45 protein-coding genes and 1 other RNA gene are annotated in these 52,492 nt (G+C 62.1%); 21 read left to right on the top strand and 25 right to left on the bottom strand.

Annotated features, from left to right (window positions below; genetic code table 11):
* The 4 genes from sucB to HMPREF3166_RS09095 all read left to right on the top strand — a co-directional run.
* On the top strand, nucleotides 1–1,356 hold a 1,356-nt coding region (gene sucB, locus HMPREF3166_RS10365; RefSeq protein ID WP_246816984.1), incomplete at its 5' end, for a 2-oxoglutarate dehydrogenase, E2 component, dihydrolipoamide succinyltransferase.
* A 694-nt stretch (nucleotides 1,357–2,050) separates the two neighbouring features.
* The gene (gene lipB, locus HMPREF3166_RS09105) at nucleotides 2,051–2,773 is read left to right on the top strand and encodes a lipoyl(octanoyl) transferase LipB (RefSeq protein WP_070488926.1); all 723 of its coding nucleotides are present in this window, start codon (nucleotides 2,051–2,053) and stop codon (nucleotides 2,771–2,773) included.
* 63 nt (nucleotides 2,774–2,836) lie between these two features.
* Nucleotides 2,837–3,886 (top strand): lipoyl synthase, encoded by a 1,050-nt coding sequence (gene lipA / locus HMPREF3166_RS09100; RefSeq protein ID WP_035006119.1) that lies wholly within the window; start codon nucleotides 2,837–2,839, stop codon nucleotides 3,884–3,886.
* 51 nt (nucleotides 3,887–3,937) lie between these two features.
* Nucleotides 3,938–4,717, top strand: a complete 780-nt coding sequence (locus tag HMPREF3166_RS09095; RefSeq protein ID WP_070488923.1) for a DUF4191 domain-containing protein — start codon at nucleotides 3,938–3,940, stop codon at nucleotides 4,715–4,717.
* A gap of 3 nt (nucleotides 4,718–4,720) precedes the next feature.
* Here HMPREF3166_RS09095 and HMPREF3166_RS09090 read toward each other — a convergent pair whose 3' ends face one another.
* Entirely contained in the window at nucleotides 4,721–5,197 is a 477-nt protein-coding gene (locus HMPREF3166_RS09090) for an RDD family protein (protein WP_070488920.1), read from the bottom strand.
* 153 nt (nucleotides 5,198–5,350) lie between these two features.
* Between HMPREF3166_RS09090 and glnA the strand changes: the two genes are divergently transcribed.
* Nucleotides 5,351–6,787, top strand: a complete 1,437-nt coding sequence (gene glnA / locus HMPREF3166_RS09085) for a type I glutamate--ammonia ligase (RefSeq protein WP_070488918.1) — start codon at nucleotides 5,351–5,353, stop codon at nucleotides 6,785–6,787.
* Between the two features lie 204 nt (nucleotides 6,788–6,991).
* Here the strand turns inward: glnA and HMPREF3166_RS09080 are convergent, their stop codons facing one another.
* The 5 genes from HMPREF3166_RS09080 to HMPREF3166_RS09060 all read right to left on the bottom strand — a co-directional run bounded on the left by HMPREF3166_RS09080 (nucleotide 6,992) and on the right by HMPREF3166_RS09060 (nucleotide 11,061).
* Entirely contained in the window at nucleotides 6,992–7,204 is a 213-nt protein-coding gene (locus HMPREF3166_RS09080; protein ID WP_070488916.1) for a hypothetical protein, read from the bottom strand.
* A gap of 140 nt (nucleotides 7,205–7,344) precedes the next feature.
* The gene (locus HMPREF3166_RS09075; protein ID WP_070488913.1) at nucleotides 7,345–8,802 is read right to left on the bottom strand and encodes a hypothetical protein; all 1,458 of its coding nucleotides are present in this window, start codon (nucleotides 8,800–8,802) and stop codon (nucleotides 7,345–7,347) included.
* 32 nt (nucleotides 8,803–8,834) lie between these two features.
* Nucleotides 8,835–9,284: a hypothetical protein gene (locus HMPREF3166_RS09070; protein WP_141741161.1), complete on the bottom strand. Its 450-nt coding sequence runs from the start codon at nucleotides 9,282–9,284 to the stop codon at nucleotides 8,835–8,837.
* Complete coding sequence (locus HMPREF3166_RS09065; protein WP_070488907.1) at nucleotides 9,281–9,823, bottom strand: hypothetical protein; 543 nt, start codon at nucleotides 9,821–9,823, stop codon at nucleotides 9,281–9,283. Before HMPREF3166_RS09065 ends, HMPREF3166_RS09070 begins: the two co-directional genes overlap by 4 nt.
* A gap of 185 nt (nucleotides 9,824–10,008) precedes the next feature.
* Nucleotides 10,009–11,061, bottom strand: a complete 1,053-nt coding sequence (locus tag HMPREF3166_RS09060) for a hypothetical protein (protein ID WP_070488905.1) — start codon at nucleotides 11,059–11,061, stop codon at nucleotides 10,009–10,011.
* Nucleotides 11,062–11,123: 62 nt separating this feature from the next.
* On the opposite strand from HMPREF3166_RS09060, the gene HMPREF3166_RS10030 reads away from it, so the two are divergent.
* Complete coding sequence (locus HMPREF3166_RS10030; RefSeq protein ID WP_141741160.1) at nucleotides 11,124–11,393, top strand: helix-turn-helix domain-containing protein; 270 nt, start codon at nucleotides 11,124–11,126, stop codon at nucleotides 11,391–11,393.
* A gap of 492 nt (nucleotides 11,394–11,885) precedes the next feature.
* Here the strand turns inward: HMPREF3166_RS10030 and HMPREF3166_RS09050 are convergent, their stop codons facing one another.
* The 4 genes from HMPREF3166_RS09050 to HMPREF3166_RS09035 all read right to left on the bottom strand — a co-directional run bounded on the left by HMPREF3166_RS09050 (nucleotide 11,886) and on the right by HMPREF3166_RS09035 (nucleotide 19,406).
* Nucleotides 11,886–13,127, bottom strand: a complete 1,242-nt coding sequence (locus HMPREF3166_RS09050) for a hypothetical protein (RefSeq protein WP_070488899.1) — start codon at nucleotides 13,125–13,127, stop codon at nucleotides 11,886–11,888.
* A gap of 17 nt (nucleotides 13,128–13,144) precedes the next feature.
* Nucleotides 13,145–15,733: a DEAD/DEAH box helicase gene (locus tag HMPREF3166_RS09045; protein WP_070488896.1), complete on the bottom strand. Its 2,589-nt coding sequence runs from the start codon at nucleotides 15,731–15,733 to the stop codon at nucleotides 13,145–13,147.
* Nucleotides 15,734–15,735: 2 nt separating this feature from the next.
* The gene (locus HMPREF3166_RS09040; protein WP_070488893.1) at nucleotides 15,736–17,901 is read right to left on the bottom strand and encodes a site-specific DNA-methyltransferase; all 2,166 of its coding nucleotides are present in this window, start codon (nucleotides 17,899–17,901) and stop codon (nucleotides 15,736–15,738) included.
* Nucleotides 17,902–18,290: 389 nt separating this feature from the next.
* Nucleotides 18,291–19,406, bottom strand: coding sequence for a DUF3644 domain-containing protein (locus HMPREF3166_RS09035; RefSeq protein WP_083293860.1), 1,116 nt, complete (start codon nucleotides 19,404–19,406; stop codon nucleotides 18,291–18,293).
* A 459-nt stretch (nucleotides 19,407–19,865) separates the two neighbouring features.
* Between HMPREF3166_RS09035 and HMPREF3166_RS09030 the strand changes: the two genes are divergently transcribed.
* From HMPREF3166_RS09030 to HMPREF3166_RS09005, 6 genes are all read left to right on the top strand, one after another.
* Nucleotides 19,866–20,408, top strand: a complete 543-nt coding sequence (locus HMPREF3166_RS09030) for a hypothetical protein (protein WP_141741159.1) — start codon at nucleotides 19,866–19,868, stop codon at nucleotides 20,406–20,408.
* A gap of 47 nt (nucleotides 20,409–20,455) precedes the next feature.
* A complete protein-coding gene (locus HMPREF3166_RS09025; protein WP_070488884.1) occupies nucleotides 20,456–21,298 on the top strand; it encodes a hypothetical protein in 843 nt (280 codons plus the stop codon).
* Nucleotides 21,299–22,477: 1,179 nt separating this feature from the next.
* Nucleotides 22,478–24,004: an MFS transporter gene (locus tag HMPREF3166_RS09020; protein ID WP_210383937.1), complete on the top strand. Its 1,527-nt coding sequence runs from the start codon at nucleotides 22,478–22,480 to the stop codon at nucleotides 24,002–24,004.
* Nucleotides 24,005–24,179: 175 nt separating this feature from the next.
* Nucleotides 24,180–24,827 (top strand): VIT1/CCC1 transporter family protein, encoded by a 648-nt coding sequence (locus HMPREF3166_RS09015; protein WP_070488882.1) that lies wholly within the window; start codon nucleotides 24,180–24,182, stop codon nucleotides 24,825–24,827.
* A 194-nt stretch (nucleotides 24,828–25,021) separates the two neighbouring features.
* The gene (locus HMPREF3166_RS09010) at nucleotides 25,022–25,846 is read left to right on the top strand and encodes an ATP-binding cassette domain-containing protein (protein WP_070488879.1); all 825 of its coding nucleotides are present in this window, start codon (nucleotides 25,022–25,024) and stop codon (nucleotides 25,844–25,846) included.
* Nucleotides 25,846–27,978 carry a YhgE/Pip domain-containing protein gene (locus HMPREF3166_RS09005; protein ID WP_070488876.1) on the top strand — a complete coding sequence of 711 codons (2,133 nt, stop codon included), beginning with the start codon at nucleotides 25,846–25,848 and terminating at the stop codon, nucleotides 27,976–27,978. Before HMPREF3166_RS09010 ends, HMPREF3166_RS09005 begins: the two co-directional genes overlap by 1 nt.
* Nucleotides 27,979–28,000: 22 nt before the next feature.
* Here the strand turns inward: HMPREF3166_RS09005 and HMPREF3166_RS09000 are convergent, their stop codons facing one another.
* The 3 genes from HMPREF3166_RS09000 to HMPREF3166_RS08990 all read right to left on the bottom strand — a co-directional run bounded on the left by HMPREF3166_RS09000 (nucleotide 28,001) and on the right by HMPREF3166_RS08990 (nucleotide 30,850).
* Complete coding sequence (locus tag HMPREF3166_RS09000; RefSeq protein WP_049050391.1) at nucleotides 28,001–28,612, bottom strand: DUF421 domain-containing protein; 612 nt, start codon at nucleotides 28,610–28,612, stop codon at nucleotides 28,001–28,003.
* Between the two features lie 33 nt (nucleotides 28,613–28,645).
* Entirely contained in the window at nucleotides 28,646–29,866 is a 1,221-nt protein-coding gene (locus HMPREF3166_RS08995; RefSeq protein ID WP_070488874.1) for a YkvI family membrane protein, read from the bottom strand.
* A gap of 174 nt (nucleotides 29,867–30,040) precedes the next feature.
* Complete coding sequence (locus HMPREF3166_RS08990) at nucleotides 30,041–30,850, bottom strand: fructosamine kinase family protein (protein WP_070488871.1); 810 nt, start codon at nucleotides 30,848–30,850, stop codon at nucleotides 30,041–30,043.
* A 131-nt stretch (nucleotides 30,851–30,981) separates the two neighbouring features.
* Between HMPREF3166_RS08990 and HMPREF3166_RS08985 the strand changes: the two genes are divergently transcribed.
* From HMPREF3166_RS08985 to HMPREF3166_RS08965, 5 genes are all read left to right on the top strand, one after another.
* Complete coding sequence (locus HMPREF3166_RS08985) at nucleotides 30,982–31,458, top strand: cupin domain-containing protein (protein ID WP_070488869.1); 477 nt, start codon at nucleotides 30,982–30,984, stop codon at nucleotides 31,456–31,458.
* A 611-nt stretch (nucleotides 31,459–32,069) separates the two neighbouring features.
* Nucleotides 32,070–33,170: a biotin synthase BioB gene (gene bioB / locus HMPREF3166_RS08980; protein WP_083293859.1), complete on the top strand. Its 1,101-nt coding sequence runs from the start codon at nucleotides 32,070–32,072 to the stop codon at nucleotides 33,168–33,170.
* Nucleotides 33,171–33,189: 19 nt separating this feature from the next.
* Nucleotides 33,190–33,465, top strand: a complete 276-nt coding sequence (locus tag HMPREF3166_RS08975) for a biotin synthase auxiliary protein BsaP (RefSeq protein WP_049050395.1) — start codon at nucleotides 33,190–33,192, stop codon at nucleotides 33,463–33,465.
* 88 nt (nucleotides 33,466–33,553) lie between these two features.
* The gene (locus HMPREF3166_RS08970) at nucleotides 33,554–34,117 is read left to right on the top strand and encodes an SRPBCC family protein (RefSeq protein ID WP_070488866.1); all 564 of its coding nucleotides are present in this window, start codon (nucleotides 33,554–33,556) and stop codon (nucleotides 34,115–34,117) included.
* A gap of 15 nt (nucleotides 34,118–34,132) precedes the next feature.
* Nucleotides 34,133–35,446 carry a DUF2029 domain-containing protein gene (locus HMPREF3166_RS08965; protein ID WP_070488863.1) on the top strand — a complete coding sequence of 438 codons (1,314 nt, stop codon included), beginning with the start codon at nucleotides 34,133–34,135 and terminating at the stop codon, nucleotides 35,444–35,446.
* On the opposite strand, the gene HMPREF3166_RS08960 is transcribed toward HMPREF3166_RS08965, so the two are convergent.
* Complete coding sequence (locus HMPREF3166_RS08960) at nucleotides 35,443–36,747, bottom strand: MFS transporter (protein ID WP_070488861.1); 1,305 nt, start codon at nucleotides 36,745–36,747, stop codon at nucleotides 35,443–35,445. The genes HMPREF3166_RS08965 and HMPREF3166_RS08960 overlap by 4 nt on opposite strands.
* 43 nt (nucleotides 36,748–36,790) lie before the next feature.
* Here HMPREF3166_RS08960 and HMPREF3166_RS08955 point away from each other — a divergent pair, with 43 nt between their 5' ends.
* Nucleotides 36,791–37,579 (top strand): sortase family protein, encoded by a 789-nt coding sequence (locus tag HMPREF3166_RS08955; protein ID WP_070488858.1) that lies wholly within the window; start codon nucleotides 36,791–36,793, stop codon nucleotides 37,577–37,579.
* Between the two features lie 81 nt (nucleotides 37,580–37,660).
* Here HMPREF3166_RS08955 and HMPREF3166_RS08950 read toward each other — a convergent pair whose 3' ends face one another.
* Both HMPREF3166_RS08950 and HMPREF3166_RS08945 read right to left on the bottom strand, forming a co-directional pair.
* Complete coding sequence (locus tag HMPREF3166_RS08950) at nucleotides 37,661–40,795, bottom strand: bifunctional [glutamine synthetase] adenylyltransferase/[glutamine synthetase]-adenylyl-L-tyrosine phosphorylase (protein WP_070488855.1); 3,135 nt, start codon at nucleotides 40,793–40,795, stop codon at nucleotides 37,661–37,663.
* Between the two features lie 76 nt (nucleotides 40,796–40,871).
* Nucleotides 40,872–42,209, bottom strand: a complete 1,338-nt coding sequence (locus HMPREF3166_RS08945) for a glutamine synthetase family protein (RefSeq protein ID WP_070488852.1) — start codon at nucleotides 42,207–42,209, stop codon at nucleotides 40,872–40,874.
* A gap of 136 nt (nucleotides 42,210–42,345) precedes the next feature.
* Between HMPREF3166_RS08945 and panB the strand changes: the two genes are divergently transcribed.
* Nucleotides 42,346–43,206, top strand: coding sequence for a 3-methyl-2-oxobutanoate hydroxymethyltransferase (panB, locus tag HMPREF3166_RS08940; RefSeq protein ID WP_070488849.1), 861 nt, complete (start codon nucleotides 42,346–42,348; stop codon nucleotides 43,204–43,206).
* Between the two features lie 331 nt (nucleotides 43,207–43,537).
* Here the strand turns inward: panB and HMPREF3166_RS08935 are convergent, their stop codons facing one another.
* From HMPREF3166_RS08935 to HMPREF3166_RS08895, 9 genes are all read right to left on the bottom strand, one after another.
* The gene (locus HMPREF3166_RS08935) at nucleotides 43,538–44,230 is read right to left on the bottom strand and encodes a hypothetical protein (protein ID WP_070488846.1); all 693 of its coding nucleotides are present in this window, start codon (nucleotides 44,228–44,230) and stop codon (nucleotides 43,538–43,540) included.
* A gap of 100 nt (nucleotides 44,231–44,330) precedes the next feature.
* Complete coding sequence (locus HMPREF3166_RS08930) at nucleotides 44,331–44,684, bottom strand: DUF202 domain-containing protein (RefSeq protein ID WP_239316887.1); 354 nt, start codon at nucleotides 44,682–44,684, stop codon at nucleotides 44,331–44,333.
* 36 nt (nucleotides 44,685–44,720) lie between these two features.
* Nucleotides 44,721–45,119 carry a YidH family protein gene (locus HMPREF3166_RS08925; protein ID WP_070488843.1) on the bottom strand — a complete coding sequence of 133 codons (399 nt, stop codon included), beginning with the start codon at nucleotides 45,117–45,119 and terminating at the stop codon, nucleotides 44,721–44,723.
* Complete coding sequence (locus tag HMPREF3166_RS08920) at nucleotides 45,109–45,297, bottom strand: SPOR domain-containing protein (RefSeq protein ID WP_011273294.1); 189 nt, start codon at nucleotides 45,295–45,297, stop codon at nucleotides 45,109–45,111. Before HMPREF3166_RS08920 ends, HMPREF3166_RS08925 begins: the two co-directional genes overlap by 11 nt.
* Nucleotides 45,298–45,335: 38 nt before the next feature.
* Nucleotides 45,336–46,928: an RNB domain-containing ribonuclease gene (locus HMPREF3166_RS08915; RefSeq protein ID WP_070488840.1), complete on the bottom strand. Its 1,593-nt coding sequence runs from the start codon at nucleotides 46,926–46,928 to the stop codon at nucleotides 45,336–45,338.
* A gap of 105 nt (nucleotides 46,929–47,033) precedes the next feature.
* Nucleotides 47,034–47,498, bottom strand: an RNA gene (gene rnpB / locus HMPREF3166_RS08910) — RNase P RNA component class A.
* Between the two features lie 13 nt (nucleotides 47,499–47,511).
* Nucleotides 47,512–48,909, bottom strand: a complete 1,398-nt coding sequence (locus tag HMPREF3166_RS08905) for a bifunctional RNase H/acid phosphatase (RefSeq protein WP_371327274.1) — start codon at nucleotides 48,907–48,909, stop codon at nucleotides 47,512–47,514.
* A 44-nt stretch (nucleotides 48,910–48,953) separates the two neighbouring features.
* Nucleotides 48,954–49,700 carry a CT398-like coiled coil hairpin domain-containing protein gene (locus tag HMPREF3166_RS08900; RefSeq protein WP_070488837.1) on the bottom strand — a complete coding sequence of 249 codons (747 nt, stop codon included), beginning with the start codon at nucleotides 49,698–49,700 and terminating at the stop codon, nucleotides 48,954–48,956.
* A 13-nt stretch (nucleotides 49,701–49,713) separates the two neighbouring features.
* Complete coding sequence (locus tag HMPREF3166_RS08895; RefSeq protein ID WP_070488834.1) at nucleotides 49,714–50,868, bottom strand: Nif3-like dinuclear metal center hexameric protein; 1,155 nt, start codon at nucleotides 50,866–50,868, stop codon at nucleotides 49,714–49,716.
* 119 nt (nucleotides 50,869–50,987) lie between these two features.
* Between HMPREF3166_RS08895 and HMPREF3166_RS08890 the strand changes: the two genes are divergently transcribed.
* Both HMPREF3166_RS08890 and HMPREF3166_RS08885 read left to right on the top strand, forming a co-directional pair.
* Nucleotides 50,988–51,704 (top strand): HAD hydrolase-like protein, encoded by a 717-nt coding sequence (locus tag HMPREF3166_RS08890; RefSeq protein ID WP_035006198.1) that lies wholly within the window; start codon nucleotides 50,988–50,990, stop codon nucleotides 51,702–51,704.
* Nucleotides 51,705–51,781: 77 nt separating this feature from the next.
* Nucleotides 51,782–52,300, top strand: a complete 519-nt coding sequence (locus HMPREF3166_RS08885) for a low molecular weight protein-tyrosine-phosphatase (RefSeq protein ID WP_141741158.1) — start codon at nucleotides 51,782–51,784, stop codon at nucleotides 52,298–52,300.
* The last annotated feature ends 192 nt before the right edge of the window (nucleotides 52,301–52,492 follow it).

Raw genomic sequence — 52,492 nt, 5'->3', positions numbered from 1 at the left:
AAGAGCGTCGGCGACAAGGTTGAGGTCGACGAGCCTCTGCTGGAGGTCTCCACCGACAAGGTCGACACCGAGATCCCGTCCCCGGTCGCTGGCACCCTGGTGGAGATCCTGGCCAACGAGGACGACACGGTCGACGTCGGCGAGGTCATCGCCCGCATCGGCGACGAGAACGCCGCCAAGTCCAGCTCCTCCGATTCCTCCGACTCCGGTTCCTCCAAGTCCGACGAGTCCGCCTCCGAGGACAAGACCGAGAAGTCTGAGAAGTCCGAGGACAAGGCCGAGCCGAAGGCGGAGGAAAAGAAGGCTGAGGCTAAGCAGGCCGAGGAGAAGGCCGAGGTCAAGACTGAGGCAAAGTCCGAGTCCAAGTCTGACTCCAAGTCCTCCAAGCCGGCTGCAAAGCAGTCGAAGCCTGCCGAGGGCAACCTCCCCTACGTCACTCCGCTGGTACGCAAGCTGGCTGATAAGCATGGCGTCGATCTGTCGAGCGTCGAGGGAACCGGCGTCGGCGGCCGTATTCGTAAGCAGGACATCCTGGCCGCAGCAGAAGGCACCTCCGCTTCCGGCTCCTCCGCGAAGTCCGCTTCCCCGGCTGGCCCGCGCGCTTCCTCCTACAAGGTGGACCCGGCCAAGCAGGAGCTGCGCGGCACCGTCAAGAAGGTCAGCCGCATCCGCGAGATCACTGCGAAGACGACCCTGGATTCCCTGCACGCTGCAGCTCAGCTGACGCAGGTCCACGAGGTCGATATGACTCGCGTTGCCGAACTGCGCAAGGCCAACAAGCAGGCCTTCGCCGACAAGCACGGTGTGAACTTGACCTACCTGCCGTTCTTCGCGAAGGCAGCGGTCGAGGCTCTGATCTCCCACCCGAACGTCAACGCTTCCTACAACGCGAAGACCAAGGAGATGACCTACCACGAGCAGGTCAACCTGGGCATTGCTGTCGACACGGAGGCTGGCCTGCTGAGCCCGGTCATCCACGATGCGCAGGACATGTCCCTGCCGGAGCTGGCCAAGGCCATCGTCGACATCGCTGACCGCGCGCGCAACAAGAAGCTGAAGCCGAACGACCTGTCCGGCGGCACCTTCACCATCACCAACATCGGTTCCGAGGGCGCCCTGACCGACACCCCGATTCTGGTTCCGCCGCAGGCTGCCATGATCGGCACCGGCGCCATCGTGAAGCGTCCGGTGGTGCTGAGTGAGGACGAGGGCGAGGCTATCGCCATCCGCCAGATGGTCTTCCTGCCGATGACCTACGACCACCAGGTCATCGACGGCGCCGACGCAGGCCGCTTCATGTCCACCCTGCGTGACCGCCTGGAGAACTCGGACTTCACCGAGGACCTGGAGCTCTAAGTTGGCCCCTAGCTGCAGCTGGGCTGGCTGGCTAGTCTAGCTGCGCTGGTATCCGGCGCGAGCTTGCCCGGTCACGCTGGGCTGCAGCCAGCTCGCCACCGCTTCAAGCCAGCTGACCAGGCGCCAACTGACCTAGCACAACGCCGACCCCGCTTCCCGCGGGGTCGGCGTTCTGTGTTGTTGGGTGCAGTAGCCCCAGGCAGGAGCTCCGGATATTATCCCCGGGCAGCGGCTCCGGATATCCCCCCCGGAGGCTTCCATTCCACCAGCCTCAAACCCAATACCCGTCTCCAAGCCGCCCTCTCACCTCAAAAATCCCTCTCGAGCAGCCTCCCAGTCCCTCAAATGTCGCTAGATCGAGAAGACGTTAAAGACAATGAGTTGCATCTGCACAAAAATGCAGGTCAGAGAGTTTCGCCAAAGCTGATTCCGGCTTCAGTTTTGACTAATTCCCGATTCAGCGACATTCGAGGGTATTTGGCGCGCGCCAGCCGCCGGAGGCACCAGTATCAACGTCACCACCTGACACATCCAGCACCATCAGAAACTTCAACCTCAGCGGCGGTAGCGCCCGGAGGCTGCGGAACAGCGCCCAGCACCACCATCTGGCACCGGGGCGCCAGCATCAGCACCACCATCTGGCACCCGGCAGCACCCAGCAGCACCACAGAACCACTGGAGTATCATCGTCACCATGGGATTCCAGCAAGGCAGCATCCGCAAAGCAAACATTGGCGCCAACACCAGCACCCCAGCCGCAGACATCGACATCCGCGACCTGGGCACCGTGGACTACGAGGACACCTGGCACCTCCAGGCAGACCTCGCTGCCCAGCGCGCCGAAGAGAAAATCCCAGACACCATCCTCCTACTCCAGCACCCGCCGACGTACACTGCCGGCAAGCGCACCGAGGATTCCGACCGCCCCACCAACGGCCTGCCAGTCGTCGACGTCGACCGCGGAGGCCGCATCACCTGGCATGGTCCTGGCCAGCTGGTCGCATACCCCATCATCAAGCTGGCCGACCCGGTGGACGTGGTCGATTATGTCCGCCGCCTGGAGCAGGCGCTAATCCAGACTTGTGAAGATCTTGGCCTGCACGGCACCGGCCGCGTAGAGGGGCGTTCGGGCGTGTGGCTGCCTGCGGGCGTCATTAATAACGAGCTTAAGCCCGCACGTAAGATCGCCGCGATCGGCATCCGCGTAACGCGCGGCGTGACCATGCACGGAGTGTCCCTGAACTGTGACAACACCATGGAGTATTACGACCACATTGTGCCTTGTGGGCTGGCTGATGCGGGTGTCACGACGCTCACCGAGGAGCTGGGGCGCGATGTTAGTGTTTCTGACGCCTACTCGTCCCTCTCCCGCAACCTCGTTGACGCTTTGAACGGCGACTTGCCGGTGCATTCTTAGGTGAATTCCTAGGGAAAAACCCGAGGTGGATTCCTATGCGGCACCCAGCGTAGGCTAGTCGGCATGAGTGTGACCGCAGATGGACGCCGGATGCTCCGCATCGAGGCGAAGAATGCCGAAACCCCCATCGAGTCGAAGCCTCGGTGGATCCGCACGACCGCGAAGGTCGGCCCGGAGTATCGGGATATCAAGAACCGTGTGAAGGGCGCTGGCCTGCACACCGTGTGCCAGGAGGCTGGTTGCCCGAACATTAACGAGTGCTGGGAGGACCGCGAGGCGACGTTCCTCATCGGCGGCGATACGTGTTCCCGCCGTTGCGACTTCTGCCAGATTAAGTCCGGCCGCCCGTCCCCGCTGGATATGGACGAGCCGCGCCGCGTGGCGGAGAATGTCCGCGAGATGGGTCTGCGCTACGCCACCATCACCGGTGTGACGCGCGACGACCTGGATGATGAGGGCGCATGGCTGTACGCCGAGGTTGTGAAGAAGATTCACGAGCTGAACCCGAACACGGGTGTGGAGAATCTGACGCCCGATTTCTCCAACCGCCCGGAGCTGCTGAAGGTCGTGTTTGATTCTCAGCCGGAGGTATTTGCCCACAACCTGGAGACGGTTCCGCGCATCTTTAAGCGCATCCGCCCGGCCTTCAAGTACGACCGTTCCCTAGAGGTCATTCAGGCAGCGCACGACTACGGCCTGGTGACGAAGTCCAACCTGATCCTGGGCATGGGCGAGGAAAAGGAGGAGGTCCGCGCTGCCATTAAGGACCTGGCGGACGCTGGCACCGACATTCTGACGATTACCCAGTACCTGCGCCCGTCCTCCATGCACCACCCGATTGAGCGTTGGGTGAAGCCGGAGGAGTTCATGGAGCACTCCGACGCGGCCTACGAGCTGGGCATCAAGGCTGTTATGTCCGGCCCGTTGGTGCGTTCTTCTTACCGCGCTGGCCGCCTGTACGCGCAGGCCAAGCAGGCTCGCGGCGAGGCTATCCCGGAGAACCTGAAGCACCTGGAGGAGACTCTGGATTCCACCACGTCGCAGGAGGCCTCTACCCTGCTGGAGCGCTACGGCGCTTCGGAGGACACGCCGGTCACCGCGTCGCGCCGCTAGCTCGGCGGGGCACTTTCGCCCCGCCTTTATTCATGCCTTATTGTTGAATCCATGGCGAAGGATAAAAAGGACGTAAGGGTCAAGGAAGAAAAGAAGGCAGCTAAGGCCGCGAAGAAGGAGCAGCGCAAGCAGACGCGCTCCCAGCTGTGGCAGGCCTTCAAGCTGCAGAAGGGCCGGGATAAGAAGCTTATCCCGTTCATGGTTCTGGCTTTCCTGATTCCCATTGTGCTGATGCTGCTGCTCAGCCTGGTTTTCGGCTGGTGGTGGCTGAACCTGATCGTGGGCATCATCATCGGCGCGATGGCGGCGATGTGGGTGTTCTCGCGCCGCCTGCAGTCCGGCGTGTATGACCAGATTGAGGGCGAGGCCGGAGCCGCCGCATGGGCTTTGTCCAACTTGCGTGACGGTGTGGGCATGAAGTGGATTACGGAGAACGGCGTGGCGTCCAACACCCACATGGACGCAGTGCACCGCGTGGTAGGCACCCCCGGCATTGTGCTGGTCGGCGAGGGCGCACCGCACCGCCTCAAGCCGATGATGGCGCAGGAGCGCAAGAAGCTCGCGCGCATCGTGGGCAAGACCCCGATCTACGACGTGATCGTCGGCGACGGCGAGGGCCAGGTGCCGGTGAAGAAGCTGCAGAACCACCTGATGCGCCTGCCGCGCAACATCAAGAAGAATGAGGTAGACGCCCTTAACTCCAAGGTCGAGTCGATCTCGCGGCTAAGCAACCCGAACAACAACATGCCGAAGGGTCCGATGCCGAAGGGCGCGAAGATGTCCGGCATGAACCGCCGCGCCCGCCGCGCGGCACAGCGCGGAAAGAAGTAACGCTTAGCGGCTGCGGATAACGGCCGTGCCAGTGGCGCGATCGTGCATTCCGCGGCCGTCAGTGTCTTGAATAATTGGGGGGAAGAGGAAGACCGTCAGCAGCGTGCGGACGACCGAGCGCCACAGACCCACGCGCTCGTCGGGCTTGTCGATGCGACCCACACCGATGCCCACGATGGCATGCCCTGGGGATTGGGCGAACAGCCAGACGGTCAGGATGCGCCAGATGATGAAGAAGATCATCGCGGCGGTGGCAGAATCGCCCAGCGCGTCCGTCGTGGAAGTGACGAACCAGGCCAGGGCGTAGCAGGCCAGCCAGTCGATCAGCAGGGCACCCAGCCGGGGGAACAAGGGGGACAGTGAGCCCGGGCCGTCTTTGGGCAACCCCAAGCGGGCGCCGGGGTACGGGCTGAGTTCGGCGAGGTCTTCGTTTTCGCCTGGTACAAGGGGGCCTTCAAGCCAGCTACGCGATTCACTCATGATGGTCTAGAGCCTAGCTGGCTGTTAGTTTGTGGCACAATTTTGCAAATTTTTACCTGAATCGGCGCCCAGTATGCGTAGGATCGATTGTGTTGCTTTTATATATTGTCGCAACAGTTTGAGATTCCAACTGCAAGGAACGGAAGAAATACAGTGTCATTTAAGACCGCAGAAGAAGTTGCCAAGTACATCAAGGACAACGACGTCGAGTTTGTGGACGTTCGCTTCACCGATGTGCCCGGTATCGAGCAGCACTTCAGCATCCCAGCTTCGGAATTCGATGAGGACGCTATGGAGGAGGGCCTGGCTTTCGACGGCTCGTCTATCCGTGGCTTTACCACCATCGAAGAGTCGGATATGAACCTGCTGCCGGACCTGGCGACGGCCAAGATCGATCCGTTCCGCAAGGCCAAGACCCTGAACGTGAAGTTCTTCGTTCACGACCCGTTTACCCGCGAGCCGTTCTCCCGCGACCCGCGTAACGTTGCCCGCAAGGCAGAGCAGTACCTGGCCTCCACGGGCATTGCGGATACCTGCTTCTTCGGTGCGGAGGCAGAGTTCTACCTCTTCGACTCCGTCCGCTACGAGGCGGAGACCAACCGTGCTTTCTACGAGCTGGATTCCGTCGAGGGCTGGTGGAACCGTGGTGCTGAGGTCAACCCGGACGGTACCCCGAACCTGGGCTACAAGACCCGCATGAAGGGCGGCTACTTCCCTGTCGCTCCGTACGACCACTACCAGGATCTGCGCGACGATATGTCCCGCAACCTCGCGAACGCTGGCTTCAAGCTGGAGCGCGCGCACCACGAGGTCGGCACCGGCGGCCAGCAGGAGATCAACTACGAGTTCAACACCCTGCTGCACGCTGCGGATGACCTGCAGTCCTTCAAGTACATCATCAAGAACACCGCTTGGCAGGCTGGCAAGTCCGCAACCTTCATGCCGAAGCCGCTGGCTGGCGACAATGGTTCGGGTATGCACGCTCACCAGTCCCTGTGGAAGGATGGCGAGCCGCTGTTCTACGACGAGTCCGGTTACGCCGGCCTGTCCGACATCGCCCGCTACTACATCGGCGGCATCCTGAAGCACGCTGGCGCTGTGCTGGCCTTCACGAACCCGACGCTGAACTCTTACCACCGTCTGGTTCCGGGCTTCGAGGCTCCGATTAACCTGGTGTACTCGCAGCGTAACCGTTCCGCTGCCGTGCGCATCCCGATCACGGGCTCCAACGCGAAGGCGAAGCGCATTGAGTTCCGCGCTCCGGACCCGAGTGGTAACCCGTACTTCGGCTTCGCTGCGATGATGCTGGCTGGCCTGGATGGTGTGAAGAACCGCATCGAGCCGCACGCTCCGGTCGACAAGGACCTGTACGAGCTGCCGCCGGAGGAGGCTAAGGACATTCCGCAGGCTCCGACCAGCCTGGAGGCTTCCCTGAAGGCTCTGGAGGAGGACAACGAGTTCCTGACCGAAGGCGGCGTGTTCACCGACGACCTGATCGACACTTACATCTCCTACAAGTACGACAACGAGATCGCACCTGTTCGCCTGCGTCCGACGCCGCAGGAGTTCGAGATGTACTACGACTGCTAAGGGCTGCGGGCACTTTCGGACTTCTGAACAGCAGATATTCGGAAAACTCGCCTCGCACGACGAAACCCCGAGATTCCACGCGGATTCTCGGGGGTGGCGCTATTTCAGGGCCATTTTGGCCGGGATTTCACCTCCGAATGAGCCGTTTTTCAGCACCCAACAACGGCTTGTAGACCACGACCCCTTGAGGGGTCTCGTGGCCTCCTATGCCGCTTGGTCGATCTTCGGCGGAGCATTCGCTGCGGCGACATCGAGCAATTTGTCTTCCTCAGCCCGCTTCTTCTTCGGGCGCCCGCCACGCGGCGGCGGACGCAGCGCTTCGTCGCGCTGCCGCTTGAGGTATTTCTGCGCAGTCCCCCAGTTGGTCACAACCGCAGCAACGCCGACGAACAATACGAACGCCGCGTAGCCTCGCATGTACCTCTTGGTCGCTCCCCCAGTCCGATAGCGACCTCGGACTTGAAGACGCCGTTCTTAGACTCGATCGTCGCGCGGAGCGGACGGTAAGTCTCCTCCCACTCGCGGGAGTAGGTAGCCGGACCTGGTGTGTAGTACTTTCAGAACGTCTTCGTCTCGTCACTGACATCAACGAGCACGGTCTTCTGCGAGCAAATCTTTCCCTCTGCCGCTGTCGTTGGCACGTTCTTCACGGTAAGTGGCAGAGGTGTCTTTCCTGCAAGCGTCTTCTTGGCCGCAGCCTTACGCGCCTTGATGTCAGCCTTGTGTTTCGGGCACTGCACCGCTCCGCGAAGAGCCGGGCACGCGAAACGAATCGACCGGTCTTCACGTACCTCGTGAACCGACAGCTCGAACGCTTTTCGCCGTTGAATGCGCTCGTCAAAAACTTCTCTCGAAATGACCTTTGCGTCCAGCTCAGACTTCGGGTCCAGTAGGTCAGGAAACGATGTAATCGCCGGAGAGTAGGGCTTGCCTTCGATGAGAACCATGCCCTCGTAGCTAAACGAGATACTACGCGCTTCTGGTCGCTTCGGGGTTTGTCCCATCACAGACCAACCAGCCAGCCACATGGGGATTTGGTAGGACTTTTCATCCGAGCCTGGGGAGTACGCCATGTCACCGATAGCAAGCCCGCGCGGCAACACGAGGTGTTCTCCGTTGTCAGCAGAAACTACCGCGTTTTCGTACACGGCAAAAGCGGCACGAGCGTTGCAGCCGGGTTGCACACCGGGGTTGTCCAGTGACAGGCTAATAATTGGCTTGGGCATATCACCGGTGAAGTAACCACCTGTGGCTTCGACGACGGTCAGGTCGTAGCCCCACAGCTTCTTCCTTACCGTCGGCGACTCGCCGCCGTTGTGGTCTCCGGTGCGAATGTAATACCCAGCGTCGGCATTAGACGGGCGCAGGTCGCCTTTCCGGTTGCCGTAGGTGAGCGTTTCGATAGGAGTTGTGTCAGCGACAATGTCTCCCTCGTAAGTGCCGTCGACGAAGTACTTGTCACCCATCTGTCGAGCTGAGGCGAATGCAAGAAGCGAGGAGAAGATCGACCCGCGGAGCTTCCGTGCTATTACATAGTCTGGGTTGCGAGGGTTCTTAATCGCCTCGTAAGCCTCTTGCGTGAGCCGTTTATAAATAGCCATCTCGGGATACGGGTCGAGAGGCGTGCGCACCTTGTGCCTGATAGTGTGCCAAATTCTGTCGTACCACTGGGTGGCGTGGCGGTTTTTGTACTCCGCCATGTCTAGGCCTACGACCTGCCAGGCTTTGCCGTGAAGCCGGAACCTGACAATCTCCGCTGCATTCGTAACATAGAGCGGCTTGCCGAGCATTCCGACGAGAACAATGAGGATGAGAGCGGCTCGGATGGAGACGTACGGCGGCCTGCCCCCAGCGTGCTTCTTAACCCTCGCACGGTCAGCGGCAATCCAATCTTCAAGCTGTGTGACCGCACCCGATAGATCGACTATTTTCGCAGCACGCTCCACAAGATCAAGTGGCACAAAGCCTTCGTCATCTAGCTTCATTGGCTCGCACCACGTCACTTGCTTCGCCATACGTCTCACCTCCTCTCCCGCGCTCGGGGTTTTCAGTTCGCTTTAAGAACGTCCACCGTCAAGGAGCCGCAGGCCCCGTACGTTGTGCGCGAGCCGCCGCGCAGCATGAGACGTGCCTGTTCAGCCGTGATGTCACCTGGGGTGAGCCACTTGGAGTAATGCTTCAAACTGGCAAGGCCTGCTGCCTTTGCGATAACGCCCTCTGGCCCGTTTTCGCCCATGAGACCGACGATCCAGGTGGTGCACAGCCTGCGGGTGTCCAGGTCGATGCGCTGCGGCTTTCCGATCCGGGTCATAATCGCTGCGACAGACTCTGTTGTGGCTTTCTCCCGCTTCGGGAAGAGAACCAATGCGTCAGCGCACGCACCGTCAACGGCGGCGGCAACCGTGTCCTCCCATTCGGCGCGGACTTGAATTTCGCGCGGTGCCGCGCCGCGGAACCCCGAAGCGGTCACCGTGACGCCAAGCGGGTTTCTAGTCACTTTTTTGGCTCGCAGCGTTGCCATTTCGCCGATGCGAAGCCCCGCTCCGAGTCCGAGCGCGAGAAGAAGTCGAGAGTTGTTGCGTTGGTAGTCGGTGGAGTGGCTGGCAGCCCAGCCGACAAGAAGTCGCACTTCGCTGTCGGAATACGGGCGTCCGGGGCGGTGTAGCCGTAGCGCACCGCGGTTTCGCCGAACGGCCAGTCGGGGTTAAGTTCCCGGCCCAGGCGTATGAGCACGCTTCTTCTCGTCCCTCGTACCCGTGTTGTCCACGGCGAAGTGTTCACTGCGTACTCAATGACGTCGGGGGCTAAAACACCGTCGTGGGTGAGTGTTCTGCAGAGGACCGTTGTTGCAACGTGGACAGTCCACGTCAAAGCGAGCATGTCGTTGCGTAGCGTTTCGCGCGAGCTCGCCCACCCAAGGAGATGACTGTCGTTCAGTTCCATGACGTATGGGCGCACGCTGATCCAGTCCTCGGTCCTGAGTAGGCGCGGTACATAGGCGTGGGCGATGTTGGTGAGGTTGTCGATGTCGGGCATAGCGAAGCAGCTCCTCCGATACCTCCTCCACGTCTGGTCGCTCAAGGGCGGTGGTCCTTGAGGTCGCTGGTGGTAGGTGGAGGTGGTGCCGCTATTCTGTGGTGGTTTCTTGAAATAAACGCTATGTCGACCACAGTTAAGTCGTCCAGGCACTATGGCCTTGAGCAGGCACTTTCGGGAGTACGTCATGCCAGTCCCCCGTCGATCACGCGCAACGGTGCGTGTGCTTGTGGTGTCGGAATCTCAGCATGCGATGAGAGAAACGCCTCGACACGGCGTGCCGTTTGGACTTTCAGTGGAATACCCAATTCCGACACCGTTTTCGGGTCTCCGAAGTTCTCTACAAACGCTGCTGCCCTCGCCGCTGCGGATTGCCCCAGCCTGTCGGACACGACAGAAAACGCAGTTCCTGTTGCCAGCTCCACTACACCCCAGGTTTCTGCGAGCCGGTGCGGCGCAATTGAGACGCCAGCCGGGTAGTTCTTGGCCAAACCGAATAGGCGCGATTCATTCAGCGACAAGGCGCCGCTGCGGTCTTTGACCGAAAGAAGTGCGTTTGACACTTCGGGGCGGACCGGTAATTCCGCATCACCAACCCGTACTCGCACACAACCCGAGCACTCGAACACATCAACTGCTTTCACCCCCAGCACTTCTTGGCGACGGAGCCCCGCGCCGAAGTAGAGGCCAATCGCGGCTACAGCTCGGAGCCCTCGAAGCTCTGTTCGCAGTGCGCAAGTCCAAGAGAATATGCGATTGAGCTCATTTGCTGTGTAGGGCCCAGCAGCGGTGAAGGTGGGCCGGCCCTCGATCCGGGCGAACGGTGTGGATTGGTCTTCCAGCCACACCAACACGGGGTCATCAGCCACCCATGCCCGAATATGGCGAAGAACAGATCTTTCCTTTCGTTGCGTCCCCAGGTTGGGAATGTGACCGGAGTTGATCCACCACTCGATCAACTCACGGACGAAGAACTCTGATACCGCAGGCGACTCTTCGCCGACATCAACTAGCTCACGTACCCGCGGCAGGTAACGAGCCATCACCGCCCCGGCGTTATGGAGAGTCACATCGTTGTAGATTCCCCGGACACAACCCCCTGCCCCATGACTCTCAACTCCGCGCTCCAGTGCGAAGCGAATGACATTCAGATCCTCGTCGTCGACGGGGTTGCGAACCGGTCGATAGCGAAGCGCTTTCGCCAGCAGCGCCGGCCTGTCTTCTTGCAGCGGGATCATGCTGGTACCCCCGAAGTCGCCACTGAACCGAATGAGTGGCCTTCACCGAATACAGTGTCTGCATGCCCCAACGCGCAAACTCGCCACGGACTCTTTACAAGAACTGGCCAGTTGACACCGGCATCACTGATCGTGCGCACATGCGGGCCCAGAACTTTTGCGCGGACCTGCACCGCTTCATGGACAACAATCACCTCAGCCAAGCGGAGGTTGCCCGTCGCTGCGGCTTGAGCGACCGCACGGTCTCCGACGTGCTCTTGGGCAACGTCTGGCCGACCGCAGAGACCATCGCGCGACTCGAAGTCGGTCTGAAATACCGACTGTGGCCGTAATGGAATCCGGTTCGGAAGAAAGCAATCTCGGTTCATACAACAACCGTCTCGCCATCCGTCGCGAGAACCACCGCAAAAAGCCACCCCTCCCCGGCATGCCGGGGACTTGCCCGTAACCGCGACCCCCGCCTCGCTTCTGCGCTGCGGGAACCGTAACGTGAAACCTATGAGCCACCAGGACACGCCGAAAGGTCGCGGGCGCACTTCTCGCCCGTCACCCCGTGAGCTCTACCCCGAATGGCCCCATGACATTCGCGTCGCGGAAGAACCGGCTGACGGCTTCGTCCAAGGTTTCGTTGCAAACCTCACCGCGTTTGTCGAGGCACAAACAGGCGCAGGAGTGTCACAAGCAGAGGTATGCCGACGCGCGGGGGTGGCTAAAGCTACGCCCACCAAAGTGCTTCACGGCGACGTGTGGCCCGATTCGAGGACCGTTGCGAGGTTCGAGACGGTGGCCGGCGTGCGTTTATGGAAAGGCCCTGAGAGACAGCCTTACCGAATGAGGTGACTTACGTTTGCTAGGTAGTACAAACCATCTGCTTTGGCCGTTTCTCTCTTCTCGGCCGAGCTCCGTAGTTCTTCGCGGAAAGAGTCCGTACCCTGCTTCAAGGATTTAACTGCTTCGGTTGCCGAAAATGCGCCAGCGGTAGCTGCGGCGATTCCGGACGGGTCAGAAAGGTCGAGGTTCGCAAAATTACTGACCAGAATGCCAAAGAAGCCCCATCCGAATGCTTCTGCGGTACTAGCCGACGCCGCCACCACCGCGTCCTTATAACTCCCGAGTTTGCTACTGAAAACCGCTTCCCGCAGTTCCTCGACCTGTGGTGCTACTTCTTTATGCCACAGGTGCTCTATCTCTTCGTCGAGGTCAGGGGAGAATGCGGACTCACGGAGGCGTTCATTGAGGTGAGTTATTGTTCGCCTGTACTGCGCTAGGTCTCCGTCTAGTTCCTCTCGAACTTCCAGTAGTTTCTCCACGTCAACCTCGGACATGTTGGGCAGGGCGAGCAACATCTTGTTGCCCAGCCTTGTTTCTCTGATGTCGTCCAGGCGAAACTGTGGAAGTCTCAACCGGTTCTCCTTGTGCATGGCGTTCGCTAGGCCACCCGCCATCGAATCGAACATCACTCCCCCACCCTTGAACTGGATAGCAGAGCGCATAAGAGCTGTGGCCTGATCGAGGTCATTCGCCTCCATGGCTTTGCTTAGATCGTCGGCCCATTCGGTTTTGATACTTAAAATCCCGGATTCCACAGCGGCCTCAATCTCAGCACCACCGTGTGCTCGCCACATCTGATTGAGGTTCGATTTCATGGCTCCGCCGTGTGTGCGGATCAACTTGGTGAGATTGTCGTACGCGGCGCGCTTTTCCTTCAACCGCTCCTCGGTGCGCCATTGTGAACGCGAATACATATCGCGTTCTCCTTTCAGTTGCATGTACCCAACGATCAGCATTTCCATCTGCTCACGAGTAGCTGCATCTGTCGCCTCCGCACCTGCAATGACAGATAACATCCACACAACCATCTCATCGTTGTTTAGCGTTGAAATCTGTCGAATCTGGTTGAACATCGAAGTACCGAGCGCATACATCTCAACCTTGTCCGCGTAAAACAACGCAGAGCGCACCATAGCCACGTCCTCGGAAATGGAGCGACCGTCAAGATCGACTTCTTGAATCCCAGAAATGATCCGGATTTTGGTATCGCCTTGTTTTGTTAGCTTCCTTGTCACCGGTTGTCCTCTACTTGCTACTTGTAGGCGTATCCGAGCTTCTCGTATACGGCCTCTGCACTGGTCGCCTCGGCCACCGCAGCGCGAACCGCTTCGGACTTCAAGTCGAGAACTCGAAGCGACTCGGCGTCCGTACCGGAGACCGACTCGATGCGGACAAAGTGCTCCCCGTACTGCTCCGCGTAGCGGGTAAGCCCACGTAGCTTCCCGAGTGCATCGCCGAGGTAGGCGCCGTGCGGGTCAACAATGGACGCTCGCATGGCGCCTTCGCTGTCACGGAGGAAGAAAATGAAGTCCGGCTGCACAGAACGCCAGCGACCAGTGGCCTCGTCGTAGTAGACCGCAGAAAGCGCGTCGCGGCCTGGACGCGACGGGTTGCGGTACCAAAAGGCCGCACCATTTCGCTCCATTTCGGTCGCGACGACCTTTGCCTCCCAGTCGTTCAGGTTCGCAGGTGCTGAACCGTCTTCCGCGACGAGTACCCGATTGTCGTAACGGGGGTACGGGTCGAGCTCCTTCTTCTCCGAGTTCCACACGCCCGGGGACTCCATGCGGTTTTTGGGCTTTTCCAAAAACACGGTGCTCGGTGCCTCGGCCATCTCACGCAGCACCGTGTACTTCGCCTGCCGGCTGTCCGGCAGCGCGGAGATGTCGGCCCGGTGCTGGTCAAGCCAGGACTTCGCCGTCTGATCGGCTTCACGCCACAGAGAGTCTTTGGCTCCTTCGACTTTCGCCAGAGCGCCCAGCGTCAGGTGCGCTTCGATAATGAGGTCTTCGTCGGCTTCACCGTTGTCTAGTCCTGCGACCAGGAAATCGTTGACCCACATGTTGGCGAGTGCCCGGCTGAACACGGGGGTCGCCAACTCAAACGACTCGGTGATAACCCTGTCGTCGGCGACAAGTTCGATGGAGTCTTCGTCTTTCAGCCCTCGGTCCGAGTACCGGTACGTCAGCCGCTGCGTCTCAACTTTCAGAATGTCTTTCTTCTTAGTCTCAAGCTCGTCCTTGTGGCGAACGAGCAGTGCGTTGACTATCGACACGAGCTCCTTCTTAGCCCTCGATTCGCCGTCCGGCATGAGCCCGTCAACTTCCAGTTCAATGCCGGTATTGATGAGGCGTGAAATCGGCTTGCCGGATCGTTTCGGGGCAACCTCGGTCGGAAGAGCAGTAAACGCTGTCCACAGGTCGTCGTTGTCCACAGGCAGCAGCGTTTCCGGTTTCACCACGGGGTTGATGAACGGCGGCGGGTCAATCTCGCCTGGCTTGTTGATGCTCATTACGACCCGCTCAGCGGCCGCGCGGTTGAACTTCGGCAGCAGGCACAGCACGGAGTTAAGGAGGTCATCGCCTGGGATTCGACGCGCCAGCGGAGAGCGCACCATACGGCCAATGACCTGGGTAATGAAGTCCTCGTCATTGGCTGGGCGGTAGGACACCATCACCTCGGCACGCGGACAGTCCCATCCGGTTGAGATTGCAGTCTTCGCGAACAAAACGCGAATCCACTCGCGATCCTCGACGTGCTGTGGCTCGATGTACGGGATCACCGTATCGCCGGCTTGGATCGCAGCATGTTCGCCGAAAACATGGGCAAAGCAATCGTGCGGTAGCTCCGGCCAGCCCTCGCGCAGAGCCGTGATGACGCGGTACATGTCCTCCGGGGTCGCCAAGTCTTGCATCTGCACCACCATGAGAGGTACGACCCGCTTGTCGCCTGTGCCTTGCTCAATGTGGTACTCGCTCCAGCGCTGCGTGGATTCAGCGAGCAGACGGGCCGCCTGGCGGACAAAGACGTTCTCGAACGCTGCACCTTCTTCACCGGGAATCTGGAGCTCAACAATGTCTTTGAGCAGGCCCGATTCTTGTACCTCGTCGGTCGGGACGTCCACGTCCTCTAACACCATGCGAGCACCGGGCATATCGTTGAGCATTTTCTTGAACTTGCCCGGTGTGGCGGAGATACCCACGACCACTGGCATCGGCGGCACCGGCGCATTGGCGCCGTCCGGAGTGTGGCCGGCGATAAGGCGATGAAGAATTGTCTCACGGTCGGTCTGTGTGCCGGAACCTCGGTGTGCCTCGTCAACGATGAAGTAGACGTTGTGGTCCGGCGATTCCAGTGTGTTTCGAAGCGTGTCCCAGATTGTCACCTGCGCCATGTCAGGCGCATTGTCGAACAGCTCGAAGTTCGAGTCGTTTTTCTTTCGCCCACCAGTCAATATGGTGCCCTTGGACAGCTTCTGGGTGTTGAGAAAGTAGATTTTGCCCGGCTCAAATTCGTTTTTGATGAACGAGTTGTCGATTTCGACAGTACGACCATGCAAATTGCTTGACGCACCCTCGATGCGGTGGCGAGACTGGCGGTTCAGGTCCGGGTTGTCTGAGAACCAGATAATGACAGCCTTCTCATCCGGCACTCGGTCATCTGACGGCAGAAGGAGCTTCTCGAACGCGTCGGTGGCAATCACGGTCTTACCGGCACCTGTCGGCGCGGAAAGCGCGAACGCGGCCTGCTTGCCAATCGCACGAACCTGGTTGGCATCATCTAGGCGTTCAAGAATCTCGCGCGAAGCGGTCTCTTGGTAGGGCCTGAGCGTGTACTTCATGGCTAAATCGCTCCTCCGGACTGGGTAAAGGCGAAGTTGGTGAGGTAAGTGCTGTAGAGCTGCACACATTCAACGTCGAGGCCGTCGAGTCGGCTCACTGTGGACTGGAACGCCAAGTCGTCGTCGGTGACGATGTACGCGGTCGTCACGGTTTTCGCTTCGCGGATCGCTTCGGCGAACGACTCGACCGCGGCCAAGTTTTTGATGACGCCGTGTGATTCGGCCACGTCCCAGCCGCCGTCGGGGATGGATTCGATAACACGTCCGAACTGACCGGCTTTCAACCACAGAAGCGGCGCGATCTGTTTGTAGGCCAGGCCGTGACGTACCCGCGTCGGCGGCTCGTAGGTGAGCGTGAAGAACCTGGTATTGGTCTCGAAGCCGTCGGACATAGGGAACTCGTCGGTGAACTTGTAGTCGCCTTTGACGGGGTCGCCGGATGGGGTCTTGCCGGTGATTGCAGCCTCGATGCGTGGCTTCGTGACGTAGTCGCAAATACCGAGACGCTCCCATTCGGGGTCGCCAGGGCGGAAGCCGTCTTTGGTTAGTTTCTTGGCCTCAGCAAAGCTCACTTCATTGTTCGTAACTGAGATTGAGCGGCGTCTGCCACCGTCCTGTTTGTTGAGACGCATCACTGCATGAGCTGTCGTTCCCGAACCGGAGAAGAAATCGACGACCGTTGCTGTGGGCTTGCCTTTGACAAAGAAGCGCAGCATGTCTTCGACCGCGTAGAGGGACTTCGGGTAGTCAAACCTTTTCTTGCCATGGAAGCGATTCAAAAGGTCGCTACCAAAAGACCCCGCATTGTGTGATGTCAGGTACCAAACGGTTTTCGGCGTTCGAGTCCTCTTGTTGGAGGGGTTGTGTTCCAGTATGACGGTGTCATTTATAGGATCTCGGCCAGAAACGAGAATCGTTCCCTGCTCAATTGCAGAAATTGTTCCTTCTCGAATGTATGTCAGAGAGAATGAACCCCGATATTTGGCGACGCGGATATATCCGAGCGCCAGCCTCCTATCGAACTCCTCGCCAGTCATTTGCCAGACTCCCTCTGCACCGCTTTTGGAGATCGGCCAAATTACATGGCTCGCTTCTTCTGGTGCCACAACACTTGACCTTGGAACCCCCGGCCCAGGTGGGTTGCCACGACCAACAATCCTTCCCTCGTCATCGAGGTAAACAGGGAAGAAACTATTTTCACCTCGGGCCCGAGTGGAGTTCGAGCCGCCGCGAATTAAAGAGAACCAAATTCTTTCCTTTCCAGGTTGAGACTGGCTGTTCTCGGATTGCAACGTTTCGATGTGGGTTTGGAATAAGGACGCCTCGCCGATATAGACAATGAAAGCGTATTCCTCCACTCGCCTCATCTGGTTGCTACGAGATGTCCCCTGGCTGTTGATTACGATGGTCACCATTTGAATGTTCGCCTCCGGGAACGTCTGCTCTAGTAGCATCCCCAGCCGTAGGTACTCCCTCTCATCAATCGTAACGATGAGCACCGAGTCCTCGGGGTTGAGCAGCTCCTTGGCAAGCTCCAGTCGCTTTTCCATCATCGACAGCCACTTGGAGTGTTTGTACTGGTCATCTCCGTCTACATAATCGTTGTTGTACTTCCAGTCCTTATCGCGGGTGTTGTACGGCGGGTCGATGTAGATGCAGTCCACCTTGTGACGGTGCGTGTAGGTCAACAAGTTCAAAGCGTGCAGGTTTTCAGCGTTGATGACCGTGTGGAACGGCGCCTCTTGGTCGTCGGAGTTGATGACCTCGCCGGTCTGAACTAGCCCAGGGTAGATGATGTCGTCGTGCTGGGCGACAACGACAAGGTCATCTACTTTCACCCCGTCTCGCAGCCCCGGTTCGTTGCCCTGTCCGGGTTCCGCTTCGATGACCGTTGCGGTAGCTCCACCTTCGGCCTTTCGGTCAATCTGCACAACCTTCCACAGTGTTGGGTCTGTGGGCGCCACTGTGCCACGGGGAGGCAGAATATGGACCATGTCGCCGCGGCGAACAGGCCGGGTTGGCAGCTCGACACCGTCGGGCAGGTGGCGCTCAAAGACAAGGCCGAAGGATCGCTGGTTGGTGGCGTGGCGAATCTCGCGTTCTAGCTCCTGAGCCATCCGCGGGTCATAGCCTCGGGCCTGCGCAAGCAGGTCAGTAAGTCGTGACATGGGTGTCCTCTCTAGTGCTGTTCCAAGGTTAACGAACCGGAACGAGATTTCGGTTCGGGACTCGAAGCGAGCAGCGAACAACGTTTGAGAACTAGCTTGCCCGAATCTCTCATGTTCCCGATAAAAAATCGGGTGTTAATCGCAGGTGCGCGGCCCTACCCCCGTACGAACAGGAGGAAACCGGCGAATTTTTTGTTTGTTTTCGCAGCTCATCACCCCCGCGCGACCGAAAGCTCGACGCGGAGAGGGGTAAGCCACCTCATTTTCTGAGTTTTCGTCTACACTAGAGCCAAGTTCCGACTTGGGTGGACTACAGCTGGGTTCCCGAAATGGGAGTAGGGCTATTAGCCTGAGAAATCCCTTGCTCCTGGGGTCGGAACTTCAACTTTTCAGTGCTCTTGAACGCGTCGCTTCGCCTCGTCAAGAGCACCTTCTGGGTCAGTCTTCAATAGCTCGTACACGAACTCAATCGCCTTGGGCGAGTACGAATACTTGGAGTTCCGCTCGTTCTGTAGCTTGTGGTCGAAAGACATTTCAGCATCGTTCTTGAATCCGTAAGCCTTGACAAAGTTCTGCCAATGAGATCGGTTGATTCTTGCCACCGGCTGACCCTTGAACTTGACCTTCAACCCGTCCCTGTCGATGCGCTTATTTAGAATCTCCAGTGCGTCCATCTGCCGATACGGAAAAAGGGCACTCGTATCACGAGTTTGTTTTAGTACAACTCCACTTTGCTCTGCCGCGGGATCAAAGGCGAGCTTCACGTCGGCTCCCTTTTTCACGATCTGAACGTCTACTTGGTACGTCACTGCGAATTTCCCCTTAGAGTCACCCCCGGAGAGGTGTTGGACGCGGTTGTAGTTCTGGAAGAACCGGTTTGCAGTTTCAGGGTCGTACTTCTCTTTGATCGCCTGTTCATCGAGGGTTCGACCGCTGACATCCAAGATCAATGCCCGAGGCGGAAGGGTTTTCGTGGCTGAGACACCGTGAAACTCCTCAAGTTTATGGGCGAAGTTTCTCACTGTAGCTTGAAGTACAGGCCCGTAGATGATGTCGTACTCGTCGACGATGTAGTGAACCGAGTTATTTCGTAGTCTGCCCAACTCATCGAGATTTCGACGTATCGGATCAGTTTCGTTGTCAAAGACGTACCGCACGCAGTCCGATAACGCCCAGGTGCGGTCTTTGTCCTCCGAGAAGTATATTTTGGCCAAACCCTGTGTTTTCACGATGTGAGACTTGAGCATGAGCTCCCAGGCGTTAGCGAGGAACACGGAGCACGCTTCAACACGGTTCGGAAGTGAAGGACGGTTGTACAGCTCGATCCCAAGTTGAAACGAGTCCTGAGACTTGGCAACCAGACGCTCTGCTAGATCGAGCTCGTCCTTACTCGGAGTGTACTTCCTATTTTTCGCCACGTTTGAACAGTTCCTTCTGATTAACGGCCAAAGCGACTGAATTTCAGCGTTGTTATTTGTTGAGTTTAGCTGGCCGGCGTGGCTCATTGCGGCACCAAGTCCTGCTGCGACGCAGCCTTTAGCCCGCGAGGAAGGGGTTGCCTCTTACCTTCAGGGCACTTAGAGGCATTCGAGACTGACTACGAACCCCGAACCCCCGCGCTGGCGCGGTTGAATGTTCGACGACACACTGTTTTTCCATAACCACCCCACCACAGCCAGCAGACGACACCTGGGCAGCTCAAGTCGCTCCGAGCACCTTCTACGCTTTGCACGCAACCAGCAACACAGACACGTACCCCGCGACGGGCACCCGTCTCGAAGTCCGGGACCATGACTTCAATCTTCTCGCCGTCCACTGGAGCACTCATGCGGCGCTCGGCCACGTAGGTGAACTCATGGCTACCGGAACAAAAGCCGCTGCGTACCTCGTGACGTGGGAGCGAATCGAGTCGGAAGACGACCCGCGGTTGAAAGCCGTTGCGGGAAGGTAGGGGCGACTTCGGAATGGGCTCGAATAATCCAGTCGAACGGATCAAAGCAGAAGAAGAACCTGTGCTGCTCCACCTCGACTTGCACCTTGACCGGGACAGCCGGGCGCAGCTCCAAATCTTCATTAGCCGCAACCAGGAAACGGTGCGTCTCCTAGATCCCGACGGTGAGCACCTCTCGATTGATGCCGAGGCCGCCCACACATTCCTCAAAACTTTGCTTCGTTGCACCGACCGCCCAACAGGCCTGTTGTGCCTTGAGGTCGAGGCAGCATTCGGTGACCTGTCGCTCTGGGAGCGGGGAGCCTTGATCGCCGAGGACCATTTCGAACAGCATGTCCTAGAGCGTGAGGGACAGTACCCCTACGAGGACCAGAGCCGGGAGCCAGAAGAAACCTGTTTCCAAGAGAAGGCCTACGAGGTGTGGAACGAGTGCGGGTCGGAGTTTTATGGTCGAACTACCGACCTCGAACGAGCCAAACGCAAGGTTGACGCACTGCGAGGTGTGGGTATTCCGGCTGTGGTGTGTCTATCAACCCGCACTGTGCTGCATGACTGAGACTGATCGAGTCGACCATCAGTGGGGACTCTTGAATAATCGGGGCTATGATGACGACCCACCATGAAGGCAACTTGGACCCACGCTTGGGCGAGTTCAAGAATGAGATGTTCAATCTTTGCACCGGACTCGCGAATATCGCCAACGAAATAGGAAGATCGCAGCCCTCGTGGGGGTTAGACCTAACCGATCAGGTCAACGCGAAACTGGACAAAGCGATTGACAACGTGGCTCGACTTCCGGATGAAGTAGCCGGAAGCATCCTTCAAGTTGCTGGAGCACAAATTCACACCGTCGGCCGTCTTATGACGGACTCATTTACTTCTCCAGCCATCGTCGCACCCTTAGCTCGCAGCGGTGTGGAATACTGCGCGTTGTTGCTGTTCATCACGCGAGACGAAGAACCTGAAGTTCGAACAGTCCGTGCCGCCAGAGCACTTCGCGTCGGCTTGAAAATTGACAAAGCCTATAAACAAAAGGACCTGGAAGGTTTGTATTCGGGGCTGAACCGGATAGTAGAACGCTATACACGAAATCACGTTATTCCAGAGCTAAAGCACGACGAAGAAACAATCTCTCACATCGTGAGAGAAACATCGGGTGAACTGATCGGGGAAGATTTCTACGGCATGCTGAGCGCTTACGCCCACTACAACGCATGGAAAGCTCTATTTCAACTTTCCGCAGCCGACGCTAATCCAACTGTGCTGGAACTAGATTCGCTCTACTTCGCCCAGAAATCCGCGCTGGCCTTAGCCGGCGCATCTCTCACCATCCTCAACTACCGCGATGAAGCCTCGACCGAAGTCCTGCGCGAGGCGCTGAACCTTCAAACGGAGCAGTTCCTCAAAATCGGCGAGAGAATCAACGATTTTCAAAGCTCCCTTTAGCGCTTCCAACACTGGGGAAGGATGTACAAGACGAGCGAGCTGACCGTCCCGTGGGAAAATAGGTGGGGGTTTCGTAGGAGAGGGCATCGAGATAGCCCGAGTTACCCTTGATCAAAGAGTTGTCCGAAAGTGCCGCTGCTTTTAGCTGCTCTAGCTGTTTGACGCCGCCGGTCTCTAACCGGCTGGTGGCACAAGCTAAGCGGTGATGACCTGCTAGTTGGCAGGTTGTCACCGTTTTTGTTTTTTTAAAACGCCACCTCGTGAATGTCGCTCGGGGGATGCTATTCGCTCGCCCTCTCCCCTACTTAACAGAACCGGTTGACTTGAAAGTCTCGGCGAGGGAAACCGATTGCGTCGAACTGAGAATCAAGATGAGAAGTGGTGGGTGCGACCTTAAACTGTGCTTGTCACTCCACGAAAGGCACCACATGATCACTACTCGTCGTCGCACACTCCTCGCTCCAGTTTTTGCTCTCAGCCTCATCGGCGCTTTCAGTCTCACCGCTTGCAGCGGTGAGGACACACCCGCCGAACCGTCCACCACTACCGTCACTAGCGCTCCTTCGAGCGAATCCGAGACCTCAGAACCGGAGACCACCACGGTCACCAGCGCCCCCGAAGACACACCACCCCCGCCCACCACAGTCACCAGCACGCCGGAACCCACACAGCCGAGTAGTCCTGTCGCTGAAGAAGACAAAAAGCCCGCGCAGCAAGCTCCAGCTAATCAACCCAGAGCCACTTCTCCAGCGCAAAAGCAACCACCGATGGGTAATCAGGGAGCAAGCCCCAACTGCCCCGCCTACCTCTGCGGTTACAGCACTGCTCCTAATGGTGCGCCGAACTTGACCAGTGGCGAGACGCAACTGCTCGCTCTCTGCAACTCCGGCGAGTATAACGCTCCCCAGGTCTGTGCGAATCTTCGACTCAAGGCCCAGCGGGCGGGACAGAACTAACTGGATACATCGTACAGCTGCCTCCGCGATCATCAGAGGCCGAACTTGGCCGCTCTAGCGGCGATGTGCTGTGTGAAGGTCGCACTCGCCAACTGACGCTCTAATCCTCGGAATCGCCCCCTAAAATAAGGTCACCCTTAGTAACGGTATGCTTCTCTAGAAGGAGTCGCGCGCCAGCGCGCAGACCTACACACAGGCGATCCGAAGGAGGGCACGCACCACCGTGGCTGACAAGAGCACACAGGCCGCAAACCCCCGCCCCGGCGCGACGGAAGCCACGATCCAGTCCCCCGGCACCTATCCCCCGGGTGAGGATCCGCGCCGCTGGAAAGTTCTGGGCGTCATCCTCACGACGATCTTCATGTCGCTCATCAGCGTGTCCATCATCAACGTCGCCCTGCCCTCCATCCAGCAGGGGCTGGGCGCCACCGAATCGGACATCCAGTGGGTGCTCTCCGGCTACACGCTGACGTTCGGCGTGGTTCTCGTTGCCGCGGGACGTGCCGGCGACCTGCTCGGCCGGGGCGGGATGTACCTCCTCGGCCTGACGGTCTACACTCTGTCGGCCATCACCGCTGGCTTTGCTCCCACCGCGGAAGCCTTGAATGTCACCCGCTTCATTCAAGGCGTGGGCGCGGGCATGCTCAACCCGCAGGCTGTGGGCATGATCCAGCAGTTCTTCCGCGGCAAGGAGCGCGGCCGGGCCTTCGGCTGGTTCGGCACCGTCGTGGGCGTGGCCGTGGCCATCGGCCCCACCCTGGGTGGCTTCCTCATCCGCCTCGGTGGCCCGGAGCACGGCTGGCGCTGGACTTTCCTGGTCAACGTTCCCTTCGGCCTGCTGGCCTTCGTCCTCGCACTCCTGTGGTTCCCGCGCCCGCTGATGGGCCGGGTTAAGGATCCCGTCACCGGCCGTAACGTGGGCGTCATCCGCGCAGTGCGCAGCCTCGACCCCTTCGGCTCCCTACTACTGGGCTTGGCCGTCCTAGCCTTCCTCTTCCCGTTCGTGGAATCCTCCGGCAGCGCGCGCACCTTTCTGCTGCTCCCCGTCGCCGTCGCCCTTCTGGCCGGATGGTTGGCGTGGGAGCGCCATGTGAAAAAGTCCAAGCCCTTCGACCCGATGGTGGACATGCAGATCTTCCGCTTCCCCAGCTTCCGCCTGGGCACCATGCTGGCAGGAGTGTACTTCATGGGCATAACCAGCATTTGGGTGCTCGTGGCCCTGTACTTCCAAAACGGCCTGGGTTACAGCGCGCTCGTCGCCGGTAGCGTTGGCATTCCTGCCGCGATCAGCAGCTCTTTCGCCGCTAACTGGGCCGGCAAGCGAGTTGCCGACCGGGGCCGTCGCGTCGTCATCGACGGCATCACTGTGGCGCTGACCGGCATTGTGCTGACCATCCTCGCCCTTGTGCTGCACCACGTTACGGGCCTTTCGGAGTGGTGGATGGTCCTCACCCTCTTCCTCGTCGGCACCGGCCAAGGCGCGGTTATCGGCCCGAACCAAACTCTCACGCTCGCGGACGTGCCCCTCAACTACGCGGGCAGCTCTGGCGCGGTCTTGCAGACTGCACAACGCATCGGTACTGCCATGGGGCTCGCGCTGATCACCGCGATCGTCTTCGCCAGCTCGCGCGCCATCAACTGGACTCTCGGCACCGCCATCGGCTTCGGCACCATCGGTTCGCTCATGGCCGTCGCCCTCGTCATCGCTCTTTATGACAATCGCCTGCGCGCCCGCCGATCCGCCCGTTAGTTACTGACGCCACCACGCCTCCCCAACCCCAGCCTCACCTAATGAAAGGCATCCTGACCTGCGTAAAGGTAGCCTTTCAATGCTTGCGGAAGGTTTCAAACCCGGCGATACTTGAGTCATGAGCACTTCAGTATCTTGCCCCTGCGATCGCTACTACGACGGCAGCTGCACTGCCGTGGCTACATGCGAACGCGGGGTTATCACCATCCCGACGGCTGAAGTGACCGCACACGCAGAGGTTCCGCCAGCCACCCAGGCCGAACACACGCCGACCGTTCCAGCCGAACACCTCGAGCTCGCTGCCCCAGCTGAGCACGCCGACGTCGATGACAACCACGGCGAGAGCCTCAACCGCCTCCGCGCGGCTGTCCTCGGCGCCAACGACGGCATCGCCTCCACCGCCGCGGTCCTCGTCGGCGTGGCCGGCGCGACCAGCAACCCGCAGACCATCGCGATGTCCGGCCTGGCCGCCGTCATCGGCGGCGCCGTATCCATGGCACTCGGCGAGTACGTTTCCGTCTCCTCACAGCGCGATTCCGAGCGCGCCATGGGCATGAGCCAACTGGTGAACCCGTGGTCGGCGGGCATCGCATCCTTCATATCCTTCATCTTGGGTGCCGCACTGCCGTTTGCCGCTGCCCTGTTCGCCCCCGTCGCCGTAATCTTCGGCGTGACCTTCGTAGCCCTGGCGCTCACTGGCGCCCTGTCGGCTCACCTCAGTAATGTACCGAAGACCCGCGCGGTGCTGCGCATCGTTATCGGCGGCATGGCGGCCCTGGCGGTCACCTTCGCCGTCGGCTCCGTATTCGGGGCGGCGATATAGCCCACCCCCTTCCCCAATAGCGCTGCAGCTTCCCTGCAAGATTCCTTGTAGATTCGGGGGCTGTAGCGCTATTTCACAACGCCACTGCACCGCGCCGCGAAGGAAATTGACGAAATCGTCAAAATCTACAAAGATGTCCAGGGTGTCTGTTGAAATAGACCGAGCTTCCCTCCTCACAGAAATTAGGTAAAGCCATGTCTTCCCTAGCAGTAGAAGCCCAGGATCTCGAGCTAAAAGGTGACGAGGGCCGAGTGTTCGGCCCTCTTTCTTTCGCTATCCCCAACCAGGGTCTAACCAACCTGCTTGGCAAGGGTGGCTCCGGCCGCACGGCCCTGGCTCTGGTTCTTTCTGGCCGAATGAAGCCCACCGGCGGCTCGCTAAGCGTGCTCGGCGAATCCAAGCCAAAGCCGATCCGCTCCCGCGTAGCCATCGCGGGCGTGGAGCAGATCGACCTGCTGGAGCGTTCCGTCACGGTCCAGGACGTGCTCACCGAGTCTATGTCCTGGTCGAAGCCGTGGTTCATGCCGATGCGCAAGGCCACCCAAGAGGACCTGGAGCGCTTCTGCAACTACGTCTACGGCGACCGCGACCTGCCCCCGCTGGATGCCTACATCTCCCAGCTGGACAACCTGGACAAGATCATGCTGCGCATCAGCTTGGCCCTGTCGCCCGCCGACAACAAGCCCGTCGAGCTGCTGATCATGGACGACATCGAGCAGGTGCACGAGAACGACGACCGTGCGATTCTATTGCAGGTGCTCGAGCGCCTTTCGCGGGACATTCCTGTGGTCGTTAACTCGTCGAACCCCATTGTCGGCCCTGTGGCGCCACACAAGGTTATTGAAATTGACGCCAACGCTGGCCACGCGCACCCGATTCATACGGGACTGCGCGAATACCCTGACCCGGCCGAAGCCGAAGCAGACCAATACGACCCTGCACTGGACGACCCAGAGCTCGACGACCTGGACATCCCCGAAGACCACACCAACACCACAGAGCAGAAGGAGAACCGTTAATGCTCGCCGGTTTCAAACTCAACAGCGAAATCCGCAGTTTCAAGCGCAACCGGCTCACCCGAGCCGCACTCGTCATCCTTGTGCTTATGCCGCTGCTGTACTCCGCCCTATATCTCTGGGCATTCTGGAACCCCTTCGGGAACCTGAACAGCCTGCCCGTCGCACTGGTTAACAGTGACAAGGGAACCAACGTTGAGGGCGAGGAACTGCGCGCCGGCGACGAGGTGATTCAGGGACTAAGGGACAACGACCAGATCAGCTGGATCGAAACGGATGCCGAAGATGCCCGCAAGGGCGTGGAATCCGGTCGGTATTACTTCTCCCTCGAGTTGCCGGAGAATTTCTCCGAAGCCGTGGCCTCCCCCACCTCCGATAACCCGGAGAAGGCCAACCTCATCAGCACTTACAACGACGCCAACGGTTTCCTATCGACCATGATCGGCCAGAACGTCATGCGTGAGGTCATCAGCGTGGTGGGCGACAAGATCAGTGCCGAGGCCGTGGACAAGGTCCTCGTCGGCATCGTGGACGCCGGCTCCGGCATGCAAAAGGCCGCCATCGGCGCCGGCAAGCTCGCCGACGGCACCGCTGAACTGAAGGACGGGTCTATCCAATTGGACGACGGCGCCAACAAACTCGCCGACGGCCTGGCCACCGCCAAGGATGGCTCCGGCAAGCTGCGCAAGGGCGCAACCGATCTGGACGACGGACTCGTCAAGCTCCACGACGGCTCGGGCAAACTAGCCGACGGTACTGACGAGCTCGCCACGAAGGTGAACGCTGCGGCCGACAAGATCAACGGCAAGGCCGGAAAGCTCAACGAGCTGGAAGATGGCGTCAATAAACTCGGCGACGGAGCAAGCCAGGTCAACGACGGAGTGCAGAAGCTCAACACCCAACTCGGTGGCGTGACCAAGGCCCAGGGCGACCACGCGGCTAACCTGCGTGGACTCTCCCGCGACCTGCGCGGCACCGGCGTGCCCGCCGCCATCACCGCAGCCGACGAGCTGGACAAGGTCGCCTTCGCCCTGGAAACGCAGGGCCTCGGCCCGAAGTCGCAGAACGCATCGGACTTGAAGCGCCTGGCCGACGGCAGCGCACAGCTGTCCTACCAGCTCAACGACCCGAACGCGCCACTGCGCAACGGCGTGACCGAGCTGAAGGGCCTGCCCGGACAGTTCAAGCAACTGCAGGACGGCGTAAACGAGCTCAACGACGGTGCGCAAACGCTCAACGAAAAGATGGGCGAAGCCTCCGACGGCGCGGGCAAGCTGAAGGACGGCGTGATCAAGCTGGACGACGGCAACACCAAGCTCAAGGACGGTGCGGATAAGCTCGTCGAAGGCACCGGCAAGGCCAAGGACGGCACCGCCAAGCTGGACGACGGCGCCTCCGAGCTGCACACCAAGCTCTCCGATGGCTCCAAGCAGGTTCCGAATTGGAACGAGGGCCAGCGCCTGGCCACCGCCTCCACCATCGGTGGACCGGTGGATCTGAAGAGCGATAACGATTCCGGCAACCACACCTTCGGCGCCGGCATGGCACCGTTCTTCTTCAGCATGGCGCTGTTCATCGGCGGCATCATGGTCTACGTGATGATCAAGCCGCTGCAGGCTCGAACCGTCAACTCTGGTGTGCACTCCTGGCGTGCGGCGCTCTCCGGCTTCCTGCCGACCGGCCTACTCGCCATTGGCCAGGCAGCTGTCGTGGTCGGCGTGACCGTCTGGGGCGTGGGCATGGAAGTCGATAACCTGCCGGGACTGTTCCTCTTCGCTGCCCTCGTGGCACTGGTATGGATGCTGATGAACCAAATGTTCATCGCGTTCATGGGGCCTGGACCAGGCCGCGTGGCAGCCCTAGCGGTGCTCATGTTGATGATCGTCGCCTCGGGAGGCCTCTATCCCGTCGAGACACAAAACAAATTCTTCCAATTCCTGCATCCGTTCGACCCAATGACGTACACAGTCAACGGCTTCAGGCAGCTGATCTACGGCTTCTACGACGAACGCCTGCCGATCGCAGTGGGAGTGCTGTTCCTCGTCGGCCTCGGCTGCTTCCTGGTCACCACGCTATCGGCTCGCAGCCAGCAAACGTGGACCATGAAGCGACTGCACCCGGTGCTGAACGCTTAAGGTTCGGTGGGACGAGGGGGCGTCACAAAACCTTGTCGGCGCCCTCGACACCCAGCAACAAATCCGGGTCGATCTTCTGCCCCGCGCGCAGGGTAGAGATCGACCCGTTGGATTCCAGAATCATGCACGCGACCTCGCTAAAGTCGCGCACACCCGCCTTGCGCGCGGCCGTGGCGATAGCGGTCTCGGTGATGTGGTTGCGCTGCAGAGTCTCCTCCAGCACCTCGCCGTGGGCGATCAGCACCGTCGGGGGCGGGTTGATAGTGCGGCGCAAGGCCACGACGTCCTGCACGGCGCCGAAGAGAGCCTCCATGCCCATGAGGGTGAGCAGGCCGATCACGCCCGCGGCCAATGACGGCGGGTGGCCCAGAACAGTACGGCCCGCGACAGCACCGAACATGAAAATAACGACGGCATCGAAGCCGCCCAGCGGGCTGAGGATGCGCTGCCCGAACAGCCGCACCGCCACCAGGAACGTCAAGTAGATACCGACGGCGGCGACCATGACCACCGGGATGCGCCACAGATCAATGCCGAGCTGTTCCTTCAGCACCGGCCCCCACCCCTGCGGCGGGGTGAAATCCGCCGCGCTTATCGCAACCGTCGTGAGTGATTCATGCATCCCGCCAAACATGGATACTCATTGTACGCCCAGGTAGAGGGCACGCTACTTTTCGAGTTCCTCGTCTGGGATCTCGCTCTTCACCTCGTCGGTGATGGTCTCGTGCAGCTCCTTGTCCTCGATGTTGGACTCGCCGACCAGCTTGCGCAGCTCCTGGCGATCCTCGTCGGTGTACTCCTCATCGTCGTGCTCGCGGGCGTGCGCGAGCTCGTGGATGCGGTCGCGGCGTTTGGACTCCGCAAAAATGCGGGCGCGGGAGCGAACCCACCAGACGATCATCACGACGATCATCACCAGGCCGATGTAGCCGATCACCGGGTAGACGTAGGTCATGAGGGTATCGAAGCCCACGAAGCTGATGCCGTAGCCAATCAGCGTCACCACGATAAACACCGGGCGGAAGGACTTGTCGGTGCTGGCGGTCAGGCGCTTACCCAGCGCGTAGAACATGCCGATCGCGGTGTTGAAGATCATGAAGAAGATGATGATCGCCATGATCACGCCCAGCACCGGACTGATGTCGTCCATCATCGCGAGCATCGGCACGTCGCTGCCCTGGACGGTCTCGACGTTCAGGTACAGGGTGATCGCCGCGATGATCAGCATTACGGTGTACAGCACGCCACCCATCAGGCCACCCATGCCGGCCTCCTTCGGGGAGGCGTAGTTACCGCCGATCACCAGGGACATGGACACACCCAGCAGCAGCGCCAGGCCGTTGTAGTTCAGGGCGGAGACGAACCACGGGGAAACGGGCGACTCCTCCGCCATCGCGATCTCGTTCAGGTGCGACGTGTCGGAGGGCATGTTGATCATCGTGTACACGAAGGCGAAAATCACCGCGATGATGATCAGCGGGGTCAGCGCGCCGATGACCTGGCTGACCTTCTCCACGTCCAGCATTCCGGCGGCCAGCACCACGCCCGTCATTAGCAGCGCGCCCGCCCAGGCGGGCAGGCCGAACTGTTGCTCCAGGTTGGAGCCCGCGCCGGCGAGCATCACGAAACCGACGGCAAACAGGGTAATCGTCACGGAGACATCCAAGAACCGCGAGACGATGGGGTGCGCGACGTTGCGGAACACCATGCGGTGCTCGTCGGCCAGGAAGTAGCTGCCGACCTGCAGGATCACGCTACCGGCGAGGGTCATGACGATGCCGGCCAGCACCGCGCCCCAGATGCCGTTGAGACCGAAGGAAATGAAGTATTGGATGACTTCTTGGCCGGTGGCGAAGCCCGCGCCGACGGTCAGCCCGACGAAGGCCATGGCGATAGAGAATGTTCTCTTCACGCTGAAGAAACTCCTTCACTAAAACGTCACTAAAAACTCGGAATCTGCTTAGGATGCAGAAACAGAAATTAGAAAAGCAAATTATGCGATTTTGTCCGAACTATGACTGTACTCCGTCGGATCCCCTACAGCACTTCAGCTAGCAACGCCTCACAACTCGCGCACCACACGCCCCGCGCCCGCGATAGCCTCCCCGACATAACCGCCGCCGAACACCGCCGCATGCAGCCACAACAGGTGCTGCTGGTGCAGGTTCACGCTCTGCGCACCTGTCCCCCAGCCATCCACGTGCGGGCTGGCCTCGAAATACGCGCCCTCGATGCTGCTCAGGTGCGGCGCGCCGAAGAGCCGCAGCGCCGCCAGGTCCGCGCGCGGATGGCCGCCATGCGCGCTCGGGTCGATGAGGATTGCTCCTTCTTTATTTCTTGACGCTCTATTTCTTGACGCCACCTTCCCCCACAACACATTCCCCGCCCACAGATCACCGTGGATGCGAGCCGGAGGTGTGCCATCGTCCAGCTGCCCGGCGCGCAAGGCCTCCAGCAGCCGGGTAACCTCGGCGGGAATGTCCGCTGCTGTGGCGCCACCGAATACACGCGCAACCAGCGGAGACAAGCATACGTCCGCGTAGAACTCTCCCCAGCTTTCGGAGGTTTTCAGGGGCAGCTTCAAGAGGTTGTCGTTGGGGCCTTGGAATCCGGACTCCCCCGTCGGCGAGAACCCGAAGTGGGGCGCCCCCGCGGCATGCGTGGCCGCCAGCATTCGGCCGAAATCCTCGGCCATGGCGCGTGTGGGCGTCATCGGCTCTACCCGATCAATCCCCAACCCACGAGAATCGTGCTCGTGAACGGCGACAACCGGTGCGCCTCCCGGGGCTTCGGCGAGCCAGCGCAGGCCCGCGACCTCCCAAGCGCCGGGGCGACCAGGGTTGTTCTTCCAATAAATGTCAGAAATAGCCATGCCTCCCAGTGTTACAGCGTTACGGCTTCGGCGCGGCAGCGTTGCTGTGGCGGCAGGCTGGCGGGCGCCTGAAAGCCCAGGAAAATCGGCCTACACTGGGAGTTGAAGGTCATCGAACCGGAAGGAGCATAATGAGGATCGTAGACAACGGACCAGAGGCCAATGTCTTTGACATTGAAACTGCCACCCGAGAGAACACCAACTACCGCACCACCGCTTGGACGGGCAAGTACCTGCAGGTGACCCTCATGTCCATCGCCCCCGGCGATTCCATCGGCCTGGAGGTGCACCACGATACCGACCAGTTCCTGCGCCTGGACGCAGGTGTGGGCAAGTGCATCATGGGCCCGGACAAGGACAACATGACCATCCAGCAGGAAGTTTCCGACGGCTGGGCTGTGCAGGTTCCGGCTGGTGTGTGGCACGACATCATCAACACCGGTGACGAGCCAATGCAGGTGTACGCGGTCTACGCGCCGAGCCACCACGCTAAGGGCATCGTCCAGGAGACGGCCGAGCAGGCGGAGCAGGACGAGGAGTCCGGCAAGGACGTTCCGCCGGAGTGGACCGTTCAGCCTCCGAAGCAGCAGGCCGACGAACACGCCTAGAGCTGGTTGAGCCGGCTTGAGCTGGCCTGAGCTGGCTGGCACAGCGGCTGGGTTAGCTGGCGACAGTGGCACCTCTTTATGAGGTGCCACTTTTCTTTTGCCTGTGCCTACCGTGCCCCATGTACCGCGTAGCTTCCGCCGTGCGCCCTGCACCTGGCGGCATGCACCGTGCGAACTGCAATTGGCGGCATTCACCGCGCGACATCCACCGCATAACCTCCACAGCGCCGGAACCGCCCACGCCACTCACGCTACATGCGCCCCTTATGCCCCACAGACTCCACAGTTGCGAGCGGGCTACAACGCCAATGTCCCAAATCTTCCACTTTCGGCAAAAAGCACATTTGCAGCCCAGTTCCCAAAATCGTTTGACCTGCGCAAATACATTAGTTATAAAAACAGAGTGGAAGATTTGGGACATCACCCCCTGACACCACGCGCCCATACCCCCGGACTACACGCCCAACCCCCGGTATGCCATACCTCGCGATCGCGGTACGTTAGCATGTGAAACTAAACAGCGTTCAAGGGTGGTACGCCCACATAATCACCCTAGAACTCGCACAAGAACTCGCACGAGAAGTTTCACGACAGCTTTGAGGAGACCGACGATGACTACCGCTGAAACGAAGCCAGCCACCGAAACCGGCGAAAACGCAGGCACCGCAGACACCGCAAGCACCCCAGCAACCGCAGGCACCCCAGGAACCACCGAAACCCCAGAAATCCTAAACCTCGCCCGCACGAAGGTCCTGGAAAACGGCGAGCCCCTGAACTACGAGGAAACCCTCCAGGTCCTGCAGCTCGGCGACGAGCACCTGGACGAGCTACTGGACCTGGCCCACCAGGTCCGCCTGAAGTGGTGCGGCGATGCCGTGGAGATGGAGGGCATTATCTCCCTGCAAACCGGCGGCTGCCCCGAGGACTGCCACTTCTGCGCCCAGTCGGGCCTTTTCGAGTCCCCGGTCCGCTCCATCCAGCTGGACATCGCCCAGCTGATCGAGGCCGCGAAGCAAACCGCCAAGACCGGCGCCACGGAGTTCTGCATCGTCGCCGCCGTGAAGGGCCCGGACGAGGACCTGATGAACCAGATGGCCAAGGCCATCGCCGCCATCCAGGCGGAGGTCGACATCAACATCGCCGCATCCATCGGCATCCTCACCCAGGAGCAGGTCGATCGCCTGAAGGAGCTCGGCGTGCACCGCTACAACCACAACCTGGAGACCTGCAAGAGCTACTTCCCGGAGGTTGTCACCACCCACACCTGGGAGGAGCGCACCTCCACCCTGGAGATGGTCCGCGACGCGGGCATGGAGGTCTGCTGCGGTGGCATCGTCGGCATGGGCGAGACTGTCGAGCAGCGCGCGGAGTTCGCCATCGACCTACAGAACCTCGACCCCACGGAGGTTCCGCTGAACTTCTTCGACCCCCGCCCAGGCACTCCGTTCGCGGACCTCGAGCCCATGCCGGTCAACGATGCTCTGCGCACCATCGGCGCGTTCCGCCTGGCTCTCCCCCGCCAGCTGCTGCGTTTCGCAGGCGGCCGCGAGCTGACTTTGGGCGACCTGGGCGCGGAGAAGGGCCTGTTGGGCGGCATCAACGCCGTCATTGTGGGCAACTACCTGACCACGCTGGGCCGCCCCGCCGAGCGCGACGTGGATATGCTCGGCAAGCTGCAGCTGCCGATCAAGGCGCTGAACGCAACCCTGTAGGCGCACCGTGACTTCCTCGATGCCTTTAAGCGAACTCACCGCCCTGTTCGTCTTGGGCGGTACCCCTTTATATGACGCCCATACGGGCCAACCACTCGACGCTTCAAACGAAACCTTGCGCGTCGGCCGTGGGGCACTTGCGCAGGCGAGCCGCGGGGCGCTGGCGGGTTTGGAGCCGCCGCGTTTCTGCCCGCTGTGCGGGCGCCGCATGAAGGTGCAGGTGAATCCGATGGGCTGGACGGCGGAGTGCTCCCGGCATGGCGATGTGGATTCTTCGATTGTGGTGGATGCGTAGCTTGCAGGACGTAGTGTGGAACCACCGCTAGTTGCGGCGACAAAACTTCCTCCATCTTGACGTTCCACCGACGAAAGGCACCACAACCATGGCAGCTCCGGAGATTTCCGCCAGCACCACCGTCAACGCACCCGCCAGCAAGGTCTGGCAGCGGGTTACAGACCTGTCTGCGATGGGTCAGCGCAGCCCGCAGTGCAAGAAGATGATCCTGCTGCCACGTCGCAAGAGCAGCGCAGCTGGCACGGGCAACGTTGGCGCCAGCGCCAGCGCAGGCGCGAACGCAGCCGGCGCGGACGCGAGCGGTTCCGCGGGCGCGGCCCCAGCTCCGGGCACCGTCACCATCAACTTCAACCGCCAGGGCATCCTCTGGTGGCCCACCTGGGCGGTCGTCACCGAAGTCGAGCCGGAGAAGGTCTTCGAGTTCAAGATCCCCCTGAACGGCACGCGCTGGCGCTTCGAGCTCACCCCCACCCCCGACGGCTCCCAGACTGTCCTCACGGAGAAGCGCCTGGCTCCCGGTGGCAAGACCTCCCTGATCTCCCGTGTGCTGGTCGCGGTCGTCCTCGGCGGGGAGGAAAAGTTCGAGGCTAGCCTGCAGGAAGGAATCCAGCAGACCATCCGTGCGCTTGCTAGGGAAGCTGAAAATTTTTAGGTACAGTTCACTCTCGTGAGTGATCAGACCAACGTAACTACCGCCACTTGGCCCCGTTCTAGAATCATCGCAGCCTGGGTAGCGGCGAATGCGGTTATCGTTGGAATCCTGATCTTCTGGCCCTTCGCCAAGGGCGACCCGATGTATTACTTCCGTAATTCCTTGGGCAAGCCCACGCATCCCAGCCATGGCGCGCTGCCGCTATCCGAGTATCCGGATGCCGGCCTGTGGCCCGTCCGCGCGATCATCCAGCTGAGCGGAGACCACGCCTATGTTTTCCTCACCCTGTTCTCTGGGTTCCTCATTGCCCTCAGCACGGCATTCTTCTTCTACCTGCTGAATCGCAGCCACCGCGCCGCACTGTTCTGGACCGCCTTCACCGCCGCCGCGGGGCCTATCGCCTACTCTCGCCTGGATCTCATCCCCGGCCTGCTGGTCGCCGCCACCGCAGCCGCACTGTTCACCCACCCGAAGCTCGCCTCCGCACTGCTGGGGTTCGCGGCCATGTCGAAGCTGTGGCCCGCCGCGCTGGCCGCCGGGCTGGTGGATAAATGGAATCGCTCCGCCACCTGGGTTCGCCTGGCCACATTCGGCGGCACCCTCGTGGTCGTCGGCACGATCACGGCGCTGACCTCCGGCTGGGATCGCCTGGTCTCCCCGCTGACTTACCAGGACGTCCGTGGCCTGCAGATCGAGTCGATCCTCGCCACTCCCCTGATCGTCGCGGCTGCGTTCTTCCCCGGCCATTGGCACATCGATAAGGCCCCGTCGAAGAGTTTCGAGATCTTCGGCCCGGGCGTGGATCAACTGGTCACGGCCAGCAGCGTGTTGATGGCGTGCACAATGTTGTTCGGCCTGGGCTGGGCTCTGTGGCACTTTCTTGGTGACGCCTGGTCTCCCCGCAGTACCGCCCTGTTCTTCCTGACTATGGTGCTGCTGCTGATCGTCTCCAACAAGGTGTTCTCCCCGCAGTACGTCGTGTGGTTCGGCCCGGTGTTGGCAGTCCTGTTGGCAAAGCAGCCGGACAACCCCGGCGCCTCCGCGCAAGCTGGAACGAGTAGCGAGGCCGACGCGCTGCGCAAACTCTCGTGGCTCAGCGTGCTTGTCGCAGCCCTGACCACGGCAGTGTTCCCCTTCACCTACAACCTGCTGTTTGAAGGCCCCCACTGGTTCGCAGCCCTCGTACTCACCGCCCGGAACATCCTGATGGTGTACATCACCTACCTGGCGCTAAAGGCCACCATCCACGCCGGGTTAAAGTCGCAGGCCGCGAAGAAGCGGGAGGCTGGGGGCGTCATAAAGAAAGAACCTTTAAAGGAAAAAGCCTAAGAATAACGGCGCACGTTGCGATCGCGCGTGAGCCACATTCCGCAGAAACCGCAGGCCCACACGGTGGCCACCGCGATCCAGGCCACGCCGAAGTCCGACCAGCCGTAGTTACCGTCCGGGGCGCGCAGGTTCAGCAGCACGCCGACGGCCTGGGCGCCGATCATGCCCGCAACCCAGCCGCCCATGTTCGCCAAGCCGGTGCCGGTGGCGACGAAGCGGCGGTCCACCTTCTCGCGCACGGAGTCGAAGCCCAAGTTCGCGACGGGGCCGGTGAAGCCCATGACGATGTTCATCAGGCACGCCGCCCACAGCACGCCCGTCGGCGCGGAGGTGAAGAACCACAGCCAGCCCAGCCAGCCGGTGATGGAGAAGATCATGACGATCTGCATGCGGCGGTTGTAGAAGCGGGCGGACAGCAGGCCGACGATCGGGCCGACCGCCACGGAGGCCAGCGTGCCCAGCGAGAGCGCCAGGCCGGCCTGGTCGGCGGGCAGGCCCAGTCCGAGGGTCATGATGGGCAGACCCCACAGCAGGGTGAACACCACCAATGCACCCAGGCCCGTCCAGTGGATGAAGAAGCCGTGCCAGCAGACGCGGTTGGTCAGCACGTTGGCCAGGATCTTCTTGACGCCCAGGCGCTCGGCGGGCTTGGCGGCGGTGGTGGTCTTCTCAGACTCGGTGGTATTGGCTCGTGCCGCGGCTTCCTCGGCCTCCGGCTCCGGCGAGTCCTTCACCAGCACTCCCGCGGCCAGCGCCAGCAGTGCGCCAACCGCGCCGAGGCTCACGAAGCCGGTCTGCCAGCTGGTCGCGTGCAACAGGCTCAAGAAAGGCACGGCGGACAGGAACTGGCCAAACTGCCCCACCGCGCCCGTCAGCTGGCCGAGCAGCGGTGCGTGGCGCAGCGGAATCCACGCGGGGATCAGGCGCATCACGGACAGGAAGGCCGTCGCATCACCCGCACCGATCAGCATGCGGGCGAAGATCGCCACCGGGTAACTCGTGGTGAAGGCCAGCGTGACCTGCCCCACCGCCATGACAAAGGCGCCGGCAACCATCAGCTTGCGCGGGCCGAAGCGGTCCACCAGCAAGCCCACCGGGATCTGTGCGAAGGCGTACACGGCCAGCTGTAACGCGGTAAAGACCGCCAGCTGCGCGGCGTTAATGTGGAAGCGATCGATGGCATCCACGCTGGCCACTCCAAAGGACGTGCGCCCCGTTACCGCCAGGGTGTAGCACAGCACCCCGGCTCCCCACACGATGAGCGCGCGAGCGCTGAGTTTGTCTTTATCCTTAGCAGTCACTCACCTCACGCTACTCCGTGGGTTATGGATAGACTTATTCACCATGAGTTTTACCCGCCCCTTCACTAATCGCCGCCGCGTTCTGGCCGCCGTTGTGGCCCTGCTGGTAGTTATCGCGCTGGTGATCTGGGCCGTTCTGGGTTTTTCTGGTGAGGACGCCCCCTCGGCCTCCAATACCACCAACTCCAGCGAGGGCTCGTCCAGCTCCGATACCTCGGATTCGGCGAAGCCCAGCGAGAAGAAGCCAAAGAAGGACGGCAAGCGGGAGGACGAGGATGATCCCTCGGTGGTTCCGGGGCCGGTCGAGGGAACCGGGTCTTTCAACATGGACGGCCCCGCCCCGGTGCAGGGTGCAACGTTCGACTCAATGCCCTACGCCCTGCCGCTGAACCCGGCGGGTCCGCAGAACACCATGGTGCGCTGGGTCGATGGCTGGGGTGTATCGCCGAAGGATGCGGAGAAGGGCACGATGTACATCCTGGGGCATGCGTGGGGTGCGGCACCGCTGGTGTTTAACCCCTTGAGCGAGGCGGTGACGGCGGATGTGAACCTGAATGCTCCGCCGAAGAACGTGAACGGCACGGATGGCAAGCCTGTGAAGCGCTACTCCTCCGATGTCTTGAACGGCGCGCGAATCAAGATGCGCGACGGCGCGAACCACCAGCGGACCTGGAAGGTCACTCGCAGCTGGCTGGTGGATAAGAACGAGGCCATCGTGGACCCGGACATTATGGACGACAAGCGTCCGGGGCGGATCGTGCTGATCGCCTGCTCGGTCTCCGGCAGCAACGACCTCGGCTACAACGTCATCGTCGAAGGCGAGCTGGTTTAGCCCGCTAGCGGCGAGCGGCTCCGGCCGCTGGCGGCACGCAGCTCCGGACGCTTCGCCCGCTGGCAGCTCCGGCCGCGGGGCCTAGCCGCCGTAGTCGATGCCGACGTCCTCGCCCCAGAACACCCGGTCCACCACGCGGTGGGCCTTGCGGGTCTTCTTCAGGTAGTCGTCCAGGAACTCCTGGGCCTGCTCTGGCGGCCAGTGGGCGGCAGCCGCAACGTGGCGCAGCTGGTCGCCGTGGCTGGGCAGCTGATCCTTCCGCTTGCCCTTGACCAACACAATCGCGTTGCGGGCGATGGTGGCGGTGATCCAGGCATCGCGCAGAATCTCCGCATCGGATTCGGCGATATACTCGCCGCTGGCGAGCTCGCGCAGGGTTTCCAGGGTGGAGGTGTTGCGCAGGTTATCCGCGTCGTCCCCGTGCTGCATGGTGAGCAGCTGCACGGTCCACTCCACGTCCGTCAGGGCGCCACGGCCCAGCTTGGTGTGCGTCTTGCGGTCCGCGCCGCGCGGCAGGCGCTCGGCATCCACTCGCGCCTTCATGCGGCGAACCTCCTGGACGACCTTGTCGTCCACACCTCCCGGCGGGTAGCGGAAATCGTCGATCATGCGCAGGAACTCGATGCCCAGGTCCTTGTCGCCCGCGATCCACGTGGCGCGCAGCAAGGCCTGCATCTCCCACGTCTCGCCCCATTCCTTGTAGTAGCGGCGGTAGGAATCCAGCGTGCGGACGACCGGGCCGTTGCGCCCCTCCGGGCGCAGGTCAATGTCTACGTCCAGGGGCGGATCCTGGCTGGGCCTTCCCAGGCGCGTTCGCACCGTGTCGCAAATGCTCGTGGCCCACTTCAGCGCCTCTGATTCGTCCGCGCCTTCGACAGGCTGGGCGACAAACATCACGTCGGCGTCAGAACCATACCCGAGCTCCGCACCGCCCAACCGCCCCATGCCGATAACGGTGATGCGCGCCGGCGCGTTGGCCACATTCTCGTCCTCCCAGAAGCGAATCTCGGCGCGCAGGGCGGCCTCCAGCACCGCGTCCCACACCCAGGACAGGGAAACGCAGACCTGCTCCACGTCCATGAAGCCAAGCAAGTCGGCGGCGGCGATGCGGGCCAGCTCCGCGCGGCGCAACGAACGGGCGACAGCGATGGCTTTATCCGGGTGGCGGTGGCGGCCGGCGGCTGCAACCAGGGAGTGGGTGACGACCTGCGGTTCGCGCTCCAGGAACTTCGGGCCGGTGGCGCCGTCGGACAGGATCTTCACCGAATCCACGGAATTAAGGAACAGCTCGGCGACATAGGGCGAGGTGCCCAGGATGTGCATGAGGCGCTTGCCCACGATGTTCTCATCGCGCAGCAGGCGCAGGAACCAGCTGTAGTCGTGCGCGGCCTCCGAGAGCTTGCGGTAGTTCAGCAGGCCAGCGTCCGGGTCGACCGTCTCCCCCAGCCATTCCAGCAGCGTGGGCAGGATGATGGCCTGCAGCTTGGCCTTGCGGCTGCTGCCCGCGGCCAGGGCGCTTAGGTGCTCGAAGGCACGGTCCGGGTAGGCGTAGCCCAGGGCGGCCAGCTGGCGCTTCGCGGCCTCCGGCGACAGGCGGATCGTGTCGGCTTGCATCGCTGCCACGGAGGACAGCAGCGGGCGGTAGAACAGCTTCGAATGCAGCTGGCTGATCTCCAGGCTCACGCGCTTGACGTCTGCCGCCAGCTGCTCGTCCATGGTCTTGGTGCCCTCTGGGCGGCAGCCGGAGGTGCGGCCCAGCCACACGCGGGCGGCCTTGTCCTCCTTCGGCGGCAGGGTGTGCGTACGCTTCAGGCGCTGCAGCTGCAGGCGGTGCTCCAACAGGCGCATGAAGGCATAGTTTTCCTGCAGGTTCTGGCAGTCCGCGCGGCCGATGTAGCCGCCCTTGGCCAGGGCGCGCAGCGAGGCGACGGTGGAGCGAGTGCGCAGCGATTCGTCCGTGCGCCCGTGCACCATCTGCAGCAGCTGGACGGCGAACTCGATGTCGCGCAGTCCGCCAGGGCCCAGTTTCAGCTCGCGGGCGCGGATGTCATCCGGGATGTTCTCGATCACCCGGCGGCGCATGGCCTGCACGTCGTGCACGAAGTCCTCGCGTTCGGCGGCCGACCATACCTTCGCTGCCAGCGCGTCGACGTACTCCTGGCCTAGCTCCAGGTCGCCGGTCATGGGGCGTGCCTTCAGCTGTGCTTGGAACTCCCACGTTTCGGCCCAGCGGTTGTAGTACTTCACGTGCGATTCCAGGGTGCGCACCAGGGCACCGCTTTTGCCTTCGGGGCGCAGGGCGGCGTCTACCTCGAAGAACACGCGGCTGCCGATGTTGATGAACTCGCCCGCCCAGCGGGTGGCCTTCGGGTCGGCGGGTTCGGCGACGAAGATGACGTCCACGTCGGAGATGTAGTTCAGCTCCTGCGCGCCGCACTTGCCCATGGCCAGCACGGCAAGGCGGGCGGGCTGCTCTTCCGGCTCGTACACCTGCGCGCACGCGACGGCCAGGGCGGCGGTCAGCGCGGCGTCTGCCGCGTCAGAGAGTCGGCGGGAAACTAACTCGAACTCGACGGGCTCGGCCGACTCCTCGCCGCGCTGCACGAAGGTGCCCGCGACGTCGACGGCGGCGATGCGCGCGAGGATGGTGCGGTAGGTTCGGCGCATTGCGTCATCGGCCTCTGAGCCTGTGACGCCCGCCCGAAACACCCGCTCGCCCGAGCCTTCAACGGGGGTTGCCGAGACGCTGCCGAGCATAAGCTCCATCATTTCCTCGGCCGAGGGCATGCCGTTTTCGAGCTGCTTCCACTCCGCCGGGTTGGCGACGATGTGGTCGCCCAGCATGGACGACGCGCCGAACAGGCTGAGCAGCCGGACGGCGAACTGGCGGGATTCGTTGACGCGCGTCAGCAGCTCGGCGCTGGTGCCTGCACTGCCGGTGCTGCTGCCGGTGCTGCCAGAGCCGCTACCGCTTCCGGCGCCAGCGGCCGTGCCGGCGGAGTCCGCGGCGTCCGCGCGGTCGAGCGCCTCCACCAGGCGAATGAGGTTGTTCAGCGCCAGGTCCGGGTCGCCCGTCGAGGCAAGTATCCACATCTGCTCCGCGTGCTCGGCATCCACCCAGCCGAGCTGCTCAAGGTCCTCCTGCGCCTTGGGGTGAGTCAGGCCCAGGGTGCGGGCGGTTGGCACGGAGGAACGCGAACTGCGAGGGCGGGTCATAGGGTGAAGGTGCTCCTGGAACTCTAGGAAGTAGTGGGAGGGGTGGAAATGCGGGGGGGAGCCGCAGACTAGGCGACTAGAAGGACAGGTTGTTCCGCAGCTCCCACGGCGTGATCTGCGACTGGTACTCGTACCACTCGCGCCACTTATTGCGCAGGAAGAACTCGAACACATGCTCGCCGAGAGCATCGGCAACCAGCTCGGAACGCTCCATCTCCCGCAGGGCGCTGTTCAGATCCGAGGGCAGATCCTTGTAACCTGCGGCGATGCGCTCGCGGCGGGTCATACGGGAAACATCCTCCTCCGCCGGGTTGGGCAGCTCGTAGCCCTCCTCGATGCCCTTCAAACCTGCGGCCAGCAGCACCGAATAAGCCAGGTACGGGTTGCAGGCGCTATCCGGCGAGCGGACCTCCACGCGGCGGGAAGCCGCCTTGTTCTGCGTGTACATCGGCAGGCGCACCATCGCCGAGCGGTTCGACGCACCCCACGCCGCCGCACGCGGAGCCTCATCGCCGGAGGTAATGCGCTTGTAGGAGTTCACCCACTGGTTCGTCACCGCCGTGATCTCCGGGGCGTGCTCCAGAATGCCCGCAATGAAGGACTTCGCAGTACCCGACAGGCGCAGCTCGTCATCCGGGTCGTGGAAAGCATTGCTCTCCCCCTCGAACAGGGACATGTGGGTGTGCATCGCCGAACCCGCGTGCTCGTGGAAGGGCTTAGGCATGAACGTGGCGGCCACGCCGTTGCGGCGGGCTACCTGCTTAATCAGGTAGCGGAAGGTCATCACGTTATCCGCCATCGTCAGGGCGTCGGCGTAGCGCAGGTCGATCTCCTGCTGCCCCGGCGCGTTCTCGTGGTGCGAGAACTCCACGGAAATGCCCATGTGCTCCAGCGCGCTGATCGCGTGGGCGCGGAAAGCCGGCGCGTCGTCAGTGACCGCCTGGTCGAAGTAGCCGCCGTTATCCGTCGGCACCGGCGGATACCCCTCGGTCTCCAGCTCCTTGACCAGGAAGAACTCAATCTCCGGGTGGACATAGCAACTGAATCCCTGGTCCGCTGCGGCCTTCATCTGGCGGCGCAGCACCTGCCGCGGGTCCGCCCACGAAGGGGTGCCATCCGGCATCGCAATGTCGCAGAACATGCGCGCCGACAGCTCACCCGTATCCGATTTGAATGGGAAGATCTGGAACGTCGACGGGTCCGGCTGCGCGATCGTGTCCGACTCCGCGATGCGGGAAAACCCCTCAATCGCCGACCCGTCGAAGCCGATGCCCTCCTGGAAAGCCCCCTCTAACTCCGCTGGCACCACCGCCACGGACTTGAGGTACCCCTGGATATCCGTGAACCAAAGGCGAACGAAGCGGATGTCGCGTTCTTCCAGCGTGCGCAGAACATATTCCTGTTGGCGATTCATATCCCCCATTGTAGAAGTTCCCTGCCCGGCTGCGCCCCCCGTTTGCACTAGGCTGCGCCCCCGTTCGCGCCCGCCCGCGCCCCCCCGTTTGCACTAGTCGAAGGTTGAGCGGTTGGAGCTATGGGCGTCACCTAGAATGAACAGCATGACTGCAACATCTGGAACATCCGGCTCCACCCCCAACGGCTACCTGGTCCCCACCAAGAAGGTGCGCATCGCCGACCTGAAGGCGCGCAAGGGCACGGGCGAGCCGTTCGCGATGCTGACCGCCTACGACTACTCCACCGCCGTCGCGTTCGCCGAGGCGGGCGTGGAGATCATGCTGGTCGGCGATTCTGCCGCGAATGTGGTGTTTGGTTACGACGCCACCCAGCGCATCAGCATGGACGAGATGGTCTACCTGACAGCCGCCGTCGTCCGCGGCGCCGGTAATGCCGCCGTGGTCGCTGACCTGCCCTTCGGCACCTATGAGGCTTCGGATGAGCAGGCCGTGAAGGCCGCCACCGAGATGCTGCATCGCACGGGCGCGCACGCGGTGAAGATCGAAGGCGGGGTGCGGATTGCGGATCGCATTCGCGCTATTACTGACGCCGGTATCTCCGTGTGCGCGCACATCGGCTTTACTCCGCAGTCCGTCAACCAGCTGGGCGGTTTCAAGGTGCAGGGCCGCGGGGCTGGCGCAGAGCAGCTGCTGGCCGACGCCCGCGCCGTGCAAGAAGCCGGTGCCGACATGGTTGTGCTGGAGATGGTGCCCGCGGACGTGGCGGCTTCCGTGACTAAGGAGCTGGACATCCCGACGATTGGCATTGGCGCAGGTCCGGACTGCGATGGGCAGGTTCTGGTGTGGCACGACATGGCTGCGTTCCCGGCCGGTGGGCACCGTCCGCGCTTCGCTAAGCAGTGGGCTTCGGTGGGTTCGGACCTGACCGCCGCCGCGGCCGCCTACAAGCGAGAGGTTGCTGAAGGCGAGTTCCCGGCGCAGGAGCACTGCTTCTAGCCCTGCTGGATTGGGCTGGCTCCCTGCTGCCCGCCCTGGCTCCCTGCTGCCCGCCCCTCCTTCCACCGCGCCACACCAGCCCCACGGTTCACTCTGACCCCTTCCGGGCGGGCTGGCACCCCTTCCCAAAACGCTAAATGTCGTTAAAGTGGGAATTCGTCTTCCCGTAAAAATTGTTCCAGAAGCTGAAACTCTCCTGACCTACACCTTTACAGTGTCTGCAATCGTTGCCAGTAACGTATTCCCACTTTAACGACATTTAGCGCGCCAGCCACCTCCAGTCACCACGCCCAGGCCGCCACGAGCCCACGCCAGCCACCGTCAGCCACCACTAGCTTTGCTCAGAAATGTAAACCGACAGCCGAACCGCCATGCCGCCGCCAGGCGAGTTTTCCAAACCCATCCCTTTCCTTTCTCGAATCGATTCTGGCCTCTCCCCAAAATGAAAATGGGGATTTAACGTAAACTCTTTCCCTCCCTTAACAGCATAAACACCGGAATCCACATAGCCGCCGCAAAAGATTGACTTCTCATGCTTATCATCCCCCTGCCCCCTACATCCCACAAGGTCATACTGCATTAGCTCTGGGTCACTAGACAAAGCGTCTAGAACCTCTCGATGGTACTTCTCCAAAAAGGTCTTCTTTTCGTAATCCACTCTCACGGTATTTATTGGGGAATTTTCCGTCACCATTGGAACCGCCCTTCCGTTACCGTATTTATCCAGGGTGTAGATCCTGGAGGATATTTCACCCGGGAACAGCACTAATTTGAAGGACAACGGAATAGAAATCACGTATATCGAAAAGGACAGAGCAAAGAAAACTACCCACATACGGGATTTTCTGCCGGGATTCTTTTTTCTCCAAATCGATCTGGAAATCAAAATGATGATTGCCACCCAGGCCATAATGCCGGACAGAACAGTAAAGAGTATCAACCCGTGAAAGATGAGATCTAAAACATTAGCCCCTGGGGCAACATCAGAGACGTCAAAAGTCCGATAGAAAACATCTACGTCCACACGCTTTTTGCCCCTTTGTTACGCCTGCACATAGTGACCTGCCTTGAACTGCGCGTTTGATCAACACTTAGGACAGTACAACAGTGCTGGGCGGTTGGGGTTAGATGGCGTCCAGAATAACGAAGATGGCGGCGACCAATCCGCAGATCAAGACTGCCGCAGTCACCGCGACGACCGAGCCGACGTTCGCGGTGAGGCGTTCGGCGCGCAGACCGGCGCTAAAGCGCAGGTAGCGGCGCCTTTGGGTCAGCAGAATGAGCGCCGCGAGCAGCACTAAAACTCCCGCGGCGGGCAGGACGATCACGCCGTAGCGGCCGATCCACCGGAACAGCATCGCGCTGACGACCAACAACGCCAGCAAGGTGCGCTGCCACGACAGGCTGGTGCGCTCCGGTTGAAGTCCCAGGTCAGAGTGCGGGCGCTCGGGCACCCCACGCGCACTCTGGCGTGGCACCTCCCGCGCAGCCCCACGCACCTCCCGGCGCGTCACTTACAGCTCCATCCCAAAGTCGCCGAAGATCACAAACCCCAGCACGACCGCGCAAGCCACCACGGCCACGCCCGCCAGGAAGGGCACGATCGCGGGCACCGGCAGAGCCTTCCCGGTCCGCATGGCACGCTCCACGCGCAGCCACCGCACCGCCGCCCCCAGGCCGATCAGCATGCCGACGATCAGCACCAGCACGGCCGCGGCGCTCCACAGATGCTCGGGAACGTTCGGCGAACGGAACGCCTCCAGCGCCACCCCGCCAGCCAGAAACGCCAGGCTAGTGCGGATCCACGCCAGGAAAGTACGCTCGTTCGCCAGGGTGAAGCGCGGGTCCGGCTCTTTCCCCTCCGGCAGCAGGGTGCGCGCCAGCCACGAGCGCTCCGAGTCCTTAGTCGTCATCTTCCGCGTCGTACTCCTCGGCCTCCTTGGTGCGCTGCTGCGCGGTCTCGATGGCGGCCTCGGCCTCCTCGCGCGAGTCGTATGGCCCCATGCGGCTATCCCACGCGCTGTCCTTGCCCTGGCTCACCTGGCCGGTCTTCGTGTCGTAGTACCACTTCTGCGCATCATTTTCGCTCATAGGCTCATGTGTACCACACGCACCGGACAGCCCCCTGCCTAATCGGCCGGCCAGGCGAAACGTACCTTCCGCGCTGCGGGTTCGGCTTCGATCAGGGTTACTTTAATTGTTGACGCCTCGTCTGGGCCGCCCACACAAGTCGTCAAGATGGGCGGCTCCTCGACCAGGATTTTCGCCTTGTCTCCGCCGTCGCTGTTAAGCACCGTCGCGTTGAAGTTCTGACCTACCCACGGTTGCAGGACGACCGCCTCGGTGAGTTTCAGGCAGGCGCGGTCGACGGCGCTGGCCGTCTGGCCGCTGGATTTCATGGTGCCGAGAACCTGGTCGACGTTGGCGGTCACCCACTCCGGGATGGGCTGGGAGCTGGCGATCGCCAGGCAGATCTCCGTGGCGAAGCGGTCCACCAGTCGGCGCAGGGGCGCGGTGACGTGAGCGTAGTGGCCGCCGATGCCAGCGTGGATGCTGGGCTCAGTCTCCGCACCGTCTGCACCGCCGGCACCCTCGCACGCGCCGTCCGCGCCAGCTGGCTTCTCGCTGTCCGCGCCGCCTGCGCCAGCGGGTTCAGGCTCGGCAGCCTCGGCACCCCCGCCAGCCAGGCCGAACTGCTGATACCCCGCCCCGCGCAGAAGACTCTGCGCGTCACGCATGAGTGCCATGCCACGCGGCGTGGAGGCGTCAATATCAGCGAGCAATTCCCCGATCGGGCGGCCGGAGCGATCGAACCCCAAGGCGTGCGCGGAGTGGTCGAAGGCGGCGATCTCCTTGTCCCCGGCGGGCGGCAGGGTGCGCAGGATACCCACGCCCGCGCGCACCATCATCTCGCCGGCGCACATGCCGGCCAGCAGGGACAGCTCGGAGTTGAAGTCGTTCATCTCCTGGCGCTCGTCGATGCCCAGCAGGTAGCGCTCGGTGCCGTCCTCGGACTGGGTGCGCTCCACGGAGATCGAGGGCAAACGCAGGTTGATAGCCTTACGCCGCAGATCAGAGCGCTGGCGCGCCCGGCCAACCTCCGGCAGCTGGGCGATGGCGGGGTGCAACGTGCCGCCGTGCATGTCCGCCTCCACTTCGGTGTAGTCGAAGCGCTTCACGGAGCGGATCAGCGCGCGGTACACGGTGAAATCCGCGACCTCGCCGTCGTCGCGCAGCAGAATATCCCACACCACGGCGGGGCGGGTCTGGTCGGGCAGCAGCGAGGCACTGCCCTCCGAAAGCTCCGCCGGGTGCAGGCGGGTCGGCTCGTCCGGCAGGTACATCGTCTGGCCGCGTTGCAGGGATTCCGCCATCAGCGGCCCGGCCGGATCCACGAAAGCGCCAACGTCCGCGATGGCGTACAGCACGCGCCACCGGGCGGCGCCTTCGCCAGCTCCGTCAGTCGCATCGCCAGCATCGTCCGCACCCGCGCCAGCACCAGCCGTGCCCGGCGCGTCCTGGATGTTCACCGCCTGATCCAGGTCCATCGAACCCGCCGGGTCGATCGTCACGAACGGAATATCCCGCAGGTCGCGGCGCTGGTCGGCGTGCCGGTCGGTGGCCTGCAGTGCGTCGGCGTGGACGTCCTCCGGGAAGCGTTCCGGCAGTTGGAACTCCTCGGCGATGGCGCGGAAGTTCAGCTCGGCGGCGAAAAGTTTCATGCCTTCAAGAGTGGCACAACCGCCCCGCCCCGGCCACGCACCCAGCCGTACGCCCGGCCACGCCGGAAACCGGCACCCAAGCCGGACCCCCCAGAAGAAATTTTTGCGCCGAGACGACCTATGAGCCGGATTCTGTCCTATCCTCCGCCCACTCCGCAGCACCGCGAGGGCACGCGAAGAAGGCGTGGGACGAGGCGATCATCCATCTGAGCCCACCATTGCTGGTGGCTTCAAGCGGCCTACCTGCTCATTGTTGGGCGGGCAGCCCTAGAGCTACGCCGCACGCTTGTGCACCATCTGGGATGGCGCGCGTGCGGGCACCTTGACCTTGCTCCCGGTGGGGTTTACCTAGCCACCCCAGTCGCCTGGGGTGCTGGTGCGCTCTTACCGCACCTTTTCACCCTTACCCGCGCGTGGCGGGCGGTTTGTTTTCTGTGGCACTGTTCCCGCGGGTCGCCCCGGGTTGCTGTTAGCAACCACCGTTGCCCTGTGGAGTCCGGACTTTCCTCCGCGCCCGGCCTGCCCCGTGTGCGGGGTGGTTCCGCGCGCCGCGATCGCCCGGCCGTCTCGACAAGGCTTAACTTTAGCGCACGGTTTCTCCATCGAGGAAGTGCGTATCGTTGACCCTTCGCACCACGGCGCTGTCCTTGTTGCTGCCCTTGTTATTGACGCCCACTTCTCCCCCGGAACCATTCGAGCCATCCGGGAAGATTTCGATGACGCTCAAGCCTGCCAGGTCCAGGTGCAGCGTGCGGTACAGTGCGCCGCTTGCGCAGAGGGCGTGGCGCAGAATGGATTTGATGGGAGTGACGTGGCTGACCAGCACGACGTCCTCGCCTGGGTGGTTGCGAGCCACGTCGCGGAGGAAGGGGCGCACGCGCGCGAGCACGTCATCGGGGCTTTCGCCTCCGCTGGGGGCGGCGGCGCTGTCCCAGAAGCAGGCGTCATGCTCGAGGGGGAATTCGTCCATGACCTCGGCGAAGGTGCGACCTTCCCAATCTCCGAAGTTCATCTCGATCAGGGCCTCGGTCACGTGGACGCGCGGCTTGGCGGCGCCAGGGCCACCGGCGCTGCTGGAACCGCCGACCGCTGCGGCCTCCGCGAGTGCCTCGGCCACGGCCTCCGCGGTCTGGCGGGTGCGCTTCAGTGGGGAGCTGTAGATCGCCACCGGGCCAGCGCTGCTTCCTGCACCAGCGTTGTCACCCGCGCCGCCTGCCAGCTGCCCGGCCACGTAGGCCGCCGCCCGGCGGGCCTGCTCACGCCCGTGGGAGGTCAGCTCCGGGTCGGAGAGCCCGGAGAACTGCTTCTGCACGCTCATCACCGTCTGCCCGTGCCGCAGCACCCACAGTCGGGTCGGGTTCCCGCCGGGGTGCCACTCCGGCGCGCTCGCGGCATCGGTCACGGCCGCCGCGCCGGTGGCCGCCGCGCCCTTGCTCTCATTGCCCGCAGCGCCTGAAGCCCCCGCAGCACCCGCGAACCCCGGCGCGGCACCCCCGCCGGCCTCGACTGAGTCGGCGGCGGTTTGGAACGAGAGGGCGTCATCAAACCAGCGACCCCCAACCCCATCATCCATAGCGCGATTGGCCAGTTCGTCGGCGCGCTTATTCTGCGCGCGCGGCACCCAGTTGTAGGTAACGGCGGCGAGGGTCGCCTCGAGTTCCTTCACCCGCGCGGCCAGGGGCTTCATGTCAGGGTGCTTGATCTTCCAGCGGCCGCTCATCTGCTCGACGACGAGTTTGGAATCCATGCGCACCTGGATCTCCAGATCCGCGGCGGCGACCCCACGCATTTTCGCCACCTCAATGGCCAGCTCCAGGGCGTTGATGAGCCCCTGGTACTCCGCCACATTATTCGTAGCCTTGGCAATGAACTCCCAGCGTGCGGCTACTTCCTGGTCACCCTCCAGGACCGAACTGCCGCAGCCGGCGATGCCCGGGTTACCGCGGGATCCTCCGTCGCATTCCACGTCTAAGCGCATCATTCATCACCCTGTCTTGGCCCTCGTTCTGTCGTCTTCAGGCCACTCTATCGCAGCAGCAGGACATTACATTCAGGGCACCGCGGCACTTCCCCGCTGCCGTCTGCGGCCAGCTCGTCGATCTCCCTCAGCGACAGCGGGTCCAGCTCCATGAAGCACGCCTGGCACGTCCGCCCCTTCAACGGCGCGGCACCCACCCCGTGCTCGGCGAGCTGCTGGTCGTAGGCGTTCAGCAGCTCCGCGTTCGTGTCTTCCAGTGCCGTCCGGCGCTGGGTCAGCCGGGCCTTGATGGCGGAAATGTCGGCCTCCAGGGCGTTGGTCGCGCGGTCCAGGTTGGTCTGTGCTGCGGCGATGTCCTCGTCGATCTGCGCATGCGTCTGGTCGTCGGCTTCGTCGGCGGCGGAGTTGGCCCCGCTGAACATCGACTGCACCTTCACGGAGCGTTCCAGCCGCCCCTCCAGGTCCTTCAGCCGGTCGCGGGTGCTGCGCAGGTCGTGCTTCAGGTCGCGCCGCCGCTCGGGGTCGGTCTGCGAGTTCAGCCCCGCGATATTCGCCCGCTCGCGCTCCTTGAGCTTCGCCACGTCCTGGCGCAGGCGCATCAGGGAGGCCTGGTCGCTCCTGACCTGCGCGTTGTTCAGCACCTGCTGGCGGCGCTCCTCGCGCTTTTGAGCCTGCAGCTCCTCCAGCTTCGCCTGCTCCGGCAGGGAGTCCAGCCGCGCCTGCGCGATACCCAGCTCCTCCTGGTCGCGTGCTAGGTCTGCCAGGTTCTTTCGGTCGTCGGTCGTCCAGCGCATCGCAGTTGTCCTCCTATTTTTCGTGCACGGTCCACGGGTCGGTGCGCACGTCGATCACTGTGGTCTGTGCCTTCGTTGCCTTCTTAATGACGCCTTCCGCCTGGAAACACCACGGAAACTCACTAGCCCAGTGGGCGGTATCGATGACCGCGCATCCGCCCATGCGCAGGTGCTCATCCACCGGGTGGTGGCGCAGGTCGGAGGTGACGAAGCAGTCCACGTCCATCTTTGCGACCTGACCGAGGAAGCTGTCGCCGGCGCCGCTGGCGACGGCGACGGTGCGGATCATGGCATCGGGGTCCCCGGCTGCACGCACGCCCCATTCGGTGGTGGGCAGGCGCTCGGCTACGCGGGCGGTGAACTCCCGCAGGGTCATTGGAGTATCCAGCTCGCCGACGCGCCCGATACCCAGCTGCTGGTCGGCGGGCGTGGGCAGGGAGGTTTCCACGCAGTCGTAGGCCGGCTCCTCATAAGGATGGGCCTTGATGAGGGCTGAACGGATGGCTTCCCGCTTCGCGGCGGGGGCTACGAACTCGATGCGAACCTCCTCGACCGTCTCGACCTCCCCGACAGCGCCAAGGTGCGGATTCGCGCCTTCCGTCGGCAGGAACTGGCCGGTCACGGAGAACTCGAAGCAGGCCTGCTCATAGTCGCCCTGCGCGCCACCGCCTGCGGAGAAGATGGCGGATTTCACCGTGGGGGCGTCACTAAGAGGGACGGTGAAGCCCCACTTGTCGGTGCCGGAAGGAATCGGACGCAGAGGTGCACCCGGGGTGACGCCGAGGAGTTCGGCCAGGCGATCGTTCACGCCGGGGCGGGCGGAATCGGCGTTGGTGTGCGCGGCGAATAGGGCGATGCCGTTGCGGATCAGCTTGTGGACGATGCGGCCCTTCGGGGAGTTGGCGGGCACGGCGGTGACGCCGCGGAGCAGCAGCGGGTGGTGGACCACGAGCATCTGCGCACCCTGGGCGATGGCGGCATCCACGACGGTGTCGGTGCAGTCCAGGGCGAAGGCGACCTTGTCCGCGGGCTCGGCGGGGTCGCCACAGATCAGGCCGACCGCGTCCCAGGATTCCGCGAGGTGGGGCGGGTAGGCGGCCTCCAGGGCGGCGACGACGTCGGCGACGGTGGTTTGGTTCGCGGCGGGGTTGGTAGATGGCTCTGGCACGGATTCTCCTGGGGTACTGCTTGCTGCTTGCTTTGCGGCTGGCTCGGCTGCCAGCCCAGCTGCTCGCTCGGCTGGCTGCATGCTCCACCCAGCCTAGCCAGATCTGACACACTGGAGGAGTGCGAGATTTACCAATTCTGCTTGTAGACGTAGACGGAACGCTGATGGATAGCTACCCCGGCATCCGCGCCAGCTTTGTAAACGCCCTGGAGGCACACGGGGTGCCGGTGCCTCCCGAGGAGCGCGTGCGCGAGATCCCCGGCCCGCCGATGGTGGAGACCCTGCGGGACATTGGCCTGGAAGGCGAGCTGCTGCAGAAGGTTTTTGACACGTACCTCTCGGACCAGGAAAACGGGCGCTGGAAGGAAGCCACCCCGTTCCCTGGCATGCGCGACCTGCTGGAGAAGTGGTCGAGCGAGGGCATTATTCTATCCACGGCGACGTCGAAGTCCGAGGTGTCGGCGGAGCGGATCCTGCGCGAACACGACATGCTGAAGTACTTCGCGGTACTCGGCGCGGCCCAGGAGGATGGCACCCGCCGGTCCAAGGCTGCCGTGATTGAGTACGCGCTGGAGCAGCTGAAAGAGGCTCCCGAGGTGCGGGAATTCCTGGCTCACATGAGCGCCGAGGAAGGCCTGCAGGCCCTCGACCCGACGAAGATGTTGCTGATCGGCGACCGCATCCACGACGTGGAGGGCGCCGCACAGTCCGGCATCCCCACGGTGCTGGTTGGCTGGGGCTACGGTTCCGAGGAAGAGCACGCCAAGGCCGCCTACAGCGTGGACACGCTCGAGGAGCTGGACGCACTGGTGCAGCGCTGGGCAAACGAGGGCTAGCCGGGCTGCGCTGCCAGCGCTGCACCAGCGCAATGCAGTCCCGAACCGCAAGTCCTTGAATAACTGAAAGGAACTCAATGCACATCACTGTCGTATGCACGGGCAACATCTGCCGCTCCCCGATGGGCGAGGTGATTCTGCGCGCCGGCCTCGAGGATGCCGGCATCGCCACCAGCCACTCCCCCGCCACCGATGCTGCCGACGCGCCCGCTTCCGCCGACGCACCCGTGACCCTGAACTCCTGCGGACTCGGCGGCTGGCACATCGGCGACGGCGCTGATGGTCGGGCGGTGGATGAGTTGGCGTCATTGGGCTACGACGGCACGGCGCACCGCGCGGCACAGCTCGGACCTGCGCATTTGGGCGCCGACCTCTTCCTGGCCATGGACGACGGGCATGTGCGCGGGTTGCGCAGCGCGGGTGTTGCCCCGGAGCGCATTCGGTTGTTCCGTAGCTTTGACGCCAACTCCCCCGCCGGTGCCGAAGTCGCCGACCCATACTATGGCCACCGCTCGGACTTTACCGAGGTCGGGCAGCAGATTGAGGCCGCCGTACCGGGCATCGTGGAGTACGTGCGGGAGCAGCTGGGGCGTTAGTCCCGCGGGCGCGGGCGCCGGGATAGCTGGGGCCGGAGGCCTTTCCGCTGCTCACTGCTCGGCAGAGTTGCAGAACAGCGTCCGCGCAGACCTCAAAACGCCACCGCTGGCACCTAAATGTCGGAAAAGTTGCACAACATCGGGCCCGCAAGGCCTCCAGACGCCACCGCTGGCACCTAAATGTCGGAAAAG

The sequence above is a fragment of the Corynebacterium sp. HMSC08A12 genome (assembly GCF_001807485.1).
In the GTDB taxonomy this organism is placed as follows: Bacteria; Actinomycetota; Actinomycetes; order Mycobacteriales; family Mycobacteriaceae; genus Corynebacterium; species Corynebacterium evansiae.
Note: the sequence above shows the minus strand (reverse complement) of the source record. Positions and strands in the feature narration are given on the sequence as shown.

What these genes read in the sequence shown, in the direction of transcription:
- lipB (WP_070488926.1), top strand. Translation starts at nt 2,051, where the DNA reads ATGGGATTCCAGCAAGGCAGCATCCGCAAAGCAAACATTGGCGCCAAC.
- lipA (WP_035006119.1), top strand. Translation starts at nt 2,837, where the DNA reads ATGAGTGTGACCGCAGATGGACGCCGGATGCTCCGCATCGAGGCGAAG.
- HMPREF3166_RS09095 (WP_070488923.1), top strand. Translation starts at nt 3,938, where the DNA reads ATGGCGAAGGATAAAAAGGACGTAAGGGTCAAGGAAGAAAAGAAGGCA.
- HMPREF3166_RS09090 (WP_070488920.1), bottom strand. Translation starts at nt 5,197, where the DNA reads ATGAGTGAATCGCGTAGCTGGCTTGAAGGCCCCCTTGTACCAGGCGAA.
- HMPREF3166_RS09080 (WP_070488916.1), bottom strand. Translation starts at nt 7,204, where the DNA reads ATGCGAGGCTACGCGGCGTTCGTATTGTTCGTCGGCGTTGCTGCGGTT.
- HMPREF3166_RS09075 (WP_070488913.1), bottom strand. Translation starts at nt 8,802, where the DNA reads ATGGCGAAGCAAGTGACGTGGTGCGAGCCAATGAAGCTAGATGACGAA.
- HMPREF3166_RS09065 (WP_070488907.1), bottom strand. Translation starts at nt 9,823, where the DNA reads ATGCCCGACATCGACAACCTCACCAACATCGCCCACGCCTATGTACCG.
- HMPREF3166_RS09060 (WP_070488905.1), bottom strand. Translation starts at nt 11,061, where the DNA reads ATGATCCCGCTGCAAGAAGACAGGCCGGCGCTGCTGGCGAAAGCGCTT.
- HMPREF3166_RS10030 (WP_141741160.1), top strand. Translation starts at nt 11,124, where the DNA reads ATGCCCCAACGCGCAAACTCGCCACGGACTCTTTACAAGAACTGGCCA.
- HMPREF3166_RS09045 (WP_070488896.1), bottom strand. Translation starts at nt 15,733, where the DNA reads ATGAAGTACACGCTCAGGCCCTACCAAGAGACCGCTTCGCGCGAGATT.
- HMPREF3166_RS09040 (WP_070488893.1), bottom strand. Translation starts at nt 17,901, where the DNA reads ATGTCACGACTTACTGACCTGCTTGCGCAGGCCCGAGGCTATGACCCG.
- HMPREF3166_RS09035 (WP_083293860.1), bottom strand. Translation starts at nt 19,406, where the DNA reads ATGAGCCACGCCGGCCAGCTAAACTCAACAAATAACAACGCTGAAATT.
- HMPREF3166_RS09030 (WP_141741159.1), top strand. Translation starts at nt 19,866, where the DNA reads ATGGGCTCGAATAATCCAGTCGAACGGATCAAAGCAGAAGAAGAACCT.
- HMPREF3166_RS09025 (WP_070488884.1), top strand. Translation starts at nt 20,456, where the DNA reads ATGATGACGACCCACCATGAAGGCAACTTGGACCCACGCTTGGGCGAG.
- HMPREF3166_RS09010 (WP_070488879.1), top strand. Translation starts at nt 25,022, where the DNA reads ATGTCTTCCCTAGCAGTAGAAGCCCAGGATCTCGAGCTAAAAGGTGAC.
- HMPREF3166_RS09005 (WP_070488876.1), top strand. Translation starts at nt 25,846, where the DNA reads ATGCTCGCCGGTTTCAAACTCAACAGCGAAATCCGCAGTTTCAAGCGC.
- HMPREF3166_RS09000 (WP_049050391.1), bottom strand. Translation starts at nt 28,612, where the DNA reads ATGTTTGGCGGGATGCATGAATCACTCACGACGGTTGCGATAAGCGCG.
- HMPREF3166_RS08995 (WP_070488874.1), bottom strand. Translation starts at nt 29,866, where the DNA reads ATGGCCTTCGTCGGGCTGACCGTCGGCGCGGGCTTCGCCACCGGCCAA.
- HMPREF3166_RS08990 (WP_070488871.1), bottom strand. Translation starts at nt 30,850, where the DNA reads ATGGCTATTTCTGACATTTATTGGAAGAACAACCCTGGTCGCCCCGGC.
- HMPREF3166_RS08985 (WP_070488869.1), top strand. Translation starts at nt 30,982, where the DNA reads ATGAGGATCGTAGACAACGGACCAGAGGCCAATGTCTTTGACATTGAA.
- bioB (WP_083293859.1), top strand. Translation starts at nt 32,070, where the DNA reads ATGACTACCGCTGAAACGAAGCCAGCCACCGAAACCGGCGAAAACGCA.
- HMPREF3166_RS08975 (WP_049050395.1), top strand. Translation starts at nt 33,190, where the DNA reads ATGCCTTTAAGCGAACTCACCGCCCTGTTCGTCTTGGGCGGTACCCCT.
- HMPREF3166_RS08970 (WP_070488866.1), top strand. Translation starts at nt 33,554, where the DNA reads ATGGCAGCTCCGGAGATTTCCGCCAGCACCACCGTCAACGCACCCGCC.
- HMPREF3166_RS08955 (WP_070488858.1), top strand. Translation starts at nt 36,791, where the DNA reads ATGAGTTTTACCCGCCCCTTCACTAATCGCCGCCGCGTTCTGGCCGCC.
- HMPREF3166_RS08950 (WP_070488855.1), bottom strand. Translation starts at nt 40,795, where the DNA reads ATGACCCGCCCTCGCAGTTCGCGTTCCTCCGTGCCAACCGCCCGCACC.
- HMPREF3166_RS08945 (WP_070488852.1), bottom strand. Translation starts at nt 42,209, where the DNA reads ATGAATCGCCAACAGGAATATGTTCTGCGCACGCTGGAAGAACGCGAC.
- panB (WP_070488849.1), top strand. Translation starts at nt 42,346, where the DNA reads ATGAACAGCATGACTGCAACATCTGGAACATCCGGCTCCACCCCCAAC.
- HMPREF3166_RS08925 (WP_070488843.1), bottom strand. Translation starts at nt 45,119, where the DNA reads ATGACGACTAAGGACTCGGAGCGCTCGTGGCTGGCGCGCACCCTGCTG.
- HMPREF3166_RS08920 (WP_011273294.1), bottom strand. Translation starts at nt 45,297, where the DNA reads ATGAGCGAAAATGATGCGCAGAAGTGGTACTACGACACGAAGACCGGC.
- HMPREF3166_RS08915 (WP_070488840.1), bottom strand. Translation starts at nt 46,928, where the DNA reads ATGAAACTTTTCGCCGCCGAGCTGAACTTCCGCGCCATCGCCGAGGAG.
- HMPREF3166_RS08905 (WP_371327274.1), bottom strand. Translation starts at nt 48,909, where the DNA reads ATGATGCGCTTAGACGTGGAATGCGACGGAGGATCCCGCGGTAACCCG.
- HMPREF3166_RS08900 (WP_070488837.1), bottom strand. Translation starts at nt 49,700, where the DNA reads ATGCGCTGGACGACCGACGACCGAAAGAACCTGGCAGACCTAGCACGC.
- HMPREF3166_RS08885 (WP_141741158.1), top strand. Translation starts at nt 51,782, where the DNA reads ATGCACATCACTGTCGTATGCACGGGCAACATCTGCCGCTCCCCGATG.